This is a genomic window from Streptomyces sp. NPDC057249 (assembly GCF_042669245.1).
Lineage (GTDB): Bacteria > Actinomycetota > Actinomycetes > Streptomycetales > Streptomycetaceae > Streptomyces.
In genome coordinates this window covers 56,155-111,987 of the sequence record NZ_JBHUXS010000011.1, presented here as the reverse complement: position 1 = coordinate 111,987, position 55,833 = coordinate 56,155, and the positions used below count along the sequence as shown (strand labels likewise).

Here is a 55,833-nt window from a genome sequence, read left to right as displayed (position 1 = left end):
TCAGGCCGCGCAGGAAGCCGGCGACCCCGCCTCGGGCGACGGACACGGTGTGCGCGAACGCCTCCTCCCGCGCCGGGTCCGCGGCGAGCATCCGGATCTGCGCCTCGACGTCGCAGGAGGGGACGGCGCGCGTTCCGGCGTACAGGCCCGGCGTCGACCCGGGGCGCCTGAGCGCCTGCCCGGGTGCCGACGGGGAGCGGGGTGCCCGGGTCCGTGCGGCGTCCGGCGGCAGGGCGGGGCCGCCCGCGGTGGAGGCGGTGAAGGGGGCGGTCCCGGGATCGGCCGCGGGCTGGAGGAGGACGGCCCCCGCGCCGGCCGTCGCGGTGGCGGGGCCGCCGCCCCCGGAGGTGTCCCGGGCGCAGCCCGCGGCGAGGACGAAGCCGGCGGAGAGCAGGACGGACACGGTGCGGCGCAGTCGTATGCGTGAGGGCACGGGCTGGTCTCCTGCCTGGTCACCGGTCTCCCGGTCGCTCCTTCCATGTCTGCCGCACTTCCCCCGCCCCCGCAAGCCAACCGCCGCTCGGCAGGCGTACGGCCAGGGCCGTCTTGAACGCGTTCAAATAGCCCCGTAGAGTCGGGGCATCAGAGTTTTTGAACACGTTCAAACCTGAAAGTGGGTGTCATGCCGGTCCTTGTCGGACTGATCGTCATGCTGGGGATGCTGGTGATCGTGCCGGCCGGGCTGCGGCTCACCGGCGCGCCTGACCTGGCCCGGATCGGACGGCTCTGGCCGGTGTTCGCCGCGCCCGGTGCGGTCTCCCTCTGGCTGCCGCGCGGGACGGCCGCCACGGTCCTGGCCCTCTGCTACGGACTCGGGGCCGTACTCCTCGCGCTGCACGCCGTGCCCCGCGTCACGCGCCGGGGCGGCCCGCCGCGGTCCGCGGTGCCGGCACCGGCCGAGATCGCCCTGCTCACGGCGCTGGTGACGCCGGCCGTCGCCGCCACCGCGCTGGTCGCCGAGCGCGCCGGCCACCCCTTGTTCGGCTTCGGACTCGGCATCCTGGCGCTGACTGTGCCGCACTTCCACTTCGCCGGGTTCGCCGCGGCACTGGTAGCGGGTCTGGTGGGCCGGGTGGCCGATGGCCCGGCGGGCCGGTTCGCGGCGCTCAGCGTCCCCCTGGGCACCCTGTTCGTGCTGGCCGGCTATTTCATCGGCGACTGGGCCGAACTCGGCGGAGCGGTGGTCCTGACGGCGGGGATGTGGACCGTGGCGCTGCTGACCTGGCGGACGGTCCGCCCCGCCCAGCGCGACCGCGCCACCCGGCTGCTGCTCGCCGTCTCGGCCGCCGTGCTCGCCGGGACCATGGTCCTCGCCCTGACCTGGGCGCTGGGAGAGGCGACCGGAATGCCGCATCCCGGCCTCCTCTGGATGGCCGCCACCCACGGCGTGGGCAACGCGCTCGGGTTCGCACTCTGCTCGGTCCTCGCCTGGCAGCGCCTGCGCCTCCCTGACGAAGGAAGCACCCGATGAACGAAGGAAGCAGCCGATGAGCCACAGCAGCCTCACCTATCCGGAAGTCGGGGCCACCCGTCTCGGCCCGCTCCCCGGCAGCTACCACCACCTGCACCACCGCGCCGCGGTCGGGCGCGGACAGGGCGACTTCGAGGCGGCCGGCGCCGCGATCACCGAGTTCCGTCTCCATCGCCGGTCGGGAGCGCGTGTGGAGGCGTCCACGACACGCGCCGAGCCGGGGACGGCCGTTCGGGTGGCGGTACAGGCCGGCCCCCTGCGGCTCGCCGTCCCCTGCCGGGTCGTCTGGGCCGAGTACGGGCCCGCCCGGACCGGGTTCGGATACGGGACGGAGAGCGGCCACCCCGAGCGGGGCGAGGAGTGCTTCGTGGCCGAACTCGCCGACGACGGCACGGTCTCGTTCACGGTGACGGCGTTCAGCCGGCCCGCCCGCTGGTACGCGCGGCTCGGCGGACCGCTGGTGCCGGTGCTCCAGCGGTGGTACGCCCGCCGGCTCGGCCGTACGCTGCGCCGGATCGTCGCGGAGGAGCGCGCGCGGCGCGAGGCGCGAGGCCGGTGAGCCCGAGGCCGGCGGGCCATACTGGGAGCGATGGAGTGGTTCACCGCTGACGGTTACTGGCTCGGCCGGCTGGTCTTCCAGAAGGCCCTCGCCGTCATCTACCTCGCCGCCTTCCTCACCGCGGCGCTCCAGTTCCGGGCGCTGATCGGGGAGCACGGCATGCTGCCCGCGACCGGGGCGCTGCGGCGTACGTCCTGGCGCACCGCCCCGGGGCTCTTCCGGCTGCACTACTCCGACCGTTTCTTCGCCGTGGTCGCCTGGACCGGGTGCGCCGTCTCCGTCGCGCTGATCGCCGGGGCGGACAACCGGGTGCCGCTGGGGGCCGCGATGGCGCTGTGGGCGCTGCCGTGGCTGCTGTATCTGTCGATCGTGCAGGTGGGCGGTGTCTGGTACGGCTTCGGCTGGGAGTCGTTGCTGCTCGAAACGGGTTTCCTCGCCGTCTTCCTGGGGAACGCGGGAACGGCGCCGCCGGTGCTGGTGCTCTGGCTGCTGCGGTGGGTACTGTTCCGGCTGGAGTTCGGCGCCGGGCTCATCAAGTGGCGCGGCGACGCCTGCTGGCGGAATCTGACCTGTCTGGACTTCCACCACGAGACGCAGCCGATGCCGGGTCCGCTGAGCTGGTTCTTCCACCGCCTCCCCCGCCCGGTGCACCGGGTGGAGGTGGCGGCCAACCATGTGACCCAGCTGCTCGTCCCGGTGCTGCTGTTCACCCCGCAGCCGGTGGCGAGCGTGGCGGCCGGGCTGATGATCGTCACGCAGTTGTGGCTGGTGCTCTCGGGGAACTTCGCCTGGCTCAACTGGCTGACCATCACGCTCGCCCTGCCGGCCGTCGACTGGTCGCCGGTGACCGAGCCGCCCGTCCAGCGGGGCGCGCCCGTCTGGTACGCCGTGGTGGTCGTCGCGGTCACCGCGCTGGTCGTGGCCCTCAGCTACCGTCCGGCCCGCAATCTGGTCTCCCGCCGCCAGGTGATGAACCGGTCCTTCGACCCGCTGCACCTGGTCAACACGTACGGCGCGTTCGGCAGCATCAGCCGGGTCCGGCTGGAGGTGGTGGTCGAGGGCACGGCGGACGCGGTGGTGCACCCGGGCACGGTGTGGCAGGAGTACGGCTTCCGGGGCAAGCCGGGTGATCCGCGCCGGATGCCGCGCCAGTTCGCCCCGTACCATCTGCGGCTCGACTGGATGATGTGGTTCGCGGCGCTCTCGCCCGCGTACGCCCGGGCCTGGTTCGGGCCGTTCGTGGAGCGGCTGCTGGAGAACGACCGGGACACGCTGCGGCTGCTGCGGCACAACCCGTTCCCGGACGCCCCGCCCGCCCAGGTGCGGGCCAGGGTCTTCCGCTACCGGTTCACCACGTGGTCCGAACTGCGGGCCACCGGCTGTTGGTGGCACCGCACCTTCGTACGCGATTTCCTGCGTCCGACCAGGGCGTGAGCGGTTACTTCTCGCTCTCGCGGGCCCGCAGCAGCCGGCTGATCTGCTGGACCAGTTCGTCGTCGCTCGCCACCCGCCGGCCGGAGACCAGCGCACCCAGGCGCTCGGCGGTCTGGAAGTCGTAGGCGCGCTCGGCCTCCTCGCCGGGCACGTTCGCGTACTCCTCCTTCGCCCGGAAGCCGACGGTCAGGTCGACGGCCTTGGCGATGAGCCAGGTGAGGATGAACGAGAACGCCATCACGGACACGATCGCGACGAGCTGCTTGCCGAGGAGGCCCCAGCCGCCGCCGTAGAACAGGCCCTCCTTGCCGCTGATGCGGGCCGTGGCGAAGAGCCCGACCATGATCAGGCCGATGAGCCCGCCGACCCCGTGCACCCCGACCACGTCGAGCGTGTCGTCCACGTTGAAGCGGAACTTGAGGGTGATCGCGTACGCGCTCACCGCGCCCACGACCAGACCCGTGATCACCGCGCCGAGGGTGTTGATCTCGCCGCAGGCCGGGGTGATGGCGACCATGCCCGCGACGGCGGAGGAGACGACGCCCATGGTGCTCACCCGGCCCGTGCGCCACTTCTCGACCAGCGGCCAGGTCACCATGGCGCCCGCCGCGCCGAGTTGCGTGTTGATGAACGCGGCAGCGGCCGTGCCCTGGTCGGTGAGCGCGGAGCCGGAGTTGAAGCCGAACCAGCCGAACCACAGCAGCCCGACGCCGACGACCACGAGCGGAATGTTGTTGGGGCGTTCCTCGCGGCGCGCGAAGTCGCGGGGCGCGCGCAGCACGAGGGCGACGGCGAGCCCGGCCACCCCGGAGTTGAGCTCCACCGGCAGTCCGCCGGCGAAGTCGAGGGCGCCCAGGTGCTTCACGATCCAGCCGTCCTTGTCGAACACCCAGTGCGCGATCGGGATGTAGACGATCAGCAGCCACAGCACGACGAAGACGAGCCAGCCCCGCATCGTGGCGCGGTCGGCGATGGAGCCGCTGATCAGCGCCACGGTGATGACGGCGAAGCCCATCTGGAAGGTGCTGTAGATGTACGTGGGGATGGCCCCGCTCAGCGTGTTGAGCTGGATGCCCTTCATGAACACGTGATCGAGGTTCCCGATGATCCCGGCACCGCCGACGTCCGGCCCGAAGGCCAGGGTGTAGCCGATGACCCACCAGACGAGCGTGCCGAAGGCCAGTGCGGCGAAGCTCATCTTGATCATCATGAGCACGTGCCGGGTGCGCACCATGCCGCCGTAGAAGAACGCCAGGCCGGGCGTCATGAGCAGGACCATGGCGGTGGCGGCGAGCAGCCAGGCGGTGTCCCCGGAGTCGTACGCGGCCGGCATGGGCGCGGGAGCGGTGATCATCGGCGGTACCTCGGGTCGGGAGGGGCGGGGCGGGAGGCGTTACGGTTTGCGCAGGTCGGGCGGCGGGTGGCCGGTGAGCAGCCGGCGTACGGCGTGCCAGGCGGCCCGGTGGGCCTCGGCGACCCGGACCGGACTGTCGTCGAGCAGCCGCACCCACGCCCCGCAGTCCCGGGGCAGCACGCTCACCCCGTACAGGACGCCGAGCCCGGCCAGCGCCTCGTGCAGGGCGTCGGCGAGCCCGGGGGCGGGAACGCGGTCGGTCACCACGAAGAGCGAGGCGACGTGGTCGCGGCCGGCGAACACCCCGGGGCCGAGGACGCCGGTGCCCGGCCGCCCGGGTGCCAGGCGCAGGGTGTCGACGGCGAGGAGGGTGCCGTCGGGCCGGCGGACGCGGAGGTCGGTGGCGAGCATCCGGTACACGTGGCGCTCGCCCCGGGCGAGCCGGCCGGCGGTGAGGGTGTCGCCGACGAGAACGGTGGCACCGGGCGCGACGGTGACCTCGGTGCGCTGGTAGAACCGGGCGTCCCGGAACGGGATGAGCGGGTCGGGGAGGTACTCGACGTAGCTGCCGGCCTCGGCGGTGAGGTGGACGCGCTGGCTCGCGTAGTCGTGCTCCATCCGGAAGACCTTGGTCGCGGCCTGGGTCGTCAGGTGGACCTGGGTGCCGGGGCCGCAGTGGAAGTCCATCCGGTAGCGGTCGGCCTGGGCGATGCCGCCGCCGGTCGCCATCAGATACACGTAGCTCATGCCGGGCTGGGCGGGGTCGATCCACAGCGGGCGCATGATCTGGAGCGGGGTCTTCTGGTAGCGCCCGACGAGGTCGGTGCGCCCGCCCCGCACGGCGAAGGCGAGGTCGAGGATGCCGACCTTGGCCGGGGAGCCGGGTGCCAGGGTGTCCGGGACGGAGGCCAGGGCGGCCACGTCCGGGGGGACGCGGACGGGCGTGTAGTACTCCTCGGCGAGCCGGGCCTTCGGCCGGTGCGGGGCGAGCGGCACGTCAGATCAGCACCTTGCGGCGCGACGCGAGGTAGCCGGCGATCTCGTCCACGCCCACGCCGGTCAGGCAGTCGGTGAGGACGACGGGCCGGTCGCCCCGCACCCGGTGGGCGTCGGACTCCATGACGTCGATGTCCGTACGCACGTACTGCGCGATGTCGATCTTGTTGATGACCAGGAGGTCGGAGTCGGTGATGCCGGGTCCGCGCTTGCGGGGCATCTTCTCGCCCTCCGCGGTGTCGAGCACGAAGAGGAACAGGTCCACCAGGGCCGGGCTGAACGTCAGGGTGAGGTTGTCGCCGCCGGACTCGTACAGGAGGGTGTCGGTGTCCGGGAAGCGTTCCAGCATCTCGGCGCCGGCCGCGAGGTTCATCGTCGGGTCGTCGCGTACGGCGGTGTGCGGGCAGGCGCCCGTCTCGACGCCGACGACGCGCTCGGGTTCGAGGACGCCGGCCAGGGTGCGGCGGACGTGCTGGGCGTCCTCCTGGGTGTAGATGTCGTTGGTGATGACGGCGGGGCGGTGGCCGCGTGCGATGAGGACCGGGACCAGCGCCTCGATGAGCGCGGTCTTGCCGGAACCGACGGGTCCGCCGATGCCGACCCTGAGTACGTTGTCGTCCATGGTGCTCCCTGGGGTGTCGTGGGGGTGGGGTTGGTCAGCTGGCGAAGAGCCGGGCCTCGGCGCGTTCGTGACGGCCCGACATGACGTCCGAGGCGAAGACGGTGGCGCCGACGTCGTCCAGCTCCCTGCGCAGCGCCGCGTCGACGGTGGTCTCGATGACGGGCGCGGCGCCTCTGAGCAGCGTCTGCGCCGCGCGGTGGTCGGTCAGCCGCAGCCGCAGGGCGGCCCCGGCGAAGCTGACGCAGAAGGCGAACAGGTCGGCGGCGACCGCCTGGCGGACCGGGACACCGGTCGCCGCGTAGACGATCCCGGCGGCCACCGCCTGGGTGCCCGGGGCCTCGCGGCGCACGACCCGGTCGTAGTAGTCGCCGATCTCGGGGCGGTCGAAGACCTCGTGGCCCAGGTCCAGGAGCTGGCGCCCGGTCCGGGTGGCGGCCTGGCGCATTTCCCGGCCCAGTTTCGTGGCGAACAGGTGCTCGTCGATCCGGACCACGGTCTCCGGGTCGCCCGCCGCGGTCGCCCGGTGGGCGAGGGCGAGCGCGGTGGCGTCGGCGGGTCCGACTCCGTGCAGCAGCAGGTCCGCCAGCAGCAGCGGCAGGCTCTCGGGGTCCACGGCGCCCGCCTGGGCGTAGCCCTCCAGGCTGTGCGAGAGGGTGTAGAAGCCGCTCGGGAACGCCGAGTCGGTCAGCTGGAGGCTGACCAGCAGCGGTCCGAGCCCGGTGGCCGCCGTGGTCCCCGCCGGGCCGGGGTCGCCCGCGATGTCGCCCTCCTTGCGGTACATCGGCCCTAGACCAGGAAGTAGAGGTGGTTCAGGGGCAGCGTCTCGGCCGGGTCGATGGTGGCGACCTTGCCGTTGAGCGTGACCTTGAACGTCTCCGGGTCGACCTGGACGTCGGGCAGGGCGTCGTTGCGGATCATGTTGTGCTTGCCGATGGTGCGGGTGCGGCGCACCGGGAGGACCTGGCGTTCCAGGCCGAGTTCGGCCGGCACCCCGGCGGCGATGCCCGCCTGCGACATGAAGGTGGCGTGGGTGGACCGGAGCGCCTTGCCGTACTGCCCGAACATCGGCCGGTAGATGACCGGCTGCGGGGTCGGCAGGGAGGCGTTGGGGTCGCCCATCTGCGCCCAGGAGACGATGCCGCCCTTGATGATCATTTTCGGTTTGGCGGCGAAGGAGTGGATGGGCCACAGCACGATGTCGGCGAGCTTGCCCTTCTCGATCGAGCCCACGTAGTCGGAGATCCCGGAGGCGATGGCGGGGTTGATGGTGACCTTGGCGAGGTAGCGCAGCACCCGCTGGTTGTCGTTGCGCTCCGAGTCGCCCTCCAGGACTCCGAGCTTGTCCTTGCAGTGGTGCGCGGTCTGGAAGGCCCGGGTGACGGACTCTCCGATGCGGCCCATCGCCTGGGAGTCGGAGGAGAACATGCTGATCACGCCGAGGTCGTGGAGCACGGACTCGGCGGCGATGGTCTCGGCCCGTACCCGGCTGTCGGCGAACGACACGTCCTCGGGGATGTCACGGCTCAGGTGGTGGCAGACCATGACCATGTCGAGGAGTTCGTCCACCGAGTTCTTGGTGTACGGCAGCGTCGGGTTGGTGGAGGACGGCAGGACGTTCGGTTCGCCGGTGACGCGCAGGATGTCCGGGGCGTGGCCGCCGCCCGCGCCCTCGCTGTGGAAGGTGTGGATGGCCCGGCCGTCGATGGCGGAGCGGGTGTCCTCGAAGAACCCGCTCTCGTTGAGGCTGTCGGTGTGGATCGACACCTGGACGTCGTGGGCGTCGGCGACGGTCAGCGCGTTGTCGATGACGGCCGGGGTGGCGCCCCAGTCCTCGTGCACCTTGAGACCGCAGGCGCCGGCGGCGACCTGCTCGTTGAGCGCCTCGGGCAGGCTGCCGTTGCCCTTCGCCATGATGCCGAGGTTGACGGGGAACGCCTCGGCCGCCTGGAGCAGCTTGCCGATGTTGTACGGGCCGGGGGTGCAGGTGGTGCCGTTGGAGCCGTCCGTGGGGCCGGTGCCGCCGCCGATGAGCGTGGTGATGCCGTTGGTCAGCGCCTGTTCGGCCTGCTGCGGGGCGATGAGGTGCACATGGGTGTCGATGGCGCCGGCGGTGGCGATCAGGTGCTCGCCCGCGATGGCCTCCGTGCCGGGTCCGACGACCAGGTCCGGGTCGACGTTGTTCTGCGTCTGCGGGTTGCCGGACTTGCCGATGCCGACGATGAAGCCGTCCTTGATGCCGATGTCGCACTTGACGACGCCGACCATGGGGTCGATGACCACCACGTTGGTGATGACGGTGTCCAGCGCGCCCTGGGCGGCGGTGGCCTGCGGGTCGGACGCCATGCCGTCGCGCATGGTCTTGCCGCCGCCGTAGACGACCTCGTCGCCGTACAGGCCCTCGCTGTAGTCCTTCTCGACCTCGACGACGAGGTTGGTGTCGGCGAGGTGGAAGCGGTCACCGACCGTCGGACCGAACATGTCGGTGTACTGCTTGCGGGGCAGGATGGGCATCAGCGCGAACCCTTCTTCTTGTCCTTGGCGGCCTTGGAACCCTTGGAGTCCCCCTTGGACCCCTTGCTGCCCTTGGCGTCCTCGGAGCGGGCCGCGGCGGACGCGCGCTGCGCGCCCTCGAAGCCGCGTTCGATGGCCCGGCGGACCGCTTCGACGCGGGCGGGGTGGGAGGAGAGGCTGCCGTTGAGCAGCCCGCTGAAGCCGGTGAGCCGGCCGGTCCCGGCGTACGCGCACAGCTCGACCTCGCGGGTCCCGCCGGGCTCGAACCGTACGGAGGTGCCGGCGGCGATGTTGAGGTGCATGCCCAGGGTCGCCTCGCGGTCGAAGGAGAGCGCCGAGTTGACCTCGAAGAAGTGGTAGTGCGAGCCGATCTGGACGGCTCGGTCGCCGGTGTTGCTCACGGTGACCTTGAGCGTGCGGCGGCCTGCGTTGAGTTCGATCGGGCCGTCTCCGTACAGGTACTGCTGACGGAACGTCATGCGATGCTCCTGATGCCTCGGTCCGCTTCGGCGGCGGACGGGTGGTGGTGGTGCCGGTGCGCGTCCCCGGGCCCGTGCGCGTGGGGGTGTCCGTGCGCGTGGCCGTGGCCCTCGCCCGGCGGGTGGGTGTGGGCGTGGCCGTGGTGGTCGGCGGCGGCGAGGCCGGCGGTGATGCCGTCGTCGCCGTGCTCGCGCAGGCGCCGGTGCGCGTCGGCCACGCGCTCGTCCAGCACCCGCCGCAGCGCGGGTCCCGGCACGAGGGGGCCGATGTCCGTCACCGGCACCGGCCGCGCGCCGACCGGGCCGACCGCCGTGAACGACGCGGGCAGCAGTGCCACGCGCTCCGCGCCCAGCAGCCCGCAGCGCCGGACGCCCTCGGCCGGGTCCGGGTCACCGCCGTCGAAGGCCACCTCGACCAGGGCGTGGCGCCCGTAGCGGCGTACGAGCGCGGCGACGCGGTACAGCTCGGCGTCCTCGAACGGGTCGCCGGAGGGGGCGGTGACGAGGAGCGCGGCGTCGGCCGGTGCCCGGCCGGCGGCCGCCCGCAGCCAGGCGACGAGGTGCTGGGCGGTGCCGAAGGGCTCTGCGAGCAGGACGGCTCCGGGCCCGCCGGCGGGGACGGCGCGCAGGGTGCGGGCGGTGTCCGCGACGAGTCCGGGTTCGCGGCCCAGCGTCATCGGGACGACCACGGCGGGCTCGCCCCGGCGCAGGTGCGCGGCGACGGCCCGGAAGAGCGCGCGGCCGCCGGCGACGACGCTCACGTGCGGGCCGAGCAGGCCCTCCAGCGCACGGCCGTACGCGGCTTCGTGGCCGCAGACGGCGATGACGCCCCCGTTCCCCGCCACGGTCAGCCGCCGATGGGGTCGTGGCAGGAGACCAGTTTGGTGCCGTCCACGAAGGACGCCTCGACCTGGAGGAGGCCGAGCATCTCCCGTACACCGGGCATGGTGTCGTCCTCGCCCACCACGTGGCGGCCCAGTTCCATGCAGTCCGCGACGCTCTTGCCGTCGCGCGCCGCCTCCAGGATCGCCTCGGTGATCAGCGCGACCGACTCGCTGTAGTTGAGCTTGAGGCCGCGGTCCTGGCGCTTGCGGGCCAGGTCGGCCACGACGTAGACGAGCAGTTTGTCGATCTCGCGGGGGGCGAGGTTCATCGGGTGTGCCTTCCTCGGGATGTACGGGGGCGGGGGTCCTGGGGCTCCGTCAGTCGCTGCGGCGCAGGCGCGGCAGCAGCTCCACGGCGACCAGCAGCGTCCAGGTGGTGAGGATGAACGGCCAGGTGAAGGTGTGGCCGCCGAACGGTTTGAAGAAGGAGGTCAGGGATGCGGTGAGGCCCGTGCTCGCCACCGCGCCAAGCAGCGCGTAGATCCCGTTCCAGACCGTGGGGGCCAGGAAGACGGCCCCGAGACCGATGGCGACGAGCACCGCGTTGTATCCGTAGATGCCGTTGGCGATCAGCGCCGTCGGCGCGCCCAGCAGCCAGGCGGCGACGATCCCGGCCACACTGCCGGCCGCGGCCCAGAGGACGACGCGCGGGCCTGCCAGGGCGAGTCCGACGAGCATGATCAGTCCGACGTACCAGCTCTCGACGAGGAAGACCTGCGAGACGTTGTTGAAGAAGGCGTGCCACAGGGCGTTCCAGGTGATCCCGGTGTCGCCTCTCGTCGTGCTGGAGACGGCCGCGGGGGCGCCGTGCCAGACGCGGTCGAAGGAGGGGGCGCCCACCACTATCACGCCGGAGACCAGGCAGAACGGCGCGGTCATGGGGCTGAGTCGGTACGGCGCGAGGAGGGTGGCGAGGGCCGCCATGAGGACGACGCACAGGATGGCGCCCACGACGGTCAGCACATACGTGGCCGGGTGGTTGCCGAGCGATGAGACCAGGGCGATGCCGGTCAGGCAGCCCGCGAACCCCTGCATGCCGAGCGCGATGCTCCCCCGGTCGACGGCCAGCGCATAGGCGGCGGCCGTGGCGATCAGGGTCCCCAGCGTGGCGAACAGGCCGGTCTCCCAGCCCGCCGCCCACAGCCCCGCGAGGATCGCGGCACCGGTGAACAGGCTCGCCTGGAAGTCGACCTGCCCGACGCCGCGCAGGGATGCCAGCAGGTACGCGGACGGCTGACGGCTCTCCAGCCGCCGGACGAGATCCGGCTCGGCAAGGGACACGGCGTGCTCCAGCGGCTCTTCGGGGGCGCTTCGGGCAGGGCGGACCACCGGAGCGGTCCGTCATATGCCATGGAGTCACACCAAGGTGCACTTCTCACGCCGAGGGCGTTCCCCGTAGCCCACTCAGGTACATCGTCGGGGCACGCCGGAGTGAGCGCCCCCGACGCCGCACGGCGGTCCGTACGTTCACGGCATGCCCCAGAAGATGCGGTTGCACCGCCACAGCCACCCGGATCACCACCCGGGCGTGCAGTTCCCGGTCGTGGCCGCCGTCGCGGTCGGCGGCGCGGCGGGGGCCGCCGCGCGGTACGCGGCCGAACGCCTGTGGCCGACCGGGACGTTCTCCTTCCCCTGGACGATCCTGCTGGTCAACACGGTGGGCTGCTTCCTGATGGGCATCCTGATGGTCACCCTGAAGCTGCGGTTCCCCGGGGCTCCCCGGCTGATCAGTCCGCTGCTCGGCACCGGGGTGCTCGGCGGCTTCACGTCGTTCTCGCACTACACGGACAATGTGCGGCAGCTCTTCGAGAACCATCAGCCCGGCTATGCGGTGGGCTGCCTGGTGCTGACCGTGGTGGCGGCGCTGGCGGCCGTGACGGCGGGGGCGTTCGCGGCGCACTTCGCGTTCGGCCGGTCCTACGGTGCGCGGGGCGGGGCGTCATGACCGACTGGCTGCTCGTGCTGGCCGGGGGCCTGGTGGGGGCGCCGGTGCGCTATCTGCTCGGCGTGGACGCGAAGTTCCGCCTGCACAGCGCCTTCCCCTGGGGCACCCTCGCGGCCAACGCGGGCGCGGCGCTGATCCTCGGCTTCGTCGCGGAGGCGGCGACCGACGGCGATCTGGGGACCCGGCTGAATCTGCTGCTGGCCACCGGCTTCTGCGGGGCCCTGTCGACCTGGTCGACGTTCTCGTACGAACTGCTCACCCTCAACTCGGCCCGTCGGCTGGGGCTTGCGGCGGCCTATCTCCTGATCACCGTCGGCGTCGGGCTGGGACTCTCCTTCGCCGGGGCCGCCGTGGCGCGTGCGGTGTTCTGAGGAGCGGCGGGCAGAACGCGCTGTGGCCCGCCCCGGCGAGGGGCGGGCCACAGCGGGTGTCCGGGCAGTCAGTCGATGCCGGGCAGGATGTGCGGCTCGGCGAGGTCGTCCTCGTAGCCGGCCAGACGGATCGGCGCGGACCTGGCCCAGACCTCGATGTTCTGGAGCTTGTCGCTGCCGCGTCCCGGCTTTCCGTGCCGTTCGGCAGGCCGCTCCTCTTGCTTCGTCAATTCCGGTGTCGTCACCGCGCACTCCTTCGTGTCGCGTAGCCCCGGGCGTCGCCGACGCTCCGGTTCTCATTGCCGGGAATCAGCTGCCCGTGCGGGGCAGGGGCAGGAACAGTTCGGTCGCGGTGGCGCCGGGTACGGGGGCGGGACGGCGACTTGGTTGACAAGCCTGTCCCAGGACGGTCGAGGAAGGTTCGTGGACTCCTCGATGACGTCCGTTCACATCAGAGTAACCAAATGAGCGCTTCCGCGCTCGATGGATCGTGTGCCATGGGTCACTTTCAGCCACCGCATACGGAAAAGACCCGGCCAGGAAATCATCCCCGCCGGGTCCCCGCACTCCGGGGCCGGCGCCCCGCTCCCTCACCAGTTGGCGGGGGCGTAGTCCTTCAGGAAGCATCCGTACAGCACCTCGCCGGCCTCGCCGCGCACGATGGGGTCGTAGACCCGGGCGGCGCCGTCGACCAGGTCGAGCGGGGCGTGGAAGCCCTCCTCCGCCAGCCGCATCTTGTCCGGGTGCGGGCGCTCGTCGGTGATCCAGCCGGTGTCCACGGCGGTCATCAGGATGCCGTCCTTCTCGAACATCTCCTGGGCGCTGGTGCGGGTCAGCATGTTCAGCGCGGCCTTGGCCATGTTGGTGTGCGGGTGCCCCGCGCCCTTGTAGCCGCGCCCGAACACGCCCTCCATCGCGGAGACGTTGACCACGTAGGAGTGCTTGGCCGCGGTCGCCGCCATGGCCGGGCGGAGCCGGCTGATCAGGATGAACGGCGCGGTGGAGTTGCAGAGCTGGACTTCCAGCAGCTCGATCGGCTCGACCTCGTCGACTGTCTGGATCCAGCTGTTGGTGTCGTGCAGGTCCGGGACGAGACCGCCCGCGTCGATCGCGGTGCCGGCGGCGATCCGGGCCGGCGACGCCGAACCGCTGACCAGGGCCAGGTCCGTGACCTCCTGCGCGCTCAGCAGTTCCTTGCGCGCGGCGGGCAGAGCGGCGACGCGGTCCACGCTGCCGCTGCCGAAGGTGCCGATGACCTCGGCGGCGGGCAGCTCACCGGCGGGCAGCGGCGCGGACTCGGCGGCCAGCAGTTCGCTGTACGCCTGCGGCGAGCGGCGCACCGTCTGCGCGGCGTTGTTGATCAGGATGTCGAGCGGGCCCTCGGCGGCCACCGAGTCGGCGAGCGCGACGACCTGGGCCGGGTCGCGCAGGTCGATGCCGACGACCTTCAGGCGGTGGATCCACTCGTCGCTGTCCTCCATCGCCTTGAAGCGGCGAATCGCGTCGTTGGGGAAGCGCGTGGTGATCGTGGTGTGCGCCCCGTCCCGGAGCAGCCGCAACGCGATGTACATGCCGATCTTGGCCCGGCCGCCGGTGAGCAGCGCCCGGCGGCCCGTCAGGTCGGCGCGCGCGTCACGGCGGGCGCGGTTCTCCCGGGCACAGTCCTGGCACAGCTGGTGGTAGAACGCGTCGACTTCGACGTACCGCGTCTTGCACACGTAGCAGGACCGGGGCCGCTGGAGGATGCCGGCGATCTCGCTCTTGGCGGACGAGGACGGCAGGACCCCCTGGGTCTCGTCGTCGATGCGCTCGGCGGAGCCGGTGGCGGTGGCCTCGGTCACCGCCTTGTCGTGCGCCGTCTTGGCGGCCCGGCGCTCCTGGCGGCGGCGCTGCTTCACGGTCCGGTAGATCCCGGCGGTGGCCCGGCGCACCGCGACGGCGTCCGGGTGGTCGACCTCGATGGTGTCGAGTTCGTCCAGCACGCTCAGGCAGACGGCGAGCCGCTCGGGGTCGATACCGGGACCGAATGTCTCGGTCCCGGCCACGATCTCGGGGCCGTCCTCTGTCACCGTCATCGCCGTTCCTCTGTGCTCGTGCCGCCGGCCTCACCGGGGGCGTGGGGCTCGGTCAAGTTTGCCATGATCCGCGAGCTGCTCCGATCGGGTGAGAGCGGGGCCGGCCGGAAGAAGCTCGAAAAGTTTTGTGCGGATCACGCATGGCCTCGCGGATCGGGGGCAGGCGGTGCGCGAAGCACTTGGCGACAAGGAGGGGCCACACACCATGGCGACCACGACGGAGCAGACCGACGGAATCCTCGGCGACGCGTGCACGCTCACCGGACAGGAAGGCGCACCGCTCGGTGCGGGGACTGCGGAGCTGCCGTGGATCGAGGACACCGGGAAGGTCGCCCCCAAGGACGCCCGGGCCCTGTCGAAGATGTTCCTGGACCAGCTGCAGACGCTGGAGGAGGGGACGCACGAGTACCAGTACGCGCGCAACACCCTCATCGAGATGAATCTCTCGCTGGTGCGGTACGCCGCTTCGCGGTTCCGCAACCGGGGCGGTGACGACACCGAGGACATCATCCAGGTCGGCACCATCGGCCTGATCAAGGCCATCGACCGCTTCGACCTCTCGCGCGAGGTGGAGTTCGCCACATTCGCCGTCCCCTACATCGTCGGCGAGATCAAGCGCTTCTTCCGGGACACCACCTGGGCGGTGCACGTACCGCGCCGGCTCCAGGAGCTGCGGGTCGATCTCGCGAAGGCGAAGGAGACGCTGTCGGCGCGGCTGGACCGCGATCCGACGGTCGCCGAACTGGCCGCCCACCTCGATCTGTCCGAGGAGGAGATCATCGAGGGCCTGGTCGCGGCCAACGGGTACTCGGCGGGATCGCTCGACACCCCCAGCGCCGAGACGGACTCCGGCAACGAGCAGCGGTCGCTCGCCGACGTGATCGGTGAGGCCGACCCCGGCATGGAGACCGTCGAGAACCTGCACACGCTGGCGCCTCTGCTGGAGCAGCTGGACGAGCGCGAGCGCCGGATCGTCCAGATGCGGTTCGGCGAGGAGATGACGCAGGCCCAGATCGGCGCGGAGCTCGGGGTCTCGCAGATGCACGTGTCCCGGCTGCTCGCCCGCATCGTCAAGCGGCTGCGGGCGGGGATGTCCGTGGAGGCCTGACCCTCGCGGCCCCGGGCGCGCGCGAGCGTAACCGGACTTGGGCCGGGTCACCCTCTCGAATCGGTCACACACCGGCGGAGTGTGGCCGAAGACGATGTGAACGACGCCCGGCGGCAGATCGCCGGGCGTCGTTCACATATGCTGCGCAGCACCGGGCGGGTGGCCCGTACGGTGCAAGGAGAGAGTGAAACGTGGCTGAGATGCGCATGGGCGCCCCGGCCCGACCTCCCGTCCCAGGGGCCTTCCCGGTCCAGGCGGCGTCCGAGGCGGACGACCGCGACTCCGTGTGGGACGTCGGCGGCACCATCCTGCTGGTCGAGGACGACGCGGGCGACGCCCTGCTCGTCGAGGAGATGCTCGCCGACGGCGAGCTGGACCCCACGCTGACCTGGTGCAAGACCCTGTCCGAGGCGCTGGCCTTCCTGCGGTCGCACCAGGCGCCCGTCTGTGTGCTGCTCGACCTGCATCTGCCCGACGTGCACGGCCTGCGGGCCGTCACCCAGATCGTCGAGACGTCCCCCGACGCGGCGATCGTGGTGCTCACCGGCCTGGCGGAGGCCGACGCGGGGCTCGCCGCGGTGGCGACGGGCGCGCAGGACTACCTGACGAAGGGCCTGCTGGACCCGCAGGCCCTCGCGCGCGCGATCCGGTACGCCCTCCAGCGCAAGCAGGTGGAGCGGGCCGCCTCCGCCCTGCGCGCCAACCAGCTGATGGCGCAGGAGAACGCACGCCTGGAACGCGGTCTGCTGCCCGTCCCCCTGCTGAACGACGACAGCTTCCAGGCCGTCGCCCGCTACGAGCCGGGCCGGGCCCACGGGCTGCTCAGCGGGGACTTCTACGACGTGGTCCAGACGTCGGACGGCACGGTGTGGGCGGTCATCGGTGACGTGTCGGGGCACGGCGCGGCGGAGGCCGCGCTCGGGGTGTGCCTGCGGGTCGCCTGGCGCACCGCCGTCCTGTGCGGCACCGACCCGCTGGAACAGCTCGGGCTCCTGGAGTCGATCCTGGTCGCCGAGCGCTCCGACCCCCATGTCTTCGCGACCGTCACCTCGCTGGCCTTTCCGCCCGGCGGCGACCGCGTCCGCGTCATCCGGGCCGGTCACCCCGGGCTGCTGCTCCGGCACGGCACGGAGGTCGACTGGGTGGAGCCCGAGGGCGGGATGGCGCTCGGGCTGCTGCCGGGACACGGCCAGTGGTCGGTCACCGACGTGGCACTCGCGCCCGGCGCCGCCCTCGTCCTGTTCACCGACGGCCTCTTCGAGGGACGCACCGGACCCCACAGCCGGCTCGGCGAGGAGGGACTGCTCGGGATGGCCCGGGACAGGGCCCCGCTCGCCGCCCGCCCGTTCGTGGACGCACTGGTCGCGGGCGCCTCGGAGGCGGCGGCCCCGCACGGGGGTCTCGCCGACGACGTCGCCGTCCTGCACCTCGGCTGGAGAAGCACCCCGCATGAGCAGTGAGATAACCGACACCGCCGTACAGTCGGCCGGCAGGTGGGCGCGCCTGTCCGTGCAGAACTGGGTCCACCTGATCCTGGCCGCCTTCGTCCTCGTCGTCTGCGGCTGCGTGGTGGCGGGCGGCCTGGTGCTGGCCAGCATCTCGGACCGGACCACCGAGCTGGTCGACCGCATCCAGCCGGCCCGCTCGGCCTCCTTCGAGCTCCAGAACGCGCTCCTGAACCAGGAGACGGGGGTCCGGGGCTACGCGTTGACCGGTGACGCATCGTTCCTGGAGCCGTTCGCCTCCGGCAAGAAGGAGGAGACGGACCGGCTGGCCCGGGTGCGCTCCGCGATGGACGGCGAGCAGCCGTACGACCGCGACCTGGACCGGATCGCCGCCGCCGCCGCTGAGTGGCGCCGCGCGCACGCCGACCCGCTGATCGCCGCCGTCCGGCGCGACGGCCCCGGGGCGCGCTCGTCCGCCAGGACCGCCGAGAGCAAGGCCGCCTTCGACGAGCTGCGGCAGCTGTACGGCACCCAGCAGGCGCATCTCGACGCCGCCCGGGACCGGGTACGCGGTCAGCTGGACGACGCCCGCCACACCCGCGACCGGGTCCTCGCCGCCCTGCTGATCGTCTTCGCGCTCTGCGTGATCGCCCTGAGCGTGCTGCTCCAGCGCACCGTGGGGCGACCGCTGAACGCGCTCGCCGAGGCGTCCCGGCGGGTCCGCTCCAGCACCTTCCGCCGGCAGCGGATCGAGGTGCGCGGGCCCGCCGACGTACGGGCGGTGGCCGCCGCGGTCGAGGAGATGCGGGGCAGGCTGGTGGCCGAGCTCGACGCGGTGCAGGAGCGGGAGGACGTGCTGGCGCAGCAGACCGTGGAGCTGCGCAGGTCCAACTCGGAGCTGGAGCAGTTCGCGTACGTGGCCTCGCACGACCTCCAGGAGCCGCTGCGGAAGGTCGCCTCGTTCTGCCAGCTGCTGGACAAGCGGTACGGGAACGAGCTGGACGGCCGCGGCAAGCAGTACATCGACTTCGCGGTCGACGGCGCCAAGCGCATGCAGGTGCTCATCAACGATCTGCTGACGTTCTCCCGGGTCGGACGGGTCCACGACAGCTGGACGCCCGTGGAGCTCGACCGGTCCCTGGACCGGGCACTCACCAACCTGGCGATGGTGATCGAGGAGTCCGGGACCGAGGTCGTCCGCGAGAACCCGCTTCCGTCGGTCACCGGCGATCCCACGACGCTCGCGATGATCTGGCAGAACCTGATCGGGAACGCCGTGAAGTTCCGCCGGCCCGACGAGCCGTGCGTGATCACGGTCGGCTGCGAGCGGGACGGGGACGACTGGCACTTCACGGTCGCCGACAACGGGATCGGCATCGCGCCGGAGTTCGCGGAGAAGGTCTTCGTCATCTTCCAGCGCCTGCACGGCCGTGACGAGTACGACGGGACCGGCATCGGCCTCGCCCTGTGCCGCAAGATCATCGAGTTCCACGGGGGCAGGATCTGGCTCGATCCCGATTCCCGTCAGGGGGCGCGGGTCCACTTCTCGCTGCCCGCCGACCCCGACCCCGCGCCCGCGGAGCCGGACGACACCGCACTGCCGGCCGAGACCTCCGGAGAGAACACGTGAACACCCCCGTAGAACCCATCGAGGTCCTGCTGGTCGAGGACGACCCGGGCGACGAGCTGATGACCCGCGAGGCGTTCGAGGACAACAAGATCCGCAACACGCTGCACGTGGTCCGCGACGGCGAGGAGGCGCTCGACTTCCTCTACCGCCGCGGCGCGCACGCCGAGGCGCCGCGGCCGGATCTGATCCTGCTCGACCTGAACCTGCCGAAGTACGACGGCCGCCAGGTGCTGGAGCAGATCAAGCAGGACCCGGAGCTCGCGCTGATCCCCGTCGTCGTGCTCACGACCTCCTCCGCCGAGGAGGACATCCTGCGCAGCTACAAACTGCACGCCAACGCCTATGTCACCAAGCCGGTCGACCTGGACCAGTTCATCGCGGCGGTCCGGCAGATCGACGACTTCTTCGTCACCGTGGTGCGGCTTCCCGGCCGCGCGTAATATTCGCTGTCGACGCAGGGGAGTGGGATCTCCCGACGCGGGTACACGATCACAAGAAAGAGGTCTGCGACCTCCCCGCTGCGCCCTGGCTGGAGCACATGAACGAACAGGCGATCTCCCCGCCGGACGACTCCCCCGGGAGCTGTCCGCCCACGGAGGCGTTGCACAGCGCCGAAGTGTTCGCCGGCGAGCCCGGGTGCATCTCCCAGGCGCGGGCGCTGGCAGACCGCTTTCTCGGCAGGCTGGTGTCCGAGTGGATGGCCGTGCTCGGCACGCACACCCGTAACGACCTGATGCTGGCCGTCAGCGAGCTGGTCACCAACGCGGAGCGCTACAGCCACGGCCCGTATCTGCTGGAGCTGGAGGGCACGGCGGAGCGGATCAGCATCACGGTGTACGACAGCAGCAGCGCGCTGCCCGTCTTCTACGCCCCCGACCCGAGCCGCCTGGGCGGCCACGGCATGGAGATCGTGGTGGCCCTGTGCGACCGCGTCACGGCCGAGCGGGTGCCGGTCGGCAAGCGCATCCGGGCCGAGTTCACGCTGAGCAGCTGAGCGGGCCGGGAAGCGCCGGGCCGGCGCCGTCCCGGCCGGGGCTCAGTCCCCGGCGCCGGGCCGGCCGAACCAGTCGATGCACATGACCAGGGCGTCGTCCAGCGTGTCCGACGCCCGGTGTTCCGCCAGTTCCCGCAGGACCGCGCCGGGGACGGCGGCCGCCGGCAGCAGCCGGGTGGCGAGGACGGCCCTGGGCAGGCCGCGTTCCGCGAACATCTCGCCGAGCGGTGAGACCGCGTCGTAGACCCCGTCGCTGACGAGCAGCAGCCGGTCGCCGGGGCGGGCCTGGAGGTGCTGGACGGCGTACTGCGACTCCTCGAACATGCCCAGCGGGAGCTGGGCGTCCAGCGCGACCCGGGTGACCGTGCGGCCGCGCAGGCGCCACAGCTGCGGGGAGCCCGCGTCCACCGCCTCGACCGATCCGGTGGGCAGGTCGAAGCGGAGCAGCAGGGTGGAGACGTGGGCGGCGCCGCGGTGCTGCTCGTAGATGGCCTGGTCGGCCAGGGCCGCCTGGTCCGCGATGCCGATGCCGGCCCTTCGGGCGTTGCGCAGCGCGTTGACGGCGAGATTGGTGAGGAGGGAGGCGCGGATGCCCTCCCCCATGCCGTTGGTCACGGCCACGCTGAGCTGGTCGCCTTCGGCCGCCCAGTCGAAGTTGTCGCCGTGGATGGCGTAGGCGGGTTCGAGCTGGGCGCCTATGGCGTATTCGGCGGAGGTGAACGACCTGGCCGGAAGCAGCTGCCACTGCATCTCGGCGGCGAGGGTGAGGCGGGTGGTGCGCCGGGCCCGCTGGTAATGGTCGGTGTCCCGTTCGGCGACGACGATCTCGTGGCCGAGGAGGTCCGCGACATGGGCCAGGTCGTCCGTGTTCTGCGGGGTGGCGCGCACGGAGGGCAGCCGGACGGTGAGGATGCCGAGGCGTTCGCCCCGGACGGTGACCGGGAAGTGGTGGTCGGCCGCGTCGTCGGGGCCGGTGCGGCCCTGGTGCGGGCGCTGGCTGCCGAAGGCGCGGCCCTGGGGGCTGTTGTTCAGGGAGAGCGGCTGGCCGGGACCGTCGCCGGCGTCGACCGGGTTGAGCACGGTCATTCCGTAATCCGCCAGGAGGAGCTGCACCGAGAGGGCACCGTACGACTTCGCGAGGATCTCGCGCACCGTCGCCACCAGGGCATACGGCGGCGCGGCGCGGAGCGCTCGTTCGATGTGCGTGGGGGCATTCACGCTGCTTCGCCCATTCTTCGGTGGGTGGTGGGAGCGGAGCGAGGCTGACAGGAGCACGCTACGGGTGACAGAGTGGAAGAATGCCCCACCGCACCGGCCTCCCTCACCGCCCTGAACAGGTGTCCGAGGACGTCTGTGCCGCGTCCGAACTTCTGGAGGTGTTGTGGGGGCGTGGCCAGGAGGCCGCCGCCCGGGGTGTGGTCTCCCCCTCCCAGCTTCGCGCGCTCCTCGTCATCGAGCAGCAGGAGGGGAGCAACCTGCGCTCGCTCGGGGAGGCGCTCGGCTCGCGGGCGCCCTCGGTGAGCCGGCTGTGCGACCGGATGGAGGCCATGGGACTGGTCCAGCGCGACCCGAGCCCGACGAGCCGCCGGGAGGTCGAGCTCCGGCTGACCCTGCAGGGCCGGGAGCTGCTGGAGGAGTACCGGGCGATCCGCACGCGGGAGCTGACCGCCGTGCTGGAGCGGATGCAGCCTTCCGAGGTGGCGGCTCTGGCCGTGGGGCTCTCCGCCTTCCGCTCGGCGGCATCGCAGCGGCTCACCGGCGGGCGGAGTACCGCCGCCCGGCTTCGCGACGATGTCGCGGACAGCGCCTAGCTTCATGCACGCCCCTGCTTCCGCGTTCCGAAGGCGCCGTCGGACGGGCGCTCACGTTGATCGTTCGGTACAGATTGTTGCCCCACGAAGAATGTTGTCAAATGGCAACTGTTACTTTTATCGTTGAGCATTCCCGCCGCGAACAGGGACGGAGCAGAATCGAACTGCCCGTCCGATCGCGGCGTTACCCCCGCCGCCCAGTGCAACACGAGGTGAACGTGCTTCCACCGCCCAGTGCCGGCCGCGCCATGCAGATCGTCCCACGGCACGAACGTGGGGCGTTGGTGCTCGCGGTAACCGGTGACCTCGACATCGACAACGTGGCGCCCCTGGGCACCGCGCTGGAGAACGCGTCGCGGGAGGGTGCCGGGCCGGTCGTCGTCGACCTCTCGGACGTGAGTTTCGCCGACTCCACGACGGTGAACGTGCTGCTGCAGGGACAGACGGCCCTCGGTCCCCGGCTGCGGCTCGCCGCACCCTCGGTCTTCATGGAGCGGCTGATCTCCGTTCTGGGCCTCGACAGCGCGGTCCCGGTCTTCCCGAGCGTCGCCGAGGCGATCGACCCACCGCTTCCCGCGTAACGAAGAGGCAGACACCGAGCGCCCTTCTCCCCGCCGACGGGGAGAAGGGCGCTCGGTCGTGCGGTCGCCGGGTCAGCCCAGGGCGGGCGGGGCGTCCTCGGGCGAGGTGCCCCACGCCGACGGCTCGTCGCCCACCGTGAAGGAGAGCGAGCGGGCCGAGCGGATGTCGTCCGTGGTCAGGTAGGTGCGCGACTGCGCCGTGCCGTCGAGCCGGGCGGACTGGATGTAGCGGTCGGCGTCCGAGGTTCCGGGGGCGCTGACGGTCAGCGCGCCGCGCGGGTAGTAGCGCCGGTCGAGCTCGATGTCGACGCGTTCGAACGCGGGCGTGGACAGGCCCCAGGTGTCGGTGCCCGGCTGGACCGGGAAGACGCCGATCGACGAGAGCACCATCCAGGCGGACATCGTGCCGAGGTCGTCGTTGCCGGTCATGCCGGTCGGGCCGTTGGTGAAGAGCGTCAGGGCCGCGTGCACCACGTCCGTCGTCTTCCACGGCCGGCCGGTGGACAGGTAGGTGTACGGGGCGACGAGGTCGGGCTCGTTCTGCGGGTTGTACTTGTCGGCGTTGTAGTACGCGTACGGGCCGTTCACCCACACCTCGCGGGCGGTCTTCGCCGGGTCGGCGAGGAGCTTGTCGTATGCGAAGAAGGAGTCGAGCCGCTCGTTGGCGGCGTCCTTCCCGCCGATGAGGCCGACCATGCCGGGGATGTCCTGCGGGACCATCCACTGGTACTGCCAGGACGTGCCCTCGTGGAAGCCCTCGCTCTCGGCCGGGTCGGCGGGGCCGGTGAACGCGCCGGCGGCGTCGCGGGCGCGGAAGAAGCCGGTCGAGGGGTCGAAGATCTTCCGGTAGTTCTGGGCGCGGGCCGCGTAGCGGGCCGCGTCGGCGTCGTGGCCGAGGTCGCGGGCCATCTCGGCGAGCATGCCGTCGGCGAGGGCGTACTCCAGGGTCGCGGAGGCGCCGTGGTCGAAGTCGGAGTCACCGGGCTTCGCGTGCGGCCTGCCCTTGATGTACGGGGCGAAGCCGTCCTTCAGGTACTGGGCGTTGGCCTCGCGGCCCACGGGCGCGGAGTCGGTGGGCGGCACCCCGTCCGCGTTCTTCTTCAGGGCGCGGTACGCCTCCTCCTCGTACCCCTTCAGCAGTCCCTGCTGGTAGGCGTTGGTGAGGAAGGGGGTGACCGGGTCGCCGGTCATGATGTTGGTCTCGACCGTGCCGTAGCCCCACTTGGGCAGCCAGCCGCTCTCCGCGTCGATGCGCAGGACGGATATGGCCATGTCGCGGGATTCGCGCGGGGCGAGCAGCGAGAGCAGCTGGGCCTGGGTGCGGTAGGTGTCCCAGAGCGACCAGTTCTGGTAGTACGTGAACGTCCCGTGCGAGTCGACAGCCTTGTGCTTCTTCTGGTCCCAGCCGGTGTAGCGGCCGTCCACGTCGCTGCCCACGTTGGGTGCGAGGAAGGAGCGGTACAGCGAGGAGTAGAAGGTCCGGCGCAGCTCGTCGCTGCCGCCCTTGGCCTTCACGCCTTCCAGGCGGTGCTCCCAGGTGCGTTCGGCGGCGCGGAGGACGTGGTCGAAGCCGTGGCCGCCCTCGGCGCGGAGGTTGAGGGCGGCGCCCCTGGCGTCGACGTAGCTGAGGGCCGTGGTGGCCTCGACGGTCCGGTCCTCCGTGGTGTCGAAGCGCAGCCAGGCCCCGTTGCGGGCGTCGGTGGCCCTGGACTTCTTCGCCTCGGTGACGGTGTCGCCGTTCCAGGTGCCGGACGTGGTGAAGGGGCGGTCGAAGCGGGTGATCGTGTAGACCGTGTACGGCTTGGTGTCCTGGCAGAAGCCGCTGCCGGTGATGGCCGTCCGCACGGTCCGGTTGTCCAGGATCTCCACGTCGGAGGCGAGGGTCCGGTGCAGCGACTGGCCCGCGTTGAGCAGCACGTTGGCCTTGTCGGTGGCCGGGAACGTGTAGCGCTGGACGCCGGTGCGCTCGGTGGCGGTCAGCTCGGCCTCGATGCCGGTCTTCAGCCCGACCCGGTAGTAGCCGGGGCTCGCCTCCTCGTCGTCGTGGCTGAACTCCGCCGCGTACTTCGCGTAGTCGGTCTCGGTGACGTCGCCGGTGGTGGGCAGCGTCGGCAGGTCGCCGCCGAGGCCGCAGCCGACGCCCGAGAGGTGGACGGAGGAGAAGCCGCGGATGTGGTTCTCGCCGTAGTCGTACCCGGTGTTGTGGCCGGTGTCCGGCGACAACTGCACCATGCCGAAGGGCACGGAGGCGCCGGGGTAGGTGTTGCCCTCGTTCTGGGTGCCGATGAACGGGTTGACCAGATCGGTCAGCCGGCCGTCACTCCGGGGGCGGCCTCGGCCGTGGCCCCGGGGAGGAGGACACCGCCCAGGAGCGCGGCGGCGGCGAGTACGGCCGCCGGGCCGCGCAGTCCCGGCCGTGGGGTCCAATGCATGGGGAAACTCCTTAGGACAACGTTGTCAGAGCGCGATCATTCTTGGATTCCGCCGTGACCGCGTCAAGGGGTCGGACGGATACCCGGCGTGTCGGTCCCGTGAAGGCGGCCGCCCCGCAAGATCCTTCTGACGTCCGCCGGGAGGAGGACTACCGTCAGGAGGAGGACACCCGGACCACTGCCGTACTACCAAAGCAGTACGCCGGATCGCCGCCTCAGGGACGACGACGCGGCGGCTGGAAAAGGGGATCGTGGTGTACATGAGTTCCCTTGCGCTGTCCGTGCTCCTGTCACTGGTCTCCGCGGTCGCCTACGCGGCCGGGGCGATCGTCCAGGAACGCGTGGCCACCGCCTCCGACGGCCGCTCCCTCGCACCGCTGCGCAACCGGGTCTGGTGGGCGGCCGTCGTCCTCAACGGGCTGGGCGCCGTGCTGCACGTCGTGGCGCTGGCGTACGGGCCGCTGAGCCTCGTACAGCCGCTCGGGGCGCTCACGATCGTCTTCGCGCTGCCGATGGCCGCGCTGTTCGTACGCCGCAGGGCCGGGGCCACGGCCTGGCGCGGTGCGGTCATGGCGACGGTGGGTCTGGCCGGGCTGCTCGCGCTGACCGGCAGCTCCGACGCGCACGGCCTGGGCGCCCCGCAGCAGCTGATGCTGGCCGTGGTGACCTTCGGCGCGGTGGCCGCCCTGGTCCTTCTCTCCCGGGCGATGCGCCGCCCGGTGATGCGGAGCGTGGCGCTGGCCGGGGCGGCTGGCGTCGCGTTCGGCATCGCGTCGGTCTACACGAAGACCGTGGCCATGGAGTGGACGGCGGGCGCCGTGAAGTCCGGGCTGCTCCCGCTGCTGGTGATCGCGGCGCTGGCGGGCGCCGGTCTGCTGCTGTCCCAGGCGGCCTACCGAGGTGCGGGTCTGACGGCCCCGCTGGCCACGGTGACCGTGGTGAATCCGGTGGTGGCCGCCGCGGTGGGGATCACGCTGTTCGGTGAGCAGTTCCGGCACGGGGTCACGGGCACGGTGCTGGCCCTGCTGTGCGGGGCGGTCGCGGCCGGCGGGCTGATCATGCTGACCACGGAACGGATGAGCGCGGAGCGGTCGGCGTCGGCGACCGCGGGAGACGCGGCCGAGCCCGCGGATTTCGCCGAGCCCGCCGGGCCGCCGGCCTCGACGGGCATCCTCTCCCGCGCCGTGGAGCCGGCTCCGGCCCCCGCGGCCGGTCCCGGGCCGGTGGGTCCGCGGACCCCTCCCCCGGCGCTGCCCGTGCGGATGCCGCTGGAGGGCCTGCCCGGCCGGGTCGGGTTCGGTCCGCCCCCGGGCGCCGGACGGAGCGCCGCCGGGGAGGCCGGTGACGGGGGCGTTCAGACCTTGACGCCGCCCGCCCTGAGGTAGGCCAGCGGGTCGATGTCGGAGCCGTAGTCGGGGCCGGTGCGGACCTCGAAGTGCAGGTGCGGCCCGGTGACGTTGCCGGTGGCGCCGGAGCGGGCGATCCGCTGGCCGCCGCCGACGTGCTGCCCACCGCGCACGAGCAGCGAGGACAGGTGGGCGTACTGGCTGTACTTGCCGTCTCCGTGCCGGATGACGACCTGGTAGCCGTACGGTCCCGCCCAGCCCGCCGACACGACGGTGCCCGCCGCCATCGCCTTCACCGAGGTGCCGGTGGGAACGGGGAAGTCGACGCCCGTGTGGTAGCCGCTGGACCAGGAACCGGCCTGGTGGTACGGGGTGCCGGTGCGGGCCGCGACGGGGGCGGTGAGCCCGCTGTGCTTCTGCGCGTGCTCCGTCTTGTGCGTCTGGGTCTTCTTGGGCTGCGGCTTGGTCTGCTGCTTCCGCTGCGGCTCGGGCTTCGGGGCGGGTTTCGGCGCCGTCTTCGTCGTCGCCCTGGGCGTGGCCCCGGGTGCCCGCTTCGGTTCGGCCTTGGTCGCCGTCCTCGGCGTCGGCTTCGGTTCGGCCTTGGTCGCCGTCCTCGGCGCCGGCTTCGTGGCCGTCCCGGGCGTTCCGGTCAGGGTCAGCCGCTGGCCGGGGAAGATGAGGTCCGGGTCGTCGCCGACGACGGTGCGGTTCGCCGCGTAGAGCCGCTGCCAGCCGCCCTGGAGGTGTTGGTCGGACGCGATCCCGGAGAGCGAGTCGCCGGGCGTCACGGTGTACGACTCGCGCTTGCCCGGCACCGTGGTCGGCGTGGCCGCGGGCGTGGTCCGCCCGGTCTGCGTACGGGGGGACGACGCCGACGCGTCGCCCGGCTTCTTCGGGGTCGCGACGCTCGCCGTGCGCTCGCTCTGCGGGCTGACGTCGGGCGTGCTGCCGCCCCGGGTCAGGCCCGCCTTTCCGGAGCAGACCGGCCAGGCGCCGGGTCCCTGGCCCGCCAGGACCTTCTCCGCGATGGCGATCTGCTGGTCCCTGGTCGCGAGGTCGGCGCGTGCCGCGTACTCCGTGCCGCCGTACGCCGCCCAGGTCGAGCGGGTGAACTGGAGGCCGCCGAAGTAGCCGTTGCCGCTGTTGATGTGCCAGTCGCCGGTGGACTCGCAGGCGGCGACCTTCTCCCAGACGTCCGTCGACGCGGCGCCCGCCGAAGCGGCCGTGAGGAGCGGCAGGGCGAGACCGGCCCCTCCCGCCGTGACGGTGAGCGAAGCCCGGTTGATGCGGCTCGGCTGGTATCTGCGGTGCCGTCCGTTCGCGGCCATGACTTGGCTCCCCCACTGGCTGTAGGACACGTCGCAAGCGGTCAACTTATGTGCAAACAGCGGGTGATGACAAGACCACGGTGCGTTTCGGCCACCGCCCGCCCCGGGCGCGCCGCCGGGTCCGGCCGCTCCCACCGGCCCGCGACCGGTCCCCATTGACACGGTCGGCGGCGACCGGGGACGCTGGGCGCGACAGCTGGGAGAGCGCTCTCCGATGCCCGTGGGAGCGCGGCGCACGAAGGAGCATGGCCGCATGACGGACGAAGAGACCGAACCGCTGCTCGACAAGCTGGACTCGGCACAGAAGGTCCGTCTGCTCACCGGAGCCAGCACCTGGCGCACGCACGCGGAACCGGCCGCCGGGCTGCGCGCGCTCACCCTCTCCGACGGACCGGCCGGCGTCCGGGGCGAGACCTGGGACGAACGCGAGACCTCGCTCGTCCTCCCCTCCCCCACGGCGCTCGCCGCCTCCTGGGACGAACGGCTGCTGACGGACCTCGGCGCGCTGCTCGCCTCGGAGGCGAGACGCAAGGGCGTCGACGTACTCCTGGCCCCCACCCTCAACCTGCACCGTTCCCCGCTGGGCGGCCGGCACTTCGAGTGCTTCTCCGAGGACCCGCTGCTCACCGGCCGCACCGGCGCGGCGCTCATCCGGGGCATCCAGTCGGGCGGAGTGGCCGCCACCGCGAAGCACTTCGTCGGCAACGACGCCGAGACGGAGCGGCTGACCGTCGACGTCCGCGTGGACGAACGCACCCTCCACGAGGTCTATCTGGCCCCGTTCGAGGAAGCCGTCGCGGCCGGGGTCTGGGCCGTCATGTCCGCGTACAACAAGGTCGGCGGCGTCACCATGTCCGCATCACCGCTCCTGGAGAACCCGCTCAAGGACGCCTGGGGTTTCGACGGTCTCGTGGTCTCCGACTGGGGAGGGGTGCGCACGCTCCTCGATGCCGCCCGCTCCGGCCAGGACCTGGCGATGCCGGGCCCGGACGGCCCCTGGGCGGCCGGTCTGCTCGCGGCGCTCGAAGCGGGCCTGGTCCCCGCCGGCGCAGTGGACGACAAGGTACGCAGGCTGCTGCGGCTGGCCCGGCGGGTGGGCGCGCTCGGACCGGACCGCCCGGCGCGCCGGGCCGTCACGTCTCCGGAGGCCGGCCGCGCCCTGTTGCGCCGGGCCGTGTCCGCCGGCGCGGTGCTCCTCCGCAACGAGGGCGGACTGCTGCCCCTCGACGCGTCGGCGCTGAAGTCCGTGGCCGTGATCGGCCCGCACGCCACCGCCGTACGCATCCAGGGCGGCGGCAGCGCGGAGGTGTTCCCGGAGCACGTGGTGACCCCGCTGGCCGGGATCGAGCGGGAGTTGGCCGGGCTGGCGGCGGTGACGTACCGGCCGGGTCTTCCCGGGTCCGGCCGCCCCGAACCGCTCGGGCGCGACCGGGCACGTGATCCGCGCGACGGCGAGCCCGGGGTGCTCGTACGGCTGCTCGACGCGCGGGGCGCCGAACTCCACGCGGAGCACCGGCTGTCCGGGCGGATCGTGGAGCCGTCGGTCCGGGCCGAGGGCGCCGCCGCGGTGGAGGTCCGGGCCCTGTTCCGGCCCGCCGAGAGCGGCGCGTGGACCTGGGCGGTGGGCGGCTGGGGCGACATCTCGCTCTCCGTCGACGGGCACGAGGTGCTGTCCGGCACCTTCCCGCTGGACAGCGACGACCCGACCCGGGTGCATGTCGCCCCGCCGCTGCACACGGCCCGCGTGGAACTGACGGCGGGCCGCGAGGTGGAGGTCGTCGCGCTCCGCTCGCTCGCCCAGGGATCGGGGGTCGCGACGGTCCTCGCCGCGGCCCCGCCCGCCGGCGACGCGGACGCCGCGCGCGCCGAAGCGGTCGCCGCCGCGCGCGCGGCCGATGTCGCGGTGGTGGTCGTGGGCACGACGGAGCAGAGCGAGTCCGAGGGGCACGACCGGGAGAGCCTGGACCTGCCGGATGGCCAGGACGCGCTGGTGCGGGCGGTGGTGCGGGCCAACCCGCGCACCGTCGTGGTGGTCAACGCCGGTGGCCCGGTCGCCCTGCCCTGGCACACCCGGGTGCCCGCGCTGCTGCTCGCCTGGTTCCCGGGCCAGGAGGCCGGGGACGGTCTGGCCGACGTGCTGTTCGGGCGCGCCGAGCCCGGCGGCCGGCTGCCGACGACCTGGGCCGCCGCCCAGGCCGACGTGCCGGTGCTCGGGACCGCGCCCGGTGCGGACGGGCGGCTGCACTACGCGGAGGGCCCGCACATCGGATACCGGGCGTGGCTGCGGTCGGGGGCCGTTCCGGCGTACTGGTTCGGCCACGGGCTCGGATACACCGGCTGGGCGTATGAAGAACTGACGGCCCCGGCGGCGGTGCGGGCCGGCGAGCCGTTCGCCGTGCGGGTGCGGGTGCGGAACACCGGACGGCGGCGCGGACGGGAGGTGGTGCAGGTCTACCTCGCGCGCGGTGGGTCCGCCGTGGAGCGGCCGGTGCGCAAGCTCATCGGTTACGCGGCGGTCGAGGCAGAGCCCGGGGAGAGCGTGGTCGCCGTGGTCCGGGTGGACGGGCGGGCGCTGGCCCACTGGTCGCCCGGAGGGCGCGGGTGGGAGACGGAGGCGGGTGCGTTCACGCTGCTCGGGGGCCGTTCGGCGGGCGATCTGCCGCTCACCGCGGGGGTCGTGGCGCGGCCGGGCGCGGACTCGGCCGGGAAAGGATCGGGTAACGGTTCGGAGCACGATGGAGAGCGCTCTCCGCTGATGCTATAAATGCGCTCATGACGGATGATCTGCGACCGGCCGGAACACCCACCCTTGAGGACGTGGCGAGGGCGGCCGGTGTTTCCCGCGCCACCGTCTCCCGGGTGATCAACGGCGTACGGAATGTCGACCCGGTGATCCAGGAGGCGGTGCGCCGCGCGGTCGCCTCCACCGGCTACGCGCCCAACCGCGCGGCGCGTTCGCTGGTGACCCGGCGCACCGACGCCATCGCGCTGGTGGTGTCCGGCGCGGGCGTCGAGCCGGAGGCGGAGGAGGACGCGCCGGCGGACGAGGCGGACGGGGGCGCGGGGGCGTCGTTCACGGGGCAGGTCTTCGCCGACCCGTTCTTCGGGCGGGTGGTGACCGGTGTCGTCAACTACCTGCGGCCGCGCGGGATGCACCCGGTCCTGATGTTCGCCGAGACGTCGCGGGCGCGGGAGGATGTGGTGGCGTTCCTGCGCCAGGGCAGCGCCGACGGCGCGCTGGTCGTCTCGACGCACGCGGAGGACCCGCTGCCGGGCATGCTGACGGACGCGGGGCTGCCCGCCGTGCTGTACGCGCGCCCGGCGCGGGCGGCCCGGATCAGCTATGTCGACGTCGCCCATCAGGACGGCGCGCGGCTGGCCGCCGAGCATCTGCTGGCCCGGGGCTGCCGGCGGATCGCGACCATCACCGGCCCGCTCGACGTGCCGGCGGTCCAGGAACGGCTGGCCGGCTTCCGGGACACCATGACGCAGAACGGGCACCCCTACATCGCGATCGCCGAGGGGCGGTTCACCCAGGAGAGCGGCGAGACCGCGATGGAGCGGCTGCTGGCCGAACACCCGGACCTGGACGGAGTGTTCGCGGCCAACGACCTGATGGCCACGGGCGCCTGCCACGTCCTGCGGGAGCACGGCAAGCGGGTCCCGGAGGACGTCGCGGTGATCGGCTTCGACGACAGCAGCGCGGCCCTGGCCTGCCGTCCGCCGCTGACCACGGTCCGCCAGCCGGTGGAGGCGATGGCCGCCGAGATGGCCCGGCTGCTGATCGAGCGGCTGGGCAAGCCGGAGGGCGCCGCGACGTCCGTGATCTTCGAACCGTCGCTGGTGGTGCGGGACTCGGCGTAGGAGGCCCGGCCCACCGGCGGCCCTGCCGAGATCCCGCTCACCCGGCCGCGCCCGGACCCGCCCTCGGAGCCCCGGCCCACCGGCGGCCCTGCCGAGATCCCGCTCACCCGGCCGTGCCCTGCCTCGTCCCGGGCCGTTCCCGGCTGCGCACGGCGTCCGCCGGGGTCCGGAGCGCCGGTGCCTCGGCTCCCGTCCGGGCCGGGGGCGAGGGCCGGCTGCCGCCGCGGGCCAGGAAGTCGGCCAGCGGCAGGGTCGCCGCGCCGACCGTGACCGCGTCCGGGCCGAGGCGGCCCATCTCGATGGTGGTCCGGGCCGCGGCGTGCTTCAACGCGTACTCCTGGGCGTACCGCCGGATGTCGGGCAGCAGATGCGGGCCGATGAGGAGGCCCGCCCAGCCGCCGAGCAGGATGCGCTCGGGCAGGAAGAGGTTGATCAGGTCGCCCAGCGCGGCGCCCAGGCACTCGGCGGTCTCGTCGAGCAGCGCCACCGCGACCGGGTCGGGTTCGGCCCCGGGTGGCGGGTAGGCGGCGGCGAGCAGCGCGGCGAGCGCGGTCTCGTCGTCGGCGTCGGCGGGCAGCGGGCCGCCCGCCTCGTGCCAGCGCTCGCGCATCGCCTCGGCGCCCGCGTACGCCTCCAGGCAGCCGATCGAGCCGCAGCGGCAGCGCCGGCCGCGCAGCTGCACGGTGCTGTGGCCCCACTCCAGGGCCTGGCTGCCGCGGTCCTCGTCCAGCAGGTCGCCGTGGTTGACGCAGGCGCCGACGCCGGAACCGATGAGGGCGATCGCGGAGGCGCCCGCGCCCCGCCCGCCGCCGAACCACATCTCGGCCTGGCCGAGCGTCTTGGCGCCGTTGTCGATGAAGAACGGGACCTCGGGCGGCACCCGCACCGCGTCCCTGAGCAGCCGTTCGAAGGGGACGGCGCTCCAGTCGATGGTCTGGCCGTGGACGACGGAGCCCACGTCGCCGACGACACCGTCCGGCGCGTGCCGCTCGATGATGCCGGGGACGCCGATCCCGATGCCGAGCAGCCGGTGCGGGTCGGCGCCGGCGTCCCGGAGCACGTCGGCGACGCCGCTGCGGACATGGCCGACGATGCGGTCCACGTCGTAGCCGTGCTGGGCGAGCAGCCGCTCGGTGCGGGCGAGTTCGGTCAGGGAGAGGTCGAAGAGCTCCACCCTGATCCGGGTCTCACCGATGTCGATGCCGATGAGGAGGCCGCCGCCGGGGGCGACGCGCAGCAGGGTGCGGGGCCGGCCGCCGTCGGAGTCCACGACACCGGCCTCCTCCAGCAGGTTCTCCGCGGAGAGCTCCGCGACGACGTTGCTGATGGAACCCGAACTCAGCCCGGTCGCCGGACCGAGCTCCTGGCGGCTCAGCGGGCCGTCGAAATACAACCGTTGCAATACCCGCGACCGGTTGCCGCGTCGCAGGTCACGCACGGTCCGTCTGTTGCGCTCAGCCATGTGGCTCCTTCCCTGGCGGAAACATACCGCGACCCCGGGACTTGACGCGACCTTCTCTCACCTCTTAAATCACGTCATAAATTAAGTCCTGAAGGTTGCTCGACTCCGAACACGGCCTTCCTCCCCGGAAAGGGGCCATCCCGTATGCGCACCATCAGAGCCGCGGCAGCCGTCACCCTCGCGATCTCCATAGCCGCTGGTGTCACCGGCTGCGGAGGCGGCACGTCCGCGGGCGGCAGCAACGATTCGCCGAAGACCCTCACGTACTGGGCCTCCAACCAGGGCGCCAGCATCGAGGCCGACAAGAAGATCCTGACTCCCGAGCTGAAGAAGTTCGAGAAGCAGACCGGCATCAAGGTCAAGCTGGAGGTCGTGCCGTGGGCCGACCTGCTCAACCGGATTCTCGCCGCCACCACGTCCGGCCAGGGCCCGGACGTCCTGAACATCGGCAACACCTGGTCGGCATCGCTCCAAGCGACCGGCGCGCTGCTCCCCTGGAACGAGGAGAACTTCGACGCGATCGGCGGCCGTGACCGGTTCGTGGACTCGGCCGTCGCCTCGGCCGGTGCGGAGGGCAAGGACCCCGCCGCGGTCCCGCTGTACTCACTCGCGTACGCCCTCTACTACAACAAGAAGAGCTTCGCCGAGGCCGGCATCGACAAGCCCCCGGCCACCTGGGACGAGCTGGTCGCGGACGGCAAGAAGCTCTCCAAGAACGGCAAGTGGGGACTGGGCGCCGAGGGCTCCAACCTCTCCAACAACATCCACCAGACGTTCGTCCTGGGCCGGCAGCACGGCGCCGACTTCTTCGACGCCGAGGGCAAGCCGACCTTCACCTCGGACGGCGCGGTCGCGGCCGTCAAGCAGTACATCGACTTCATGGCCAAGGACAAGATCATCGCCCCGGGCAACGCGGAGTACGCCCAGAACCAGTCCCTGACGGACTTCGCCAAGGGCAAGACCGCGATGGTGCTGTGGCAGGCCGCCGCCTCCACCTTCGCCTCGCAGGGCATGAAGCCCGAGGACTGGGGCGCGCGCCCGTCCCCGTCCCCTCCGGCACGCCCGGCGCGGGCAAGAACGTCAACTCCATGGTCGCCGGCATCAACATGGCGGTGTTCAAGAACACCAAGAACCTCGACGGCGCCAAGAAGTTCGTGAAGTTCATGACGAGCGACGCCGAGCAGAAGCTGCTGAACAAGACCTACGGGTCGATCCCGCCGGTCAAGGCCGCCCAGGCGGACGAGGCGTTCTCGGCGCCCGACCTCGCGATCCTGCGCGACACGCTGGCCAAGAGCGCCGCCCCGCTGCCGCAGGTCCCCAACGAGTCGCAGTTCGAGACCGCCGTCGGCACCGCGGTCAAGGAGCTGTGGGCCGACGCGGCGGCCGGCCACCCCGTGACCACCCAATCCGTCAAGGCGCGCCTGGAAAAGGCCCAGCAGACGATGCAGCAGTAAGGCTCCCTCCATGACCGCCACCGTGACCACCGACAGCCTGACGGAAAAGTCGGACCGGGTGACGAGCCGGGGCAGCGGGGGTGCGCGCAGGAGACTGCCGCGCATCCCCGACCGAATCCGCCAGGGCGGACTGCCTTATCTCCTGCTCCTGCCGGCCGTCCTGCTCGAACTCCTCGTCCACGTGGTCCCGATGATCATCGGGATCGTGATGAGCTTCCGCCAGTTCACGCAGTTCTACATCAACAACTGGGGCGGGGCGCCCTGGAGTGGCTTCGACAACTACAAGATCGCCGTCGACGTCAACGCCCCGATCGGCGAGGCACTGCTCCACTCGTTCTTCGTCACCTGTGTCTTCACGTTCTTCGCCGTCGGCCTGGCGTGGCTGTTCGGGGTCGCGGCGGCGATCATGCTGCAGGAGAACTTCCGCGGCAGGGGCTTCCTGCGGGCGATCTTCCTCGTCCCGTACGCCCTGCCGGTCTACGCGGCCGTGATCACCTGGGCCTTCATGTTCCAGCGCGACAACGGCCTGGTCAACCACGTGCTCCACGACCAGCTCGGCCTCACCGACCAGCCGTCGTTCTGGCTGATCGGCGACAACAGCATCTACGCGCTGATCATCGTCTCGGTCTGGAAGGGCTGGCCCTTCGCCTTCCTGATCGTCATGGCCGGGCTCCAGAACATCCCCCGCGAGCTGTACGAGGCCGCCTCGATCGACGGCGCCGGCATCTGGCAGCAGATCCGCAAGATCACGCTGCCCTCGCTGCGCCCGGTCAACCAGGTCCTGGTGCTCGTCCTCTTCCTGTGGACGTTCAACGACTTCAACACCCCGTACGTGCTGTTCGGGAAGGCCGCCCCTTCGAGTGCGGACCTGATCTCGATCCACATCTACCAGTCCTCCTTCGTCACCTGGAACTTCGGCACCGGCTCCGCGATGTCCGTGCTGCTGCTGCTGTTCCTGCTGGTCGTGACGGCCGTCTACCTGTTCATCACCTCACGCGGAAGGAAGGGTGCCGATGCCTAGCCAAGCCCAGCCGTCCGTGCTGCCGGCGAAGACGGGGGCGCGTCGGCGGCCCCGTTCCCCGATGGCCGCGCCGCAGTCCTTCCTGTGGGCCCGCCGGGCCGTCCTGACCTTCCTGGCCGCCTTCGCCCTGCTGCCCGTCTACGTGATGATCAGCAGCTCGCTCAAGCCGCTCCAGGACGTGTCGGGGAAGTTCCACTGGATTCCGTCGGGGCTGACCGTGCAGCCCTACTTCGACATCTGGGAGACCGTCCCGCTCGCCCGGTACTTCGTGAACTCGCTGATCGTGGCGGGCGCGGCGACGGTCCTCTCGGTGATCATCGCGGTGTTCTCGGCGTACGCGGTGAGCCGCTACACGTTCCGCGGCAAGCGCGTCTTCACCGTGACCGTGCTCTCCACCCAGATGTTCCCGGGCATCCTCTTCCTGCTGCCGCTGTTCCTGATCTTCGTGAACATCGGCAACAGCACGGGCGTCGCTCTGTACGGCTCGCGCGGCGGTCTGATCCTCACCTATCTGACGTTCTCGCTGCCGTTCTCCATCTGGATGCTCATCGGCTACTTCGACTCGATCCCCCGGGATCTGGACGAGGCCGCGCTCGTCGACGGCTGCGGGCCGATCCGCGCCCTGTTCAAGGTCGTGGTGCCTGCCGCGGTGCCGGGCATCGTGGCCGTCGCCGTGTACGCGTTCATGACGGCCTGGGGCGAGGTCCTCTTCGCCTCCGTCATGACCAACGACACCACCCGCACGCTGGCCGTCGGCCTCCAGGGCTACGCCACCCAGAACGACGTGTACTGGAACCAGGTCATGGCCGCCTCGCTCGTCGTCAGTGTGCCGATCGTCGCCGGCTTCCTGCTCCTCCAGCGCTACCTGGTGGCCGGCCTGACCGCGGGAGCCGTCAAGTGACCGCTCCGGAAAGGAAGTCCGTGAACGACCTCAGCGCCCTGCCGGCCGGCTTCACCTGGGGCGTCGCCACCGCCGCGTACCAGATCGAGGGAGCCGTGGCCGAGGACGGCCGCGCCCCCTCCATCTGGGACACCTTCTCGCACACCCCGGGCAAGGTGGCCGGCGGCGACACCGGTGACGTGGCCTGCGACCACTACCACCGGGTCCCGGAGGACATCGGCCTGATCAAGGAGGTGGGGGCGGACGCGTACCGCTTCTCGCTCGCCTGGCCGCGCATCGTGCCCGGCGGCGACGGACCGGTCAACGCGGCCGGCCTCGACTTCTACGACCGGCTGGTGGACGGGCTGTTGGAGGCCGGGATCACCCCGTTCGCCACGCTCTACCACTGGGACCTGCCGCAGGCCCTCCAGGACCGGGGCGGCTGGACCGTACGGGAGACCGCGGAGCACTTCGCCGCGTACGCCTCGGTCGTCGTGGAACGCCTCGGGGACCGCGTCAAGGACTGGGCGACCCTCAACGAGCCCCTGTGCTCGGCGTGGATCGGCCATCTGGAGGGGACGATGGCACCGGGTCTCACCGACCTGACCGCCGCCGTCCGGGCCTCCTACCACCTGCATCTGGGCCACGGCCTCGCGGTCCGGGCGATCCGCGGCATCTCCCCCGACGCCCGGGTCGGCATCGTCAACAACCTCAGCCCGGTGGAGGCGGCCACCGACCGCGAGGCGGACCGGGCGGCGGCGGTGCGCGGCGACGGGCACACCAACCGCTGGTGGCTCGACCCGATCCTCGGGCGCGGCTACCCGCAGGACATGGTCGACCTGTACGGCGTCGAACTCCCGGTGCGGGAGGGCGACATGGAGCTGATCTCCGCACCGCTGGACTGGCTGGGCGTGAACTACTACTTCCGCCAGGTCGTCACCGCCGACCCGTCCGGCCCGGTCCCGCACGCCAAGCAGGTCTACCTGCCCGGTTCCCGCCACACCCACATGGACTGGGAGGTGCACGCCCAGGGCCTGGAGCAGCTGCTGCTGCGCCTGACCGAGGAGTACGGCGTCGAGCGCCTCTACGTCACGGAGAACGGCTCGGCCTACCAGGACGTCGTACTCCCCGACGGGTCCGTGCACGACCCCGAGCGCACGCAGTACCTGGAGGAACACCTCGCCGCCTGCGCCCGCGCCGTCCGCAAGGGCGCACCGCTGGCCGGCTACTTCGCCTGGTCGCTCCTCGACAACTTCGAGTGGGCCTACGGCTACGACAAGCGGTTCGGCCTGGTGCACGTCGACTACGCGACCCAGCGCCGCACGGTCAAGACCAGCGGCCGCCGCTACGCGGAGCTGATCCGCGCATCGCGCGCCGGCCGCTCGGGCAGGGCCGCCTGACCGGAGGTCGGGCACCGGGACAGCCCCCGGCCGCGGCGGATCACCGCCGCCGCCGGGGGTTTCGCGCTGCCTCGGCTGGCCATCCCCGTGCGGGCGTGCGATCTTCCGGCCCGTCCCCGGCTTCCGTCCCGCGTCACCCGTTCGGCGGACCCGCCGCGCGGGAGCCGGACGGCGCTCGTAGCGTCGGGCCCGGGCGGGCTCCGCCGCGTAGCACCTGGGAGAAGCCGATGACGGATGAGTCGATGGAGAAGCGGGCCACGGAAGCCTGGCTCTACGGGTACCCGCTGGTGACCGCAGCCGTGACCAAGGCCGCCATGACGGCGGTCCCGGCACGGGACGACGGACGCCGGAAGGCCCCGGTCAACCAGTTCTGCTACATGCGCGCGACCCCGGACGCCTCCTTCACCGAGGTCGTCTCGCCGAACGCCGACACCCTGTACTCCAGTGCCTGGCTCGATCTGTCCGAGCAGCCCCTGGTGCTGACCCTGCCTGATTTCGGCGACCGGTTCTGGATGGTTCCGATCCTGGACGCCTGGTCCGATGTCTGCGCCGTCGTCGGCCGGCGCACGAACGGCAGTTCCGCTGGCCCGTTCCTGATCGCCGGACCTTCCTGGTCCCAACCGGCCCCGTCCGGTCTCACCCTGCTGAAGTCGCCCACGGCCGTGAACTGGATCATCGCCCGTTACGCCACCAGCGGACCGGAGGACTTCCCGGCCGTCAACCGCCTCCAGGACGCCACCCGGCTGATCCCGCTGTCGGAGTGGACGGGCGACCCCGACGACTACTCCCCGCCCGGCGACGTCCCCGTGCCCGCCGGCGTCGACACCACGACGTCGCCCGTCGACCAGGTCCACGCCCTCAGCGGCCGTGACTACTTCGGCCTGCTCAACCGGATGATGGTGGACAACCCGCCGGACCCGGCCGACGCACCGGTCCTGGGCCGCCTCGCCGAACTCGGCATCGGGCCCGGCGCGAGCACGGACGGCCTGTCCGCCGAGACGCTCGCCGCTCTGGACGCCGGCGCGCGGCGCGGCCCGGAGACCCTGCACGACCTGTTCGCCCGGGCGGAGTCCGCGAGCACCGGCGGCTGGGCCGTGCACCGGGGCCTGGGCGACTACGGCACCGACTACACCAAACGTGCGGTCATCACCCGGTTCGGCTACGGGGCCAACCTCGACGCGGACGCCCTCTATCCGCACGCCACGACCGACGCCGACGGCCGGCCCCTCGACGGCGCCCACACCTACGTACTGCACTTCGAAGCCGGGCAGACCCCGCCCGTGGAGGGCTTCTGGTCGCTCACGATGATGAACGAGCGCCAGTTCTTCGCGGACAACCCGCTGAACCGGTACGCGATCGGCGACCGCAGCGGCATGCGCGACAACCCCGACGGGTCGCTGGACATCTACGTCCAGCACGAGAACCCGGGGCCCGGCCGCGAGAGCAACTGGCTCCCCGCCCCCGCCGGCAGCTTCAACGTCTTCCTCCGCCTGTACTGGCCCCGACAGGCCGCCCTCACCGGCGACTGGACCCCGCCGGCGCTGCGACGCACCGGCTGACGGGGCCGTCCGCGTCAGGCACTCAGCTCATAGGCGCTCGCGGCCGTCAGCCAGAGACCGGTGAGCAGGGAGAGGTGTGCAAGGGGCCCAGAGTGATGGCGGTACCGATCACCACCAGGTCGAGGACCACCGGACCAGTCACTCCTGAGCATCCGGGCCGTGCGCGGCCCGTGGGCGGGGCCGGCCGGCGAGGGGAGGCGGCGGCGCTGCCGCTTCCCGACTGTGCGGGGGCGGCCGGGCCCGGTCAAGCGAGCCACGCCCACGAAGCCCCGCCGGGGACGCACGCCGTCCCGCCAGGACCGGTCTGACCATTCCCGTCGTCCGCCCGGAGAGCGGGCCGGGCGGCGTCGGGCGGGAATGGTCGGACAGGCCCTAGGTTCCGGTGTCCCCGGTCGCCGCGGACCAGTTCGACAGCAGGAAGTGCAGCGCCTCGACCGCGTGCTCCCAGGAGGTCTGCACCGGGCGCGCCGCCTCGAAGCCGCCCTCGGCCTCCAGGTCGGTGAAGCCGTGGAAGGTGCTGCGCAGCAGGCGTACCGCGTCGGTAAGGTCCGGATCGGTCAGGCCGTACGCGCGCAGCATCGCGGAGGTGGTGCGGATGGTGCGGTGGTACGCGGGTGCCTCGGCGACGATCGCGGGGTCGACGCGGTAGCGCGTGGCGGCGTACCGGCCGGGGCACTCCAGCGCGAAGGTGCGGTAGGCGTCGGCGAACGCGACCAGCGCGTCCTTCCCGGCCCGGCCGGCCACCGCCGCCTCGATGCGGTCGATGAACTCCTCGGCGGCCAGCAGTGCGACGCGGGTGCGCAGGTCGCCCAGGTTCCTGACATGGGAGTAGAGGCTCGCGTCCTTGACGCCGAAGCCCCGGGCCAGTGCGGAGATGGTGACCTTGTCGAAGCCGGCCGAGTCCGCCAGATCGGCCGCAGCCGCCACGACCCGGTCGGTCGTGAGCCCCGCGCGCACCATGTCCACCCCTGCCGACGTGTTTCCTAGACCCCTTAGCTTTACGCCTCGCCGAATATACACAGAAGCCCGCGGTGGTCACGGCGGGCCGTGACCACCGCGGGCCTCCGTACCCGCGCCGACAGCGGGGAGTGGGTCGACACGGTGGCCGGGGGCACTCGGAGAGCGCTCTCCGAGGTGCGCCCAGTGTCTCGCCGCCGTCGACGGGGTGTCTAGGACCGGCCGGTGGACACACGGATGCGGGGGCCCCGGCCGCGCCGGAGCCCCCGCATCGCACGGATCAGCTGGTGGGGAAGTTGTCCGGGGTGCTGATCCGGGACTTGAGCAGCGCACCCGACTCGGTCAGGACACCGCTGCTGCTGTAGTCGCCGCCGTCGCAGGTGCCGGGCTTGAAGGCGGCACTGCTCTCATTGGCGTCCGAGTAGGTCCAGTTCGCGTAGCTGATCTTCAGCTGGTCGAGCAGGTCCAGCCAGGCGGTGGTGCTCGACCGGTCCAGCGTGCCGCCACCGGTGGCGCTCACCGTGCCGAACTCCGTTACGAAGAGCGGGAGTTGCGAGGCGGCCCGGCTCACCGTCGCCCGGTAGTTGTCCTTGTGGCTGGCGGCGTAGAAGTGGAACGCGTACATGATGTTGGTGGCGTTGACGGGGCTGTTGACGACCTCGCTCTCGTTGGAGCCGTCCGAGACGCCGAGGGACGACCAGCCGCGGGTGCCGACGATGACGACCGCGTCCGGGTCGGCGGCCCGGATGACCGGGATGACCTGCTCGGCGTAGTTCTTGATGCCGGCCCAGCTCACGCCGTTGGGCTCGTTGGCGATCTCGTAGATGACGTTCTTCTTCGAGGCGTTACGGGCGGCGACGGACGCGAAGAAGGTCTTGGCGCGCTGCAGGTTGTAGTTCGGGTCGCCCGGCGTGAGGGTGTGGAAGTCGATCAGGGCGTACATGCCACGGGCCTCGGCCATGTCGACCAGGCTGTTGACCTTGCTGGTGAAGCCCGCCGGGTCGGTCTCGTAGCCGTCCTCCTGCACATACATGGCGGTGCGCAGCAGGTCCGCCTTCCAGTCGTTCGCCAGCGCGTCCAGCGACGCGTTGTTGTAGCACTGGCTGAACCACTGGAGGCCGTGCGTGCTCATGCCGCGCAGCTGGATGGGGCGGTTGTACTGGTTGCACAGGTGCACACCGCACACACGGAGCTGGCCGTTGGTCTCCACCGGGGTGCCGTCACCCGTGGTGGGCGGCGGGTCGTCGTCGTCGCCCCCGCCGCCGACGGCGCCCGTACAGGCGACGCCGTTGAGCGTGAAGTCCGTGGGCGCCGGGTTGGAGCCCGAGAAGGCGCCGACGAAGCCCAGGTCCGCCGTGGCGCCGGTGGCCAGGGTGCGGTTCCAGTCGACAGGGGCGGCGGTGACCGTGGAGCCGGACTGCGACCAGGTGGCGTTCCAGCCCTGGACCACCTTCTGGCCCGAGCCGGGCAGCGTCAACTTGAGCTGCCAGCCGCTGACGGAGTCACCCAGGTTGGTGACCTTCACCCCGCCCTGGAAGCCGCCCTCCCACTGGCTGGCGACCGTGTAGTCCACCTTGCATCCGGTGGCGGCCGCCGCCGGGGGACCGGCCAGGACCGCCAGGCCCGTGGCCGTGGCACCGGCCGCCAGTAGAGCCAAGAAGCGTTTCACAGCATTTCTCCTCGTTCGAAGGGGAACAACTGAGGAACAACTGGATGGGAGCGCTCCCAGAACCCATCGGCCCGAGACCGTACACGCCCTGGGGCCCCACGCATAGCCATCTGACGCTGTCATGCACAAATAAACTTGGGAGCGCTCCCAGATAGGTGACCCGATCGCGCCGTCAATTGATCCGACTCCTTCGGCCGCCTGCCCTCCGGGCCGTAGGATCGGTGGTTCTTGGGGGTGGTCCATGCTGAACAGGGATTCCGGCACGCCGACGCTGGAAGAGGTGGCGGCGCTCGCCGGGGTGGGCCGGGGCACGGTCTCCCGAGTGATCAACAACGCGGCCGGCGTCCGGGAGTCCACCCGCCGCGCCGTGCAGCGCGCCATCGACGAACTCGGCTACGTGCCCAACCTGGCCGCGCGCTCCCTGGCCGGCCAGCGCGCGGGCGCCGTCGCCCTGGTGATGACGAAGACGGACTGGCGGCTGTTCGGGGAGCCGTTCTTCTCGGAGATCGTGCGCGCGGTCGGGGACGCGCTGGACGAGCGGGGCGTGCAACTGCTGCTCACCCTCGTCCGCACGGACACCGAACGGCAGCGACTCCTGGAGTACGTGCGCGGCGGCCGGGTCGACGGGGTGCTGCTGATGTCGGTGAGCGCCGAGGACCGGCTGCCCGACATGCTCGCGGACGCCGGAGTGCCGACGGTGCTGCTCGGCCGGCGCTCGGGCGACGAGCGGGTCACCTACGTGGACGCCGACAACGTTGGCGGCGCGCGGGACGCGGTCGGCCACCTGGTGCGCGGCGGGCGCGGGACCATCGCCGCGATCGCCGGTCCGCCCGAGATGTACGTCGCCCAGTGCCGGCTGCGCGGCTACCGGGAGGCCCTGCGCGAGGCGGGCTGCGCCGAGCCGCCGTCCCTGGTCGCCCAGGGCGACTTCACCGAGGCGAGCGGGCGGCGCGCGATGGCCCGCCTGCTCGAGCGGCACCCGGAGGTCGACGCGGTGTTCGCCGCGTCGGACAGCATGGCGGCCGGGGCGCTGGCCGCGCTGCACGCGGCGGGACGGCGGGTGCCCGAGGACGTGGCGGTGGTCGGCTTCGACGACTTCGAGCTCGCCGAGCAGACCGACCCGCCGCTGACGACGGTCCGCCAGCCGATGGAGGAGATCGGCCGGGCGATGGTGCGACTGCTGCTGGAGGAGATGAGCCGGCCGAAGGTCGCCTGGCACCACGTCATCCTGCGAACGCGACTGATGGTACGTCAGTCCGGTTGATCAGTACGGCAGTTGCCTGACCGCGCCGGACGCGTGCGCGCACCGCGACCCGAATCGACCGATGCCGTCCACGGGGTTGTCAGGGACACGACTCTGTCCTACAGTCCCCTACCAACGAATGCATGGGAGCGCTCCCATCCGTACGCACCCCCGCACCCCCTCCGCGGCCCGCCCATCCCCGCCTCCCCCACCCACGGGGCCCCGGAGGATCACCCCCGCACGCCCTCGTACGCCCGGCGCCACCTTCACGTACGACACACGGCCCCCGCAGAAGGAGACACCATGGCACGACGCAGAACACAACTCGCCTCCCTGGCGGCGGTGCTGGCGACACTGCTCGGCGGCATCGCCTTCACCCTGCTGGGCCAGGGCAGCGCGCAGGCCCACGGCGTCACCATGACGCCGGGCTCGCGCACCTACCTCTGCTGGCTGGACTCCAAGTCGAGCACCGGAGCCCTGGACCCGACCAACCCCGCGTGCAAGGCCGCCCTCGCGGAGAGCGGCGCGAGCTCCCTGTACAACTGGTTCGCCGTGCTCGACTCCAACGCGGGCGGGCGGGGCGAGGGTTACGTCCCGGACGGCACGCTGTGCAGCGCCGGCGACCGCTCCCCGTACAACTTCACCGGCTACAACGCGCCGCGCGACGACTGGCCCCGTACGCACCTCACCTCGGGTGCCACGATCGAGGTCGACCACAGCAACTGGGCCGCCCACCCCGGTTCCTTCCGGGTGTACATGTCCAAGCCGGGATACTCGCCCTCGACCGAACTTGGCTGGGACGACCTTGAGTTGATCCAGACCGTGACCAACCCGCCCCAGGTGGGCTCGCCGGGCACCGACGGCGGTCACTACTACTGGGACCTGACCCTGCCCTCGGGTCGCTCGGGTGACGCGGTGATGTTCATCCAGTGGGTGCGCTCGGACAGCCAGGAGAACTTCTTCTCCTGCTCCGACATCGTCTTCGACGGCGGAAACGGCGAGGTCACCGGCATCCGCGGCTCGGGCAGCACGCCCGACCCGGACCCCACCGACCCGGCCCCGGACCCGACGGACCCGACGCCGGACCCCACCGACCCGACCGACCCGCACGCCGGGTGCATGGCCGTCTACAACGTGACCAACTCCTGGAGCGGTGGCTTCCAGGGCTCCGTCGAGGTCATGAACCACAACACGACGGCGCTCGACGGCTGGGCCGTGCAGTGGAAGCCCGGCACCGGCACCAAGGTCAGCAGCGTGTGGAGCGGGGTGCTGAGCACCGCGTCCGACGGCACACTGACCGTACGGAACGCCGACTACAACCGGTCGATCCCGCCGGACGGCAGCGTCACCTTCGGCTTCACGGCGACCTCGACGGGCAATGACTTCCCCGTCGGCTCGATCGGCTGCGTCAACCCGTAGCCCCTGACGCGGACGGCGGCGGTTCCCGAGCGGGAGCCGCCGCCTTCTTGCCGCTCCTTGACCCGTGACCGCCCCGCCACGCACCCGCCGGCCCCGATTGGCCGGGTACGGTGGACTCTGTCCGATCATGTTCCGCCGGACGGGTACGGAGGCTGCGTGGCTCTCGACATCAACGAACCGTTCGGTCAGAACTGGACGCACGCGGCGCAGTTCGGCATCGCCTTCGTCCTGTCGTGCGCGATCGGCATCGAGCGCGAGATCCGCCAGAAGGCGGCCGGTCTGCGCACCTACACGATCGTCGGGCTCGGGGCCGCGCTCTTCACGCTGGTCAGCAAGTTCGGCTTCTCCGACGTCGTGGTGACCGGCCAGGTGGAGCTGGACCCGTCGCGGGTCGCGGCCCAGATCGTCTCCGGGCTCGGCTTCATCGGCGGCGGTGTCATCTTCGTCCACCGGGGCTCGGTGCGGGGCCTGACGACGGCGGCCTCCATCTGGCTCACCGCCGCCGTGGGCTGCGCGGCCGGCGCCGGACTGCCCGTGCTCGCGGCGCTGGCCACGCTCGCGTACTTCCTGGTGTCGTACGGGGTACGCCCCCTCGCCCACCGGCTCCCCGCCCTGCGCAACGCGTCGATCGGCTACCGCGTCACCTACACCGAGGGCGTCGGAGCCCTGCGCGAGCTGGTCAACCACTGCACGGAGACCGGGTTCGCCGTCTCCGAGCTGACCACGCTCTCCGGCTCCGGCAGATACCGGCGGCGGCGCTCGCAGGACACCGAGGGGACCGTCGAGATCGCGCTGAGCGTCCAGGGGCGGGGCGACCCCGACGCGCTGACGGCGCGCCTTGCGGGCACGGCCGGGGTCCTGGCGTGCAGCCGGAGCGACCTCAACGACGAGTGAGGCCCGGCCCCGCGCGCCCGGGTACTCGTATGCTCGGCTGCCATGACGAGCCGTGCCGCCCTCCCGCCGGAGCCGTCCGTCGCCCTGCGCGAGCTCCTCGCCTTCGACGACGGGGGCAGCCTGCGGCTGCTGCTCGCGCCCTCGGGCCGTGACGTCGGGGTGCGCGGGGTGGCCGTGGGCGACGAGGGCCCGGCCCGTTCGCTGGACGGCTGCCTGGTCCTGCTGACCGGTGCGCCCGCCTCGTCCCCCCAAGCCGCGGCCCCGGTCCGGGACGCGGCGCGGCGCGGCGCGTCCGGCGTGGTGCTGCGCGCCGTGGAGGGGGTGGCCGCCGCGCCGCAGGTGCTGGCCGCCGCCGAGGAGGCGGGGGTCGCCCTGCTCACCCGCGCCGAGTGGGCCGACTGGACGGACGCCGCCGCGCTGCTGCGTTCCGCGCTGGCCTGCGCCCGGGCGGGCGCCGACGACGGGGCGGCGGGGCGCATGACGGCCGGGGGCCCGGAGAGCCTGAGCGCGCTCGCGGCGGCCGTCGCCGAGTACACCGGCGGGTCGATCACCATCGAGGACACCCGGCTGCGGGTCCTGGCCCACTCCGCCACCGGCCCCGACGCCGACGCGCTGCGCCGGTCCACCATCCTGGGCGGCCGGGTACCGGAGTGGCGGGTCGCGGAGCTGCGGCGCAGCGGGATGCTCCGGACGCTGTGGACGTCCCGGGACGTGATCCACCGGGCGGCCGACGCCGAGGGGCCCGAGCGCCTGATCATCGCGGTCCGCAGCGGCCCGGAGGTCCTGGGCTCGATCTGGGTGGCCGGCGACGGCCGGCCGCTGCGCCCGGACGCACCGGACGCCCTGCGCCGGGCCGCCGAGGTCGCCGCTCCCCTGCTGGTGCGGCACCGGCTGCGGGAGAGCGGCGCCGCCCGCCGCAGCGAACTCGCCCTGCGCGGACTGCTGTACGGGGACGGGGACGCCCGTACGCACGCCTGGTCGCTCGGCCTCTCCCCCGACGCCGCCTGCGCGGTCGTGGTCGCCGTACCCCTCACCGCCACGCCCGGCCCCGGGGACCGCACGCTGGATGTGGCCGCGCTCCAGGCGGCGACGTACCGCCCGTCCGTGCGCGTGCTGCGTGACGGCGACCGGCTGCTGGTGCTGCTGCCCGTGGACACCGGGACGGACCGGGGCGCGGCGGCGCTGGCCCGGGAGCTGGCGGGCCAGGCGCAGGACGCCGGGGTGCTGGCGGGGGCCGGGCCGGTGGCCGGCGGGGCGGCCGGGGTGCGGGACTCGTGCGACGAGGCCCTGCTGGTCGTGCGGGTGCTGCGCGAACGGGCGGCGGCGGGGGACGCCCGGCGGTCGGCGGACGCGGCGGGCGTGGGGCCCTCGCTGGACGTCGCCAGGATGCTGGACGCCGTCCGGCCGGTCTGGGAGGCGGGGCGGGGGCCCGTGCACGAGCTGGTCCGGGCGGATCTGGCGGCCGGGGGCGAGCTGGTCCGCTCGCTGGCCGCCTATCTCGACGCGTCGGGGGACGTCGCGCGGGCGGCGGCGCGCCTGGTCGTCCACCCGAACACGCTGCGCTACCGGCTGCGGCGCGCGCGGGAGCGGTTCGGGGTGGATCTGGACGACCCCGACACCAGGCTTCTGGTCACGCTCGCGGTGCGGCTCAGCGGGTAGGTTGCCGTCTGTTCGTCCGGCTGCGGACCTGCTCGTGGCTTGGCCGGACCGACAACCAAGCGCAGCGTTCTTGGCCGCCCGGACAGAGACCTGGGGGCACCCATCGCCGATTCTGGCTCCATGAGCCTCTCTTCGCCTTCCTCCGCCCTGTCCCCCTCGCTTCCGGCGGGTTCCGCGCGGGTCGCGGCCGTGGTCCGCCACGCCGTGGCCGCCGGCCTGCTCGGTGAGGCGAGCCCGGTCGCCGGTTTCATCGACACGGACGGCGTCCGCGATTCGGTCGCCGCACTGCACGAGGCGTTCCCCGGGGTGCCCGCCGTGCTGCACACCTTCGCCGCGAAGGCGTCCTCACTGGTCCCCGTGTTGCGGCTGCTCGCCCGGTGCGGGATGGGCTGCGAGGTCGCGAGCCCGGGTGAGCTGCGGCTCGCGCTGGACGCCGGGTTCGCGCCGTCGAAGATCGTGCTGGACTCCCCCGCCAAGACCCGGGACGAGATCCGGCGCGCCCTGGCCGTGGGCGTGGCGATCAACGCCGACAACCTGGACGAGGTGGACCGGATCGCCTCGCTGCGCCCGGCGGACGCGGTGTCCGACATCGGCCTCCGGGTCAACCCGCAGGTCGGTGGCGGTTCGATCGGCGCGATGAGCACGGCCACGGCCACCTCGAAGTTCGGCGTGGCGCTGCGCGACCCCGGCGCGCGCGAACAGGTGGTGAAGGCGTTCGCCGCGCACCCGTGGCTGACCCGGCTGCACGCCCATGTCGGTTCGCAGGGCTGTTCGCTGGAGCTGATCGCGGCCGGGATCGCCGAGACGTACCGGCTGGCGGAGGAGATCAACGGGACGCTGGGCCGCCGTCAGGTCACCGGGCTGGACATCGGCGGCGGCCTCCCGGTCAACTTCGCCGACGACGAGGTGCGGCCCACCTTCGCGGCGTACGCGGCGGCGCTGCGGGCGGCCGTGCCCGGGCTCTTCGAGGGGCGGTACGAGCTGGTCACCGAGTTCGGGCGGTCCCTGCTCGCGAAGAACGGCTTCATCGGCGCGCTGGTCGAGTACACGAAGGACGCCGGTGGCCGCCGTATCGCGCTGACCCACGCGGGGGCGCAGACCGCCACCCGTACGGTCTTCATGCCGGAGGCCTGGCCCCTGCGGGTCGGCGCCTTCGACACCGAAGGACGGCCGAAGGACGGGCCCCTGGTGGTTCAGGACATCGCGGGGCCGTGCTGCTTCGCCGGGGACGTCGTCGCGCACGCCCGGGAACTGCCCGAGCTGCGGGCGGGCGACTACGTGGTGCTGTACGACACGGGCGCGTACTACTTCTCCACCCCGTGGTCGTACAACAGCCTGCCGCGTCCGGCGGTGTACGGATTCGAGCTCGCCGGTACGAGCGGCCGCGAGGAGCCCGTGGTGCGCTTCGCGCCGGTGCGCGACGCCCAGTCGCTGGACTCGGTCTCCGCCGAGAGCGGCCTCGCGCACGCCGACGCGCTGCTGGATCTGCGGGACTGAGCCGAGGGCCACCGGGCCACGCCCTGAGCTCGCGGAATTTAGTAGCCATGGACATAGTATCCATGTACAGTATCTGTCATGAGCAACGCGATCGAGGGCGCGACCCCGGGTTTCCTGGTCTGGCGCCTGTCCATGAAGTGGCGGGTGGCCATCGACCGGGCGCTGACACCGCTGGGCCTCACGCACGCGCAGTATTCGCTGGTCGCCTCCCTCCAGGGCATGGAGCACGCGGGGCTGCGGCCGAGTCAGCGCGCGCTGGCGGACCACACCGGGCTCGAAGCGCTCTACGTCTCGAAACTGGCCCGCGCCCTGGAGGCGGCGAGCCTGGTCGAACGGACCACCGATCCCTCGGACAGCAGGGCCGTCCGGCTCGCACTGACCGAGGAGGGACGCGCGACGACCGGCCGCGCGGTCACGGTGGTGCGGGAGCTCGTCGACGGGCTGCTCGCACCTCTCGGCGGTCTCGGCGGCGAGGGCACCGAGGCGTTCACCGACGCCCTGACGGCGCTGCTCGACGTGCCGGTCCCCCCAGTCACCCCTTCCCGCGAGGAGACATCATGACCACCGCACCCGCTGTCAACGGCCAGGTCATCGGCATGGCCCACTACGCCACCCGCGCCGTCGCCGAACGGCTGCTGACGCAGGGCACCACCTTCCACCAGTCCCTGGCGCTCAACGCGGCCGACGCCAAGGGCGGGATCATCGAGCGCGACCGGCTGGTCGAGCGCCTGACCGGCGCGGCCAAGCTGGACGTGGCCGCGGTGGACCGGACCATCGCCGAGCTGACGGCCGCCGGGCTCCTGGAGGAGCGGCACGGCGACCGGCCCCTGCTGGCGCTGACCGACGCCGGTGAGGCGCTGGTACGCACCCACAGGGCCGCCCTCACCGAGGTCACGGCCGAGCTCTACGGCGACCTGCCGGCCGAGGACCTGGCCACGACGGGCCGGGTACTGGCCGAGGTCACCGCCCGGGCCGACGCGATGCTGGCCGCCGGCTGACCGCGGACCGCGCCCGCCGGTCCCCAGGTCCCTCGGTCCGCCGGCTCAGACCGGTGACGGCTCGGGCTCGGGCGGCGGCACCGGGTCCGGGTTCGGCGAGGGCGGCTGCGGGATCGGGTCGGGCGCGGGCCCCGGCGGTGTGGGCGCGGGCGGAGCGGGCGGCGTCGGTGCCGGCGGTGTGGGCACGGGCGGGGTCGGCGCCGGTGGCGTCGGCTCCGGCAGCGGACCCGGGGTCGGCGCCGGAGGGACGGGGTCGGGGAACGGATGAGTCATCTCGGGCCTCCGAACGGTCGGGGGTGGACCTCTTCCACCGTCTCCCGGAGCGGCTGCCCGCGCCCGGCGAGCCCATACGTACGGACGCGGAACACTGCTGCGTACGGACGACGCGCGCGGCCCCGCCCGGTCACCGCCCCGCGGCCACCACCGCCGCGGCCAGGCCGGTGCGCGGGCTGGACAGGACCGGGATTCCGGTGGTCGTCCGCTCGGCCGCGCCGGCCATGGAGCCCTGGGCAAGCACGATGACGTCCGCGTCGCGCACCGCGTCGGCCGCAGCCGCCACCAGGTCCAGGAAGCCGTCGTGGTCCCCCGCCGTGAAGCGCTCCCAGGCGCCGCCCACCAGCACGGTGCGCACATCCGCCCCCGGCAGCCCGGCGCCGGCCGCCTCCTCGGTGAGCAGTGCGCGGGTCGGCTCCAGGGTGGAGGCGAGGGCGGCGAGAACGGTGACCCGGCCCGCCCGGACGGCCGCCGCCGCCATGGGCCGGTCGACGCGCAGGACCGGGGCGCCGACCACGATCCCCGCGGCCTCCGCGACGGCCCCGATGGTCGAGCAGGTGCAGAGCACGGCGCCCGCGCCTCCGGCCACCAGGTCCGCAACCACCGCCGCCACCTCGTCCGCCACTGCCTCGGGCCCCAGCGCCGCCGCCGTGGTCAGCAGTTCTTCCCGTACGACGTGGCGCAGGACCGTTCCCGGGTGGTCGGCGTCTCGCAGGGCGTCGAAGACCGGGACGTGGACGGGCGAGGTGTGCAGCAGCGCGAGCGTCATGCCCGGCCCGCTCCTTCCGGTTCAGTACAGCTCGGGGTGCGAGGCGAGCTGCGTCTTCGCGCGCTCCACCAGCCCTTCCGGCGCCTCGGGGGCCTCGTCGGGATGGCGCGAGGCCCACTTGGCGGCGTACGGGCACAGCGGCACGACGGGCACGCCCTCGCGCCCCGCCATCGCATAGAACTCCCTGACCAGGGCGCCGCCGATGCCCTTGCCCTCGTGCCCCGACCCGACGACCGTGTGGACGGCGACGAGCCCGGCGGGCTCACCGTCCAGCACGAAGTACGCGATGACGCCGACGGCCTCGCCGTCCTCGTACGCGGACAGCTTGCCGGCCGCCCGGTCGTCACGGATCTCGGGCCCGGTCTGCTCTGCCATGGCGGAATGCCCCTCGTTCGACGAGCCGCCTCAGCGCGCCGCGGGCACCGCGTGCGGGCTGCGCTCGGTGTCGCTGCCCGGCACGGGCGCGGAGGCGTCGGCACCGAGTGCGACGATGCGGTTGTCCGCGTCGACGTGCACGATACGCGGGACGAAGGCACGCGCCTCGGCATCCTCGACCTGGGCGTAGCTGATGAGGATGACCAGATCACCCGGGTGCACCAGGTGCGCGGCGGCCCCGTTGATCCCGATCACCCCGGAACCGCGCTCGCCCTCGATGACGTAGGTCTCCAGACGGGCCCCGTTGTCGATGTCCACGATGTGCACGAGCTCACCGGGCAGCAGATCCGCCGCCTCCATGAGCTCGGCGTCCACGGTGACGGAACCCACGTAGTGCAGGTCGGCCTGGGTGACGGTGGCACGGTGGATCTTGGACTTGAACAGAGTACGCAGCACGGGGGACTCCTCCGAGATGGCTCCCTGCCTGCTCTTTGCAGGTCAAGGGCGGCCACCACTCTACACCGGCACACACCGAACGATGCGTGCGAGGAACGTCACTCCGGGCAGGTCCACAGGCTTCCCACCTGGGTCTTCCCCTCGCTCAGGCACCTGCTGGGACGATCGCCCCCGCGTGCGCGGGAACGTGTGCTGACCGGATGCCGACACGGACGCCGTCCGGCCGCACACCACCGAACTGTCGGGCACCGGCATTGCCCCGGTTCACGGAAAGCGAAGGGCCGGGCACTTTCCTCACCATCGTCGGCATAGCGGCAGTCCTCATCAACTGCCACTGACGCTGTTGGCGCAGTGAAGCTCAAGCTTCCCTCAAACGCAGCTTCTCCTGTTCGGTGAAGTGGCAGCCTGCGACAGGAAGCGGGAGTTTCGCATCACGAAGCGAGGAGCGGTCATGATCGGGGCTGTATTCCGGACCGACGATGTGCCGGCTGCAGAAAGGTTCGAGTACTGGCGTGGGATCTTGGAGCGCACCAGGCCAAGCACCATGAGCAGCCCTCATGCCGAGCACTTCCGTGCGGAACTCCTCCTTATGGAGCTGGGGGCGGTGAAGGTCTGGCCGGCGTCCTTCCTGCCCACTCGTTATCGGCTGGACGCACAGCAGGCTCGCCAAGTGGACGCCGAGTACTATCACTTAACGCTTCTACTCGAAGGGGAACTGGGCTTGGAGCGCGCCGGCAAATTGAGCTCCTTCGGCTCACGCGATCTCTTCATGATCGATGATTCGGAGCCGTATGACCTCCAGTCGGTCGGCAACGGGCCGGACGAGCCCGTCACGGGCGTGGGTATCGACATCCCCAAAACGCTGCTTCCATGGCCGGAGCACCGGGTGCGGCCTCTGCTGGGCCGCCGTTTTTCCGGACGCGAGGGCATGGGCGTCGTACTGACGGACTTTCTCAGCGGCCTGACCCACCAGACGAAGGTACTCGCGCCGAATGATGCCTCACCGTTGGGGGCGGTTGTCGTCGAGCTCGTTTCGGCCTGGCTCGCCCAGGCGTCGAGGGTGGGCGCGTCGCTGTCTCCGGAAACGCGCCATACGGCCCTGCTTCGGCAGATCGAGGCGTTCATCGGTCAGAATCTGCACCATCCTGACCTGACGCCCCGAATGGTTGCCGCGGCACATCATATTTCTGTCAGCCATTTGCACCGTATCTATGAGCTACGGAAACACGGTGAGACGGTGGCCGCACAGATCAGGCGAAAGCGCCTGGAAGGTGCGCGGCGCGATCTCGAGAGCGAATGTGCACGCACGACACCCATCTACAAGATTGGAGAGAAATGGGGATTCTTCCGGGCCAGTGAATTCAGTCGCGCTTTCAAAGTGACCTACGGCATTTCTCCGCGGGAGCATCGAGCGGCGAAGCTGGATGAGCGCTCCTGATCATTTCCCGCAAGATGCCCTCCGAGATCTCCGTCCACTCATCCGCTTGTCCGCAGAAAAGAGGAAAGACCCGCCGAGAAGATCGGCGGGCCTTGTCAGCCGTTCACCTACGCGGTGAGGCGGGATGACCTCTGTCAGCTCGCGCCGGCCGTGGAGAGCGGGGTCATTCCGAGAATGTGTACCACTTCGAGCACCGCACCGGCGAGGTGTCTTCGATCCCGTCGAAGGTGCACACCTTCATCCGGTAGTTGAACTTCGATACCACGTCCCGCGAGAACTCGGTGTACTTCCCCGCCCCCTTACCGTTGTAGGAGGTGTGCAGCTGGGTCCAGCTGCCGTTGATGTCGAGTACCTGCAAGTAGCCGCGGACGCCGTGGCCGTCGGCGTGGAAGTCGTAGACGCGGAACTTGTCGCCGTTGTCCACGTGGTACATGGACGCCGAGATACCCACCGGGGAACCCGAATCCACCAGGTCCACCCACTGATCCCCGCTGTAGGCGAACGCGGAGGAACTCGCGCCCAGCACCAGGAAAGGCGCCGCCACGACGGATGCAATACGAAGGAGCTTGGTCTTGGTCACTCGAATCCCATCTCTGCACTTCGGCTAGTGATGTGCTGGCGCAGCTGTCCCGTGAAAGCGATGGGCATGCAGCTGCATTTCTGAGCTACTCCGAGAACGTGTAGTAGGAGGAGCACCTGACCGGCGTGGAGTCTTCGATCCCGTCGACGGTGCACACCTTCATCCGGTACTGCTTGGTTGACACCACGTCGTACGAGAACTCGGTGTACTTGCCCGCCCCCTTCCCGTTGTAGGAGGAGTGGATCGGCTGCCAGCCACCGAGACGCGGGTCCATCACCTGGAGATGGCCCCGCACTCCGTGGCCGTCGGCGTGGAAGTCGTAGACGCGGAACTTGTCGCCGTTGTCCACGTGGTACATGGACGCCGAGATACCCACCGGGGAACCCGAATCCACCAGGTCCACCCACTGATCCCCGCTGTAGGCGAACGCGGAGGAACTCGCACCCAGCACCAGGAATGGCGCCGCCACGACGGATGCGATACGAAGAAACTTCACCTTGGACACGTTGACCTCTCACCTTGCGAACTCTTGTGGCCCGCACGCATATCGGCGGACAGAACGCGAACAACGAGCCTGCTGATTAAGCAATAGCCTCAGTGTGTTCGCTGCTGAGCATGCCTCACCGGCTGCCGCCTATGTTGGGGCTGCGTCCACAGTTCCTTCGCAACGCGTCGCCAAGGCCGTAGCCGGTTTCGCATAGCGACCCAATGCCCTGCGACTCCTCTCCCGCGGTGCTGTGGAGTGCTCAGCCCTGCTCCGCGGAGGCGGCGATGCCCTCTTCGCCGAGCCCGAGCAGGCGGTCGTCGCTCCACCACTCGGGCGTCTCGTCATCGACCGGGGTGAGTTCCAGGAGCGTCACCTCGTGCGCGCTCAGGACGAGGTGCACCTCGGCACGTCCGTCGACGACGGGTACGTTGCCGTGCGCGTGGGCCGGTTCGGCGGCCTCGCGCAGGGCGTCGAGCTGACGCTGGCCGGGCGCGAGCGGCCGCCCCATCTCGCACCAGGCGGCCCAGGGGTTGCCCGCCTCCTCGCTCACGGAGCGGCGACGGAGATAGGCGGAGGTGCGCGCGTCCGGGGCTCCGACGGGCAGCGAAAGCCGGAGGGAGTGCCCGTTCACGGGAGTGCCGCCTGCCGGGTCGGCCGGTGCCCAGGCCAGCACCGTGACCCGGCCGTCGTCGTGCCGTGTCACCAGGTGGTCGTCGCCCCGGGCGAGGACCTGCTCACCCATCTCCGCCATGAACGCGTACAAGTGGTAGGTGGGCTTCTTGATCTGGCGGTGTGTCAGGAGGCCGAAGCCGCCGTGGAACGGTGCCGTGGGTATGCCCACCTCCTCGAAGACGTCGCTGAAGGTCCAGTACGAGAAGGAGTCCGCGAGGTCACCTCCGTTCGCGAGTACCGGAGCCAGGTACGCCGCGTGGAACGCGGTGTCGTGAATCGGATTGTCCGGCCGGTAGGAGGAGTTGAACTCCGTGATGTGCAGCGGGAGTTCCGCGAGTCCGGTGCCTGCCAGCTGTCGCCGCGGGGCCCCGAACTGCTCCAGCAGCGCCGAGGCCGGCATGAGGCTCTGGTGAGCGCCGAACGGCACGGGCTGGACGGGGCCGGACGAGTAGGCGTGGCGGCTGACGAAGTCGATGGGCAGGTCGCGAGCGTCCACGAACTCCGCGAAGCGCTGTATCCACTCGTCCTGGTAGCCCGGCGCCAGCGACGGGCCGCCGACCTGGAGCCCGGCGTCGACCTCCTTGACGGCCAGCGAGGTCACCTCGTACAAGCGGTGGTAGCCGTCCTGGTCGGAGGCCCAGAACGGGGCCAGGTTCGGCTCGTTCCACACCTCGACCGGCCACCGGCGCACCTGGTCGGCCCCGTAGCGGTCGATCAGGTGCTCCATGACGGCCCGGACGAGGTCCGCCCACTCCCTCTCATCACGAGGAGGGGTGATGTTGCCCTTCCACCAGAACACCGCGTCGTCGCCGGAGGCCAGCCCCGAGGGCATGAATCCGAGTTCGAGGAAGGGCGCGATGCCCACCTCCAGGTAGGCGTCGACCACTTGGTCGAGGTACGTGAAGGCGTGACGTACGCGGCGCTCACCGGCGTGGTGGTAGGGGTGGTGGATGCCCATCCCGTCGCTGAGGAGGCCGTGCCCCCGGATGTGCCGGAAACCGATGTCGCGCTGAACGAGGGCAAGCGATTCCTGGTAGTCGCGCCGGAGCGCGAGATCGAGGCGGCCGGTGCCGACGCAGTGACGCCAGGCATCGGAGAGTCGGGTTGTCGGCTGTCGGGGGACGACGATCCGCATGGTGGGGTTCCTCTGCTGCGGTGCGGCGCGAGGCGCGCCTGGACGGGCGGGCGGAAGGCCGGCGCTCGCTCAATGTGCTGCGCACCGTAGGGAGATCGGGAAAGCGGTGTCAAGACGTCGGGCGGACCGTCCGGTGATCTTCGGGCGCCCTCTCGCGGCCCACCGCCACGGCGATCGAAACGATCGATAACGATCCCGCAACTTGCGAAAACTAATGGTTGCTCAGCGTTCATTTCAGGCGGTACACCTTGCACCTACCTCACGGGTGGCTCATTAATTTGCGCAAAAAACCCGGC

At 71.7% G+C, this 55,833-nt stretch carries 50 protein-coding genes and 2 pseudogenes (1 of these 52 only partly in view); 28 read left to right on the top strand and 24 right to left on the bottom strand.

What is annotated here, in order from left to right; genetic code table 11:
* Positions 1-433, bottom strand: the 5' portion of a protein-coding gene (locus tag ACFUJY_RS21530) for a DUF6777 domain-containing protein (protein WP_383301934.1). 734 nt of this gene lie to the left of the window's left edge; only the first 433 of its 1,167 coding nucleotides appear in the window; its start codon is at positions 431-433; its stop codon lies beyond the left edge, outside the window.
* Between the two features lie 189 nt (positions 434-622).
* Between ACFUJY_RS21530 and ACFUJY_RS21525 the strand changes: the two genes are divergently transcribed.
* Genes ACFUJY_RS21525 through ACFUJY_RS21515 form a run of 3 tightly spaced genes read left to right on the top strand, consistent with a single transcriptional unit; the run spans position 623 to position 3,464 of the window.
* Positions 623-1,471: a YndJ family protein gene (locus tag ACFUJY_RS21525; RefSeq protein WP_383301931.1), complete on the top strand. Its 849-nt coding sequence runs from the start codon at positions 623-625 to the stop codon at positions 1,469-1,471.
* Between the two features lie 16 nt (positions 1,472-1,487).
* Positions 1,488-2,030, top strand: a complete 543-nt coding sequence (locus ACFUJY_RS21520; protein ID WP_383301929.1) for a DUF1990 family protein — start codon at positions 1,488-1,490, stop codon at positions 2,028-2,030.
* Between the two features lie 30 nt (positions 2,031-2,060).
* The gene (locus ACFUJY_RS21515) at positions 2,061-3,464 is read left to right on the top strand and encodes a lipase maturation factor family protein (protein WP_383301926.1); all 1,404 of its coding nucleotides are present in this window, start codon (positions 2,061-2,063) and stop codon (positions 3,462-3,464) included.
* Positions 3,465-3,468: 4 nt separating this feature from the next.
* On the opposite strand, the gene ACFUJY_RS21510 is transcribed toward ACFUJY_RS21515, so the two are convergent.
* From ACFUJY_RS21510 to ACFUJY_RS21470, 9 genes are read right to left on the bottom strand one after another with little or no spacing between them, the layout of a single operon-like run.
* Positions 3,469-4,818: an ammonium transporter gene (locus ACFUJY_RS21510; protein ID WP_383301924.1), complete on the bottom strand. Its 1,350-nt coding sequence runs from the start codon at positions 4,816-4,818 to the stop codon at positions 3,469-3,471.
* 39 nt (positions 4,819-4,857) lie between these two features.
* A complete protein-coding gene (locus ACFUJY_RS21505; RefSeq protein WP_383301921.1) occupies positions 4,858-5,814 on the bottom strand; it encodes an urease accessory protein UreD in 957 nt (318 codons plus the stop codon).
* A gap of 1 nt (position 5,815) precedes the next feature.
* Positions 5,816-6,436, bottom strand: coding sequence for an urease accessory protein UreG (ureG, locus tag ACFUJY_RS21500; protein WP_383301918.1), 621 nt, complete (start codon positions 6,434-6,436; stop codon positions 5,816-5,818).
* A gap of 34 nt (positions 6,437-6,470) precedes the next feature.
* Positions 6,471-7,217, bottom strand: a complete 747-nt coding sequence (locus tag ACFUJY_RS21495) for an urease accessory protein UreF (protein ID WP_383301916.1) — start codon at positions 7,215-7,217, stop codon at positions 6,471-6,473.
* Between the two features lie 5 nt (positions 7,218-7,222).
* A complete protein-coding gene (gene ureC, locus ACFUJY_RS21490; protein ID WP_383301913.1) occupies positions 7,223-8,947 on the bottom strand; it encodes an urease subunit alpha in 1,725 nt (574 codons plus the stop codon).
* On the bottom strand, positions 8,947-9,426 hold the full coding sequence (locus tag ACFUJY_RS21485) for an urease subunit beta (protein WP_383301910.1): 480 nt from the start codon (positions 9,424-9,426) through the stop codon (positions 8,947-8,949). Before ACFUJY_RS21485 ends, ureC begins: the two co-directional genes overlap by 1 nt.
* A complete protein-coding gene (locus ACFUJY_RS21480; protein WP_383301908.1) occupies positions 9,423-10,271 on the bottom strand; it encodes a sirohydrochlorin chelatase in 849 nt (282 codons plus the stop codon). Before ACFUJY_RS21480 ends, ACFUJY_RS21485 begins: the two co-directional genes overlap by 4 nt.
* A gap of 2 nt (positions 10,272-10,273) precedes the next feature.
* Positions 10,274-10,579 carry an urease subunit gamma gene (locus ACFUJY_RS21475; RefSeq protein WP_164402631.1) on the bottom strand — a complete coding sequence of 102 codons (306 nt, stop codon included), beginning with the start codon at positions 10,577-10,579 and terminating at the stop codon, positions 10,274-10,276.
* 49 nt (positions 10,580-10,628) lie between these two features.
* Complete coding sequence (locus ACFUJY_RS21470) at positions 10,629-11,591, bottom strand: urea transporter (protein WP_383301905.1); 963 nt, start codon at positions 11,589-11,591, stop codon at positions 10,629-10,631.
* A gap of 193 nt (positions 11,592-11,784) precedes the next feature.
* On the opposite strand from ACFUJY_RS21470, the gene ACFUJY_RS21465 reads away from it, so the two are divergent.
* Both ACFUJY_RS21465 and ACFUJY_RS21460 read left to right on the top strand, forming a co-directional pair.
* Positions 11,785-12,255, top strand: coding sequence for a fluoride efflux transporter FluC (locus ACFUJY_RS21465; RefSeq protein ID WP_383301902.1), 471 nt, complete (start codon positions 11,785-11,787; stop codon positions 12,253-12,255).
* Complete coding sequence (locus tag ACFUJY_RS21460; protein ID WP_383301900.1) at positions 12,252-12,626, top strand: fluoride efflux transporter FluC; 375 nt, start codon at positions 12,252-12,254, stop codon at positions 12,624-12,626. The genes ACFUJY_RS21465 and ACFUJY_RS21460 overlap by 4 nt, the downstream gene beginning before the upstream one ends.
* Before the next feature lie 68 nt (positions 12,627-12,694).
* Here the strand turns inward: ACFUJY_RS21460 and ACFUJY_RS21455 are convergent, their stop codons facing one another.
* Positions 12,695-12,871, bottom strand: a complete 177-nt coding sequence (locus ACFUJY_RS21455; protein WP_365682748.1) for a hypothetical protein — start codon at positions 12,869-12,871, stop codon at positions 12,695-12,697.
* Positions 12,872-13,216: 345 nt separating this feature from the next.
* Positions 13,217-14,701, bottom strand: a complete 1,485-nt coding sequence (locus tag ACFUJY_RS21450; protein WP_383301898.1) for an SDR family NAD(P)-dependent oxidoreductase — start codon at positions 14,699-14,701, stop codon at positions 13,217-13,219.
* Positions 14,702-14,906: 205 nt separating this feature from the next.
* Between ACFUJY_RS21450 and ACFUJY_RS21445 the strand changes: the two genes are divergently transcribed.
* From ACFUJY_RS21445 to ACFUJY_RS21425, 5 genes are all read left to right on the top strand, one after another.
* Positions 14,907-15,809, top strand: coding sequence for an RNA polymerase sigma factor SigF (locus ACFUJY_RS21445; protein ID WP_383301895.1), 903 nt, complete (start codon positions 14,907-14,909; stop codon positions 15,807-15,809).
* Between the two features lie 200 nt (positions 15,810-16,009).
* Complete coding sequence (locus ACFUJY_RS21440; protein WP_383302221.1) at positions 16,010-17,269, top strand: PP2C family protein-serine/threonine phosphatase; 1,260 nt, start codon at positions 16,010-16,012, stop codon at positions 17,267-17,269.
* Positions 17,259-18,884: a CHASE3 domain-containing protein gene (locus ACFUJY_RS21435; protein ID WP_383301892.1), complete on the top strand. Its 1,626-nt coding sequence runs from the start codon at positions 17,259-17,261 to the stop codon at positions 18,882-18,884. The genes ACFUJY_RS21440 and ACFUJY_RS21435 overlap by 11 nt, the downstream gene beginning before the upstream one ends.
* The gene (locus ACFUJY_RS21430) at positions 18,881-19,324 is read left to right on the top strand and encodes a response regulator (protein WP_383301889.1); all 444 of its coding nucleotides are present in this window, start codon (positions 18,881-18,883) and stop codon (positions 19,322-19,324) included. Before ACFUJY_RS21435 ends, ACFUJY_RS21430 begins: the two co-directional genes overlap by 4 nt.
* A 98-nt stretch (positions 19,325-19,422) precedes the next feature.
* The gene (locus tag ACFUJY_RS21425; RefSeq protein WP_383301886.1) at positions 19,423-19,878 is read left to right on the top strand and encodes an ATP-binding protein; all 456 of its coding nucleotides are present in this window, start codon (positions 19,423-19,425) and stop codon (positions 19,876-19,878) included.
* Between the two features lie 42 nt (positions 19,879-19,920).
* On the opposite strand, the gene ACFUJY_RS21420 is transcribed toward ACFUJY_RS21425, so the two are convergent.
* On the bottom strand, positions 19,921-21,096 hold the full coding sequence (locus ACFUJY_RS21420; RefSeq protein ID WP_383301883.1) for a PP2C family protein-serine/threonine phosphatase: 1,176 nt from the start codon (positions 21,094-21,096) through the stop codon (positions 19,921-19,923).
* 80 nt (positions 21,097-21,176) lie between these two features.
* Here ACFUJY_RS21420 and ACFUJY_RS21415 point away from each other — a divergent pair, with 80 nt between their 5' ends.
* Together ACFUJY_RS21415 and ACFUJY_RS21410 are read left to right on the top strand one after the other, a co-directional pair.
* A complete protein-coding gene (locus tag ACFUJY_RS21415; RefSeq protein WP_383301880.1) occupies positions 21,177-21,689 on the top strand; it encodes a MarR family winged helix-turn-helix transcriptional regulator in 513 nt (170 codons plus the stop codon).
* 248 nt (positions 21,690-21,937) lie between these two features.
* Positions 21,938-22,270 carry an STAS domain-containing protein gene (locus ACFUJY_RS21410; RefSeq protein WP_026171109.1) on the top strand — a complete coding sequence of 111 codons (333 nt, stop codon included), beginning with the start codon at positions 21,938-21,940 and terminating at the stop codon, positions 22,268-22,270.
* A gap of 72 nt (positions 22,271-22,342) precedes the next feature.
* Here ACFUJY_RS21410 and ACFUJY_RS21405 read toward each other — a convergent pair.
* Positions 22,343-24,702: pseudogene (locus ACFUJY_RS21405) on the bottom strand (GH92 family glycosyl hydrolase).
* Between the two features lie 251 nt (positions 24,703-24,953).
* Between ACFUJY_RS21405 and ACFUJY_RS21400 the strand changes: the two are divergent.
* Positions 24,954-26,087 (top strand): DMT family transporter, encoded by a 1,134-nt coding sequence (locus ACFUJY_RS21400; RefSeq protein WP_383301877.1) that lies wholly within the window; start codon positions 24,954-24,956, stop codon positions 26,085-26,087.
* Here ACFUJY_RS21400 and ACFUJY_RS21395 read toward each other — a convergent pair.
* Positions 26,057-27,376, bottom strand: coding sequence for a transglycosylase family protein (locus tag ACFUJY_RS21395; RefSeq protein WP_383301874.1), 1,320 nt, complete (start codon positions 27,374-27,376; stop codon positions 26,057-26,059). The two genes, ACFUJY_RS21400 and ACFUJY_RS21395, sit on opposite strands and share 31 nt — an antisense overlap.
* 253 nt (positions 27,377-27,629) lie before the next feature.
* Here ACFUJY_RS21395 and ACFUJY_RS21390 point away from each other — a divergent pair, with 253 nt between their 5' ends.
* Positions 27,630-30,140, top strand: coding sequence for a glycoside hydrolase family 3 C-terminal domain-containing protein (locus ACFUJY_RS21390; RefSeq protein ID WP_383301871.1), 2,511 nt, complete (start codon positions 27,630-27,632; stop codon positions 30,138-30,140).
* A gap of 8 nt (positions 30,141-30,148) precedes the next feature.
* Positions 30,149-31,240, top strand: coding sequence for a LacI family DNA-binding transcriptional regulator (locus ACFUJY_RS21385; protein WP_383301869.1), 1,092 nt, complete (start codon positions 30,149-30,151; stop codon positions 31,238-31,240).
* Positions 31,241-31,343: 103 nt separating this feature from the next.
* Here the strand turns inward: ACFUJY_RS21385 and ACFUJY_RS21380 are convergent, their stop codons facing one another.
* Positions 31,344-32,702, bottom strand: a complete 1,359-nt coding sequence (locus tag ACFUJY_RS21380) for an ROK family protein (protein WP_383301866.1) — start codon at positions 32,700-32,702, stop codon at positions 31,344-31,346.
* A gap of 144 nt (positions 32,703-32,846) precedes the next feature.
* On the opposite strand from ACFUJY_RS21380, the pseudogene ACFUJY_RS21375 reads away from it, so the two are divergent.
* The 5 genes and pseudogenes from ACFUJY_RS21375 (at position 32,847) to ACFUJY_RS21355 (ending at position 39,016) form a co-directional block, all read left to right on the top strand.
* Positions 32,847-34,156: pseudogene (locus tag ACFUJY_RS21375) on the top strand (ABC transporter substrate-binding protein).
* 10 nt (positions 34,157-34,166) lie between these two features.
* Positions 34,167-35,177, top strand: coding sequence for a carbohydrate ABC transporter permease (locus tag ACFUJY_RS21370; RefSeq protein ID WP_383301864.1), 1,011 nt, complete (start codon positions 34,167-34,169; stop codon positions 35,175-35,177).
* On the top strand, positions 35,170-36,078 hold the full coding sequence (locus ACFUJY_RS21365; RefSeq protein WP_383301863.1) for a carbohydrate ABC transporter permease: 909 nt from the start codon (positions 35,170-35,172) through the stop codon (positions 36,076-36,078). The genes ACFUJY_RS21370 and ACFUJY_RS21365 overlap by 8 nt, the downstream gene beginning before the upstream one ends.
* Positions 36,079-36,098: 20 nt before the next feature.
* The gene (locus ACFUJY_RS21360) at positions 36,099-37,457 is read left to right on the top strand and encodes a GH1 family beta-glucosidase (RefSeq protein WP_383301860.1); all 1,359 of its coding nucleotides are present in this window, start codon (positions 36,099-36,101) and stop codon (positions 37,455-37,457) included.
* Between the two features lie 227 nt (positions 37,458-37,684).
* On the top strand, positions 37,685-39,016 hold the full coding sequence (locus ACFUJY_RS21355; RefSeq protein ID WP_383301858.1) for a DUF1254 domain-containing protein: 1,332 nt from the start codon (positions 37,685-37,687) through the stop codon (positions 39,014-39,016).
* A 372-nt stretch (positions 39,017-39,388) separates the two neighbouring features.
* On the opposite strand, the gene ACFUJY_RS21350 is transcribed toward ACFUJY_RS21355, so the two are convergent.
* Complete coding sequence (locus ACFUJY_RS21350; RefSeq protein WP_383301855.1) at positions 39,389-39,976, bottom strand: TetR/AcrR family transcriptional regulator; 588 nt, start codon at positions 39,974-39,976, stop codon at positions 39,389-39,391.
* 277 nt (positions 39,977-40,253) lie between these two features.
* Positions 40,254-41,642 carry a cellulase family glycosylhydrolase gene (locus ACFUJY_RS21345; RefSeq protein ID WP_383301852.1) on the bottom strand — a complete coding sequence of 463 codons (1,389 nt, stop codon included), beginning with the start codon at positions 41,640-41,642 and terminating at the stop codon, positions 40,254-40,256.
* Positions 41,643-41,883: 241 nt separating this feature from the next.
* Between ACFUJY_RS21345 and ACFUJY_RS21340 the strand changes: the two genes are divergently transcribed.
* The 7 genes from ACFUJY_RS21340 (at position 41,884) to ACFUJY_RS21310 (ending at position 49,352) form a co-directional block, all read left to right on the top strand.
* Entirely contained in the window at positions 41,884-42,906 is a 1,023-nt protein-coding gene (locus ACFUJY_RS21340; protein ID WP_383301849.1) for a LacI family DNA-binding transcriptional regulator, read from the top strand.
* A gap of 282 nt (positions 42,907-43,188) precedes the next feature.
* Positions 43,189-44,304, top strand: a complete 1,116-nt coding sequence (locus ACFUJY_RS21335) for a lytic polysaccharide monooxygenase (RefSeq protein ID WP_383301846.1) — start codon at positions 43,189-43,191, stop codon at positions 44,302-44,304.
* 156 nt (positions 44,305-44,460) lie between these two features.
* Complete coding sequence (locus tag ACFUJY_RS21330; RefSeq protein ID WP_383301843.1) at positions 44,461-45,198, top strand: MgtC/SapB family protein; 738 nt, start codon at positions 44,461-44,463, stop codon at positions 45,196-45,198.
* 42 nt (positions 45,199-45,240) lie between these two features.
* On the top strand, positions 45,241-46,857 hold the full coding sequence (locus tag ACFUJY_RS21325; RefSeq protein ID WP_383301839.1) for a PucR family transcriptional regulator: 1,617 nt from the start codon (positions 45,241-45,243) through the stop codon (positions 46,855-46,857).
* 120 nt (positions 46,858-46,977) lie between these two features.
* Entirely contained in the window at positions 46,978-48,354 is a 1,377-nt protein-coding gene (locus ACFUJY_RS21320; protein ID WP_383301836.1) for a diaminopimelate decarboxylase, read from the top strand.
* A gap of 78 nt (positions 48,355-48,432) precedes the next feature.
* Positions 48,433-48,915 carry a MarR family winged helix-turn-helix transcriptional regulator gene (locus ACFUJY_RS21315; RefSeq protein WP_383301833.1) on the top strand — a complete coding sequence of 161 codons (483 nt, stop codon included), beginning with the start codon at positions 48,433-48,435 and terminating at the stop codon, positions 48,913-48,915.
* Complete coding sequence (locus ACFUJY_RS21310; protein ID WP_383301831.1) at positions 48,912-49,352, top strand: hypothetical protein; 441 nt, start codon at positions 48,912-48,914, stop codon at positions 49,350-49,352. Before ACFUJY_RS21315 ends, ACFUJY_RS21310 begins: the two co-directional genes overlap by 4 nt.
* Before the next feature lie 403 nt (positions 49,353-49,755).
* On the opposite strand, the gene ACFUJY_RS21305 is transcribed toward ACFUJY_RS21310, so the two are convergent.
* Genes ACFUJY_RS21305 through panD form a run of 3 tightly spaced genes read right to left on the bottom strand, consistent with a single transcriptional unit; the run spans position 49,756 to position 51,225 of the window.
* Entirely contained in the window at positions 49,756-50,394 is a 639-nt protein-coding gene (locus ACFUJY_RS21305; protein WP_383301828.1) for an aspartate/glutamate racemase family protein, read from the bottom strand.
* A 21-nt stretch (positions 50,395-50,415) separates the two neighbouring features.
* Complete coding sequence (locus ACFUJY_RS21300; protein WP_383301826.1) at positions 50,416-50,769, bottom strand: GNAT family N-acetyltransferase; 354 nt, start codon at positions 50,767-50,769, stop codon at positions 50,416-50,418.
* Between the two features lie 30 nt (positions 50,770-50,799).
* The gene (gene panD, locus ACFUJY_RS21295) at positions 50,800-51,225 is read right to left on the bottom strand and encodes an aspartate 1-decarboxylase (RefSeq protein WP_143625321.1); all 426 of its coding nucleotides are present in this window, start codon (positions 51,223-51,225) and stop codon (positions 50,800-50,802) included.
* A gap of 451 nt (positions 51,226-51,676) precedes the next feature.
* Here panD and ACFUJY_RS21290 point away from each other — a divergent pair, with 451 nt between their 5' ends.
* Positions 51,677-52,663, top strand: coding sequence for a helix-turn-helix domain-containing protein (locus tag ACFUJY_RS21290; protein ID WP_383301824.1), 987 nt, complete (start codon positions 51,677-51,679; stop codon positions 52,661-52,663).
* Positions 52,664-52,826: 163 nt separating this feature from the next.
* On the opposite strand, the gene ACFUJY_RS21285 is transcribed toward ACFUJY_RS21290, so the two are convergent.
* The 3 genes from ACFUJY_RS21285 to ACFUJY_RS21275 form a co-directional block, all read right to left on the bottom strand.
* A complete protein-coding gene (locus ACFUJY_RS21285; protein ID WP_383301822.1) occupies positions 52,827-53,243 on the bottom strand; it encodes a hypothetical protein in 417 nt (138 codons plus the stop codon).
* Between the two features lie 85 nt (positions 53,244-53,328).
* Complete coding sequence (locus tag ACFUJY_RS21280) at positions 53,329-53,712, bottom strand: hypothetical protein (protein WP_383301819.1); 384 nt, start codon at positions 53,710-53,712, stop codon at positions 53,329-53,331.
* A 277-nt stretch (positions 53,713-53,989) separates the two neighbouring features.
* Complete coding sequence (locus ACFUJY_RS21275) at positions 53,990-55,537, bottom strand: xylan 1,4-beta-xylosidase (RefSeq protein WP_383301816.1); 1,548 nt, start codon at positions 55,535-55,537, stop codon at positions 53,990-53,992.
* Positions 55,538-55,833: the final 296 nt, after the last annotated feature.

What these genes read in the sequence shown, in the direction of transcription:
- ACFUJY_RS21450 (WP_383301898.1), bottom strand. Translation starts at nt 14,701, where the DNA reads ATGACGGTGACAGAGGACGGCCCCGAGATCGTGGCCGGGACCGAGACA.
- ACFUJY_RS21370 (WP_383301864.1), top strand. Translation starts at nt 34,167, where the DNA reads ATGACCGCCACCGTGACCACCGACAGCCTGACGGAAAAGTCGGACCGG.
- ACFUJY_RS21525 (WP_383301931.1), top strand. Translation starts at nt 623, where the DNA reads ATGCCGGTCCTTGTCGGACTGATCGTCATGCTGGGGATGCTGGTGATC.
- ACFUJY_RS21305 (WP_383301828.1), bottom strand. Translation starts at nt 50,394, where the DNA reads ATGACGCTCGCGCTGCTGCACACCTCGCCCGTCCACGTCCCGGTCTTC.
- ACFUJY_RS21520 (WP_383301929.1), top strand. Translation starts at nt 1,488, where the DNA reads ATGAGCCACAGCAGCCTCACCTATCCGGAAGTCGGGGCCACCCGTCTC.
- ureC (WP_383301913.1), bottom strand. Translation starts at nt 8,947, where the DNA reads ATGCCCATCCTGCCCCGCAAGCAGTACACCGACATGTTCGGTCCGACG.
- ACFUJY_RS21390 (WP_383301871.1), top strand. Translation starts at nt 27,630, where the DNA reads ATGACGGACGAAGAGACCGAACCGCTGCTCGACAAGCTGGACTCGGCA.
- ACFUJY_RS21340 (WP_383301849.1), top strand. Translation starts at nt 41,884, where the DNA reads ATGCTGAACAGGGATTCCGGCACGCCGACGCTGGAAGAGGTGGCGGCG.
- ACFUJY_RS21310 (WP_383301831.1), top strand. Translation starts at nt 48,912, where the DNA reads ATGACCACCGCACCCGCTGTCAACGGCCAGGTCATCGGCATGGCCCAC.
- ACFUJY_RS21385 (WP_383301869.1), top strand. Translation starts at nt 30,149, where the DNA reads ATGACGGATGATCTGCGACCGGCCGGAACACCCACCCTTGAGGACGTG.
- ACFUJY_RS21350 (WP_383301855.1), bottom strand. Translation starts at nt 39,976, where the DNA reads ATGGTGCGCGCGGGGCTCACGACCGACCGGGTCGTGGCGGCTGCGGCC.
- ACFUJY_RS21415 (WP_383301880.1), top strand. Translation starts at nt 21,177, where the DNA reads ATGCCCCACCGCACCGGCCTCCCTCACCGCCCTGAACAGGTGTCCGAG.
- ACFUJY_RS21355 (WP_383301858.1), top strand. Translation starts at nt 37,685, where the DNA reads ATGACGGATGAGTCGATGGAGAAGCGGGCCACGGAAGCCTGGCTCTAC.
- ACFUJY_RS21320 (WP_383301836.1), top strand. Translation starts at nt 46,978, where the DNA reads ATGAGCCTCTCTTCGCCTTCCTCCGCCCTGTCCCCCTCGCTTCCGGCG.
- ACFUJY_RS21475 (WP_164402631.1), bottom strand. Translation starts at nt 10,579, where the DNA reads ATGAACCTCGCCCCCCGCGAGATCGACAAACTGCTCGTCTACGTCGTG.
- ACFUJY_RS21275 (WP_383301816.1), bottom strand. Translation starts at nt 55,537, where the DNA reads ATGCGGATCGTCGTCCCCCGACAGCCGACAACCCGACTCTCCGATGCC.
- ACFUJY_RS21445 (WP_383301895.1), top strand. Translation starts at nt 14,907, where the DNA reads ATGGCGACCACGACGGAGCAGACCGACGGAATCCTCGGCGACGCGTGC.
- ACFUJY_RS21315 (WP_383301833.1), top strand. Translation starts at nt 48,433, where the DNA reads ATGAGCAACGCGATCGAGGGCGCGACCCCGGGTTTCCTGGTCTGGCGC.
- ACFUJY_RS21515 (WP_383301926.1), top strand. Translation starts at nt 2,061, where the DNA reads ATGGAGTGGTTCACCGCTGACGGTTACTGGCTCGGCCGGCTGGTCTTC.
- ACFUJY_RS21300 (WP_383301826.1), bottom strand. Translation starts at nt 50,769, where the DNA reads ATGGCAGAGCAGACCGGGCCCGAGATCCGTGACGACCGGGCGGCCGGC.
- ACFUJY_RS21485 (WP_383301910.1), bottom strand. Translation starts at nt 9,426, where the DNA reads ATGACGTTCCGTCAGCAGTACCTGTACGGAGACGGCCCGATCGAACTC.
- ACFUJY_RS21380 (WP_383301866.1), bottom strand. Translation starts at nt 32,702, where the DNA reads ATGGCTGAGCGCAACAGACGGACCGTGCGTGACCTGCGACGCGGCAAC.
- ACFUJY_RS21325 (WP_383301839.1), top strand. Translation starts at nt 45,241, where the DNA reads ATGACGAGCCGTGCCGCCCTCCCGCCGGAGCCGTCCGTCGCCCTGCGC.
- ACFUJY_RS21495 (WP_383301916.1), bottom strand. Translation starts at nt 7,217, where the DNA reads ATGTACCGCAAGGAGGGCGACATCGCGGGCGACCCCGGCCCGGCGGGG.
- ACFUJY_RS21510 (WP_383301924.1), bottom strand. Translation starts at nt 4,818, where the DNA reads ATGATCACCGCTCCCGCGCCCATGCCGGCCGCGTACGACTCCGGGGAC.
- ACFUJY_RS21365 (WP_383301863.1), top strand. Translation starts at nt 35,170, where the DNA reads ATGCCTAGCCAAGCCCAGCCGTCCGTGCTGCCGGCGAAGACGGGGGCG.
- ACFUJY_RS21425 (WP_383301886.1), top strand. Translation starts at nt 19,423, where the DNA reads ATGAACGAACAGGCGATCTCCCCGCCGGACGACTCCCCCGGGAGCTGT.
- ACFUJY_RS21465 (WP_383301902.1), top strand. Translation starts at nt 11,785, where the DNA reads ATGCCCCAGAAGATGCGGTTGCACCGCCACAGCCACCCGGATCACCAC.
- ACFUJY_RS21335 (WP_383301846.1), top strand. Translation starts at nt 43,189, where the DNA reads ATGGCACGACGCAGAACACAACTCGCCTCCCTGGCGGCGGTGCTGGCG.
- ACFUJY_RS21290 (WP_383301824.1), top strand. Translation starts at nt 51,677, where the DNA reads ATGATCGGGGCTGTATTCCGGACCGACGATGTGCCGGCTGCAGAAAGG.
- ACFUJY_RS21395 (WP_383301874.1), bottom strand. Translation starts at nt 27,376, where the DNA reads ATGGCCGCGAACGGACGGCACCGCAGATACCAGCCGAGCCGCATCAAC.
- ureG (WP_383301918.1), bottom strand. Translation starts at nt 6,436, where the DNA reads ATGGACGACAACGTACTCAGGGTCGGCATCGGCGGACCCGTCGGTTCC.
- ACFUJY_RS21440 (WP_383302221.1), top strand. Translation starts at nt 16,010, where the DNA reads ATGCGCATGGGCGCCCCGGCCCGACCTCCCGTCCCAGGGGCCTTCCCG.
- ACFUJY_RS21410 (WP_026171109.1), top strand. Translation starts at nt 21,938, where the DNA reads ATGCAGATCGTCCCACGGCACGAACGTGGGGCGTTGGTGCTCGCGGTA.
- ACFUJY_RS21435 (WP_383301892.1), top strand. Translation starts at nt 17,259, where the DNA reads ATGAGCAGTGAGATAACCGACACCGCCGTACAGTCGGCCGGCAGGTGG.
- ACFUJY_RS21460 (WP_383301900.1), top strand. Translation starts at nt 12,252, where the DNA reads ATGACCGACTGGCTGCTCGTGCTGGCCGGGGGCCTGGTGGGGGCGCCG.